Below are 54981 nucleotides of genomic sequence, written 5' to 3'. Positions count from 1 at the left end.
CGGTCAGCAGCGGCAGCAGGCGCTCGGCGTCGAGCGTCTGCTCGTCCAGCGCGAGCCAGCGCAGGTGCACCCCCGGCAGGTCGTGCCCGTCGTCCCGGCCGACCGTCGGCCGCGGCGCTCCCGCCGTGTCCGTCCCCCTCATGCGCGTCCCCCTCAGAACCGTCGTGCGGGCGCGATGTGCTCGCCCCGCTCGTAGACCTCGCTCGCCGGTCCCACGATCAGGGGATCCGGTCCGTGCGCTCCGACGACCTCGTCGTCGCGTCCGTCGTACTCGTACAGGCTCAGCACGTGCCGCATGGCCTCGAGTCTCGCCCGCTTCTTGTCGTTGCTCTTCACGACCGTCCACGGAGCGTCGTCCGTGTCGGTCGCGGCGAGCATCGCCTCCTTGGCCGCCGTGTAGTCCTCCCATTTGTCGAGCGAGGCGAGGTCCATCGGCGAGAGCTTCCACTGCCGCACCGGGTCGATCATGCGGATCGTGAACCGCGTGCGCTGCTCCTCCGCCGACACCGAGAACCACAGCTTGACGAGGTCGATGCCGTCGCCGGCGAGCATGCTCTCGAAGAGCGGCGTCTGCCGGATGAACTCGTCGTACTGCTCCGGGGTGCAGAACCCCATCACGCGCTCGACGCCGGCGCGGTTGTACCAGGAGCGGTCGAACAGCACGATCTCGCCCGCGGCGGGCAGGTGCGAGACGTAGCGCTGGAAGTACCACTGCGTCGCCTCCCGCTCGGTGGGCTTCTCGAGCGCCACGACCCGGGCGCCGCGCGGGTTCAGGTGCTCGGTGAACCGCTTGATCGTGCCGCCCTTGCCGGCGGCGTCGCGCCCCTCGAAGACGACGACGAGCCGGCGTCCGTGCTTCTTGATCCAGTTCTGCAGCTTGAGCAGCTCGATCTGCAGCAGCCGTTTGCCCGCCTCGTACTCCTCGCGCGACATCCGCTCGTCGTAGGGGTAGCCCTCGCGCCAGGTGTCGATGCGCGTGCCGTCGCGGTGCAGCAGCACGGGATCGTCGTCGTCCTCGTCGAGCACGACGAGGTCTCGGGCGTCGTCGGGGGTCAGGGTGCGGAGGAGCTCGGGGTCGACGCGAGCGGTCTCGGAGGCGGCGGTCACGCGCCGACGGTAGACGCCCTCGGCGACGCGGGAGTGAACGGCCGGTGTCCTGGCGCGCCGTCCGGGCCGGACGTACCCTCGTCGCATGTGCCGGAACATCCACACGCTCCACAACTTCGAGCCCGCCGCGACCGACGACGAAGTGCACGCCGCCGCCCTCCAGTACGTGCGCAAGATCAGCGGCACGACGAAGCCGTCGAAGGCGAACCAGGAGGCGTTCGACCGCGCCGTCGCCGACATCGCGCACATCACGGGGCACCTCCTCGAGGACCTCGTGTCGGCCGTGCCGCCGAAGGATCGCGAGGTCGAGGCGGCGAAGGCGCGCGAGCGCTCGGCGAAGCGGTTCGCGACCGCCTGAGCGTCAGGCCGTGAAGGCGGCGGGCGGCAGGTCCGTCTCGCCGGACTCGACCGCGTCCACGATCCGGGCGGCGACGGCTCCTGGAGCGAGACCCGCCCCGAACCGCGGCGCCTCGCCCGCGAGCGGATGCTGCGACAGCTCGGTCTCGGTGTGACCCGGCCGCGCATCGATCAGCAGCACTCCCGCCTTCTTGTACTCACGCGCGGACGCCTTCACGAACGAGTGCAGGGCCGCCTTGGAGGCGGAGTACGCGGCGAGGCCGGCCGTGGGCGCCTCGGCGACGACTCCGCTGATCGTGACCGCGAACGGCTCGCGCCCCTCGGAGGCGGAGGCGGCCAGCGGAGCGAACGCGGCGGTCAGCACGCGGATCGGCGCCAGGGCGTTCACCTCGACGAGCTCCTCGAGGACGGTCTCGTCCAGCTCGGCCGACGGCCCGAAGGCGACGACTCCCGCGGCGATCACGACGCCGTCGAGCCGCCCGTGGCGCTCGAGCGCTTCGGCGACGAGTCGGGCGGGCGCGTCCTCCCCGCGGAGGTCGGCCACGAGCGGCTGCTCTCCGAGGGACGCGTCGTCCCGTCCGCTGCGGAGGACGTGGGCGCCGCGGGCCGCCAGTTCGTCGGCGATCAGCCGGCCGAGCCCTCCCGAGGCGCCGAGGACCAGGATGACCGCGTCGTCGAATCTGCTCATGCCCGGAGCCTAGCCAGCGGATCTGGCGCAGATCGGCACTTCCGCGACCGTCGCCCGCGCCCCTAGCCTTGTCGCCATGCCTCGACCCGAGACCAGTACCGTGCTGCGCACCCTCGTCGAGATCCTCGAGGACCCGGCGCCGATCAACCCCGGCCACGCCCAGCACGTCTCGGAGCTGATCCACGAGGTCCTGGCCGAGGACGCGCCGACCGGAGGCAGCCCGCTGCCGCTCGCCGCCCTCTCCCTCGAGGACCCGTCGGTGGAGGATCCCGCGCTGTGAGCGCGACGTCAGACCTGCACAGATAAGGCTGCGAGCGGGGATTCTCGCGCGAACTCCGCGTTCCGGCCGCTGAGCCTTGCTTCTGCAGGCCTCACCGCTCCAACCGGGGCCAGCGGGCCGCTCCCCGCCCGGGCCGTCCCGTACCTCGCCGGTAGACTCGGCGGGCTGAGACGAAGGGGGCTCCGGTGCAGCAGGACTCGACGGCCGCGGCCGGCTGGTACGCGGACGGCGACGGCGCGCTCCGCTGGTGGGACGGCGAGCGCTGGACCGAGGCGCGGACGTCCGCCGCCGACGAAGCCTCGCCCCGCATCCTCGACGGCGCACCGGCCCACTACCGGCTCCCGAACGCCGACGGCGCCGCCACGGTCGACGTCGTCGGCGAGTCCGACCGCCTCGAGGAGATCGCCACCGTGCTCGGACGGACCCTGAAGAAGGACGAGCGTCACGAGCAGCGGATCGACGTGCAGCTCGTTCCGGAGCCGGACCGCCCCGGCGACCCGACCGCCGTCTCCGTGCGGGCCGCGGGCCGGGTCATCGGCTACCTGCCCGACTCCGCCGCCTACCAGCCGCCGCTGGCGCGCATCACAGCGAGCGGAGTGGTGCCGACGACGGGTGGACAGCTGACCGCGACGCGGACGAGCCGCGGACTGCGCGCCTCCGTCCGCCTCGCCCTCGTCGACGCCGAGCTGATCGCTCCTGCGAACACCCCGCCGACGACGCCCTACTCGCTCATCCCCTGGGGCCGCGGCCTCCAGGTGCTCCGCGAGGACGAGCACTTCGCTCAGCTCGTCGACGTCCAGCCCGGCGGCGGCCGGAGCCTCGTGATCCTGACCCTCCATCCGCTCGACGATCGCATCGAGATCCGCCTCGACGGCTCCCGCGTCGGCGAGCTCTCCCCCGCCGTCTCGCAGCAGTTCGCGCCGACCGTCCGGCATCTGCAGAGCCTCGGACTGACCGCCGCCGCGTACGCCGCCCTGCGCAGCTCCCCGCTCCAGGCCGAGCTGACCCTGCAGGCCGCACGCGCCTCCGAGCTGCCGGAGCACTGGGTCGACGGCCCGCCGGTCGTGCTGCCCCCGCTGGTGCCGGTGGCAGCCTCGTACGACCTTCCCGCGGCGTACGTGACGCCGCTGCGACCCACTCCGCTGACCTCGGAGGAGGCCGCCCGCGCGACCCGTCGGCTGGTCGCCTGGATCGTGGTCGGCACGTCCCTCCTGGTCGGCCTCTCGAGCTGGTTCATCGGGGACGTCCTGAACTGAGTGCGATCACGCGACCGGATCCGCTGATCAGCCGATCGGACTCGTCCAGTCGCCGAGCTTCCCGGCGCTCTCCTCCGCCGCCACTTCTCCAGTGGCGACGCCGATCACGAGGTCGTACGCATCGTCGTCCGGTGCGTCGAGATCGAGCCCGTTCAGCCCGAGGAAGACCACGGCCGAGAGCCAGCCGAGCCGCTTGTTCCCGTCGATCAGCGGATTGTTGCGGACGATCGACTCGAGGAGCACAGCTGCCTTCAGGTGGATGCCCGGGTAGGCCTCGCGGCCGTAGAGCGAGGACTGCGGTCGGTGGGCGGCGGAGTCGAGCAGTCCGAGGTCCCGCACCGAGGCGACTCGGAGGTCCTCGGCGATCGCGAGGAGATCCTCGAGTCCGAGGTAGCGCACTACTGGGCGAGCCGGTCGAGCAACGCCGCGTACCGCTCGCGCCCGCGGGCCGAGAGCTCGGCGACATCTGCCCGCTGCACTCGGCGATCCGCCGCCTCGAGGATCGCGCGCACCGTCGCCTTCTGCTTGCTGATGCCCTGCGAGTCGGCGAGAGCCGCGAGGGCTCGCTCCTGCTCGTCGGTCAGCCTCAAGGTCATCGCCATGAGTCGACGATACCAGCGTGATACCACGCCGCGGTCAGCAGCCCGTGCGGATGCCGTCGCCGCGTCGACACACCGGCTCGTGAGAACAGCTTCGGCTCACACGGATCCGCGGATCCTACGAGCCGAGAGCGGTTCGACGAGCCGGAGCCCGACTACACGTTGAAGCGGAACTCCACCACGTCGCCGTCCTGCATCACGTAGTCCTTGCCCTCGATGCGGGCCTTGCCCTTCGAGCGGGCCTCGGCGATCGACCCGGTCTCGACGAGGTCGTCGAACGAGATGATCTCGGCCTTGATGAAGCCCTTCTGGAAGTCGGTGTGGATCACGCCGGCCGCCTGCGGGGCGGTCCAGCCCTTCCCGATCGTCCAGGCGCGCGTCTCCTTCGGGCCGGCCGTGAGGTAGGTCTGCAGGCCCAGCGTGTCGAAGCCGATGCGCGCGAGCTGGTTCAGGCCCGACTCCGTCTGGCCGGTCGACTCGAGCATCTCGGCGGCGTCGGCCTCGTCGAGGTCGATCAGCTCGGACTCGATCTTCGCGTCGAGGAAGATCGCCTGCGCCGGGGCGACCAGCGCCGACAGCTCGGCCTTGCGGCCGTCGTCGGTCAGCACGGCCTCGTCGACGTTGAAGACGTAGATGAAGGGCTTCGCGGTCAGCAGACCCAGCTCGCGGATCGGCTCGAGGTCGATCGTGGTCGCCGACAGCGGCTTGCCGGAGTCGAGGAACTCGCGCGCCTTCTTCGCGGTCTCGAGCACGATCGGCTCGATCTTGCGACCCTTGAGCTCCTTCTCGTAGCGCGCCTCGGCCTTCTCGAGGGTCTGCAGGTCGGCGAGGATCAGCTCGGTGTTGATGGTCTCCATGTCGCTGGCGGCGTCGACCTTGCCGTCGACGTGCACGACGTCCGAGTCCTCGAAGCCGCGGATGACCTGGGCGATGGCGTCGGCCTCGCGGATGTTGGCGAGGAACTTGTTGCCGAGCCCCTCCCCCTCCGACGCGCCGCGCACGATGCCGGCGATGTCGACGAAGGAGACGGGGGCGGGCAGGATGCGCTCGGAGCCGAAGATCCCGGCGAGCACCTCCAGCCGCGGGTCGGGCAGGTTCACGACTCCGACGTTGGGCTCGATCGTCGCGAACGGGTAGTTCGCCGCGAGCACCGTGTTCTTGGTCAGTGCGTTGAAGAGCGTCGACTTGCCGACGTTGGGGAGACCGACGATTGCGATAGTGAGAGCCACGGGCATCCATCCTACGGCGTGGCGGCGCAGGCCCCCGCGTGCCTTTCCCGGCCGCGTCGGAGGTGCGTGAGAGGGTGAAGCGTGCCCATCGACTTCACCGCCATCGATTTCGAGACCGCCAACTCCCACGGGGCCTCCGCCTGCTCGGTGGGGCTCGTGAAGGTCCGCGACGGCCGCGTCGTCGACCGCGCGGGGTGGCTCATCCGCCCGCCGTTCGGCTTCGACGACTTCCTCGAGTGGAACACCCGGATCCACGGCATCCGCAAGGCGGACGTGCGCGGCGCCCTCGGCTGGAGCGACCAGTTCGCCGACCTCGCGGCGTTCGCCGGCGACGACGTCTTCGTCGCGCACAACGCCGGCTTCGACATGGGCGTCATCCGGGCCGCCTGCGCCGCGACGGAGCTCGAGCACCCCGAGTACGACTACCTCTGCTCGCTGCAGCTCGCCCGCAAGACCTACGAGCTCGAGTCCTACCGGCTTCCGTTCGTTGCTCGCGCGGCCGGCTTCGAGGACTTCCGCCACCACGACGCGTCCGCCGACGCCGAGGCGTGCGCGGCGATCGTCGTGCATGCGGCAGCGCGCCACGGAGCGCGCAGCATGGCCGAGCTGGGGGAACTCGCCGGCATCGCCGTCAAGCGCCTGCGCCCCGCCGCTCCCGTCGCGGCCTGACGCCGCTCATCAGGCGCGCGGGTCGCCGAACCAGTCGCTGAACAGGCGCCAGAAGTTGCGGTTGCCGTAGGCCGAGCACGCATCGCCCTCGCCGTACAGGTTCTCGAGCGCCGCCGCGTTGGGCTGATAGGGCGTGTAGTAGTAGAGCCCCGCGGTCGCCGCGTTCTCGATCAGCACCGGAGCCGTGCCGCAGCTCGCGTCGGGCGAGTACTGCACCTCGCTCACCTCGCCGACGGGGTACCAATCGAAGCTGCTGTCCGGGTTCGCGTAGCGCTGGAACTGCCACGCGGCTCCGTAGACCTGGCCGAAGAAGCCGAAGTAGTCGCTGTCGCAGTCGGCCGTGTCGGGGCAGCCGTAGCCCGTGGCGCTGCGGAACTGCCGCTCACCGGGGGACGGATCGGTCACCAGCGACTGCTCCTTCTGCAGCAGCACCAGGAGCACCGCGGGGCTGACGTCGCAGGCGGCCCCGACCGATCCGATGATCTCGGCCGCCGAGCGGGCCGGTCCGCCGACGTGCGCCGAGCACTGCGCGTCGGCCGCGACGTCCCCGGTGTCCTCCGCGTAGTCGCGCAGGCAGGGCACGTCGACGCTCTCGCACTCGAGCACCCGCGCGTCCAGGAACGCCTGGATCGCGGTCGGCGCGAGGGCGTCGCCGTCGAAGAACACCGCGTCCGACACGATCTCGCCGGGGTCGAACCCCGAAGCGTCGGCTCTCGGCACGAAGTCCGTCCACATCCGCACCTCGGCCCCCGACGACGGCGTCGCGGCCGACCCGCCGAGATCACTCGCACCGGACAGCAGCGCCACCGCCGCGAGCAACGCGAGAGCCGCCGCCCCTCCCCGGCGCCGACGGACGGCGCGCGGGGAGGTCGGCGTACTCATCCCTCCACGCTAGCGGCGACCCCCGACGAGGCCGGCCGCACGGCGTGACCCGGGATCAGCCGCAGGGCGTGAGCCGCGCGACCGAGTCCGACAGCGTGTTCGTGCTGCCCAGCAGGACGACCCTCTTCGCGCCGAAGCGCGCGATGTCGTCGAGAACGGCCCGCGGGACGCAGTCCCTCGGCACCGCGAACAGCGGGCTCCCGCTGTAGCCCGCGGCCGTGGCGCCCGCGAGCGCGTCCGGGTAGTTCTCGCCGGTCGCCAGGAGCACGGTGCTCGCCTTCTGGAAGGCCGCCGCATTCAGCTTCTCGGAGGTGTCGTAGCGGTCGGTGCCGCCGATCCGCGTCGAGGCGATCGGGAGCGTCCGCTTGATGCCGTCGCTGACCGAGAGCGCGCTGCCGGCGATGGTCAGCGTCTTCACGCCGAGCCGGGTGACGACGGTCTTCGTCGCCGGGTCGGCCGCGGGGAGACCGCCGTTGACGAGGATCACCGGAGCGTCGACCGAGCCGGCCGCCGCACTCGCGCCCAGCGCGTCCGGGAACTTCTCGCCGGTGGCGAGCCACGCCTTCGAGGAGCCCTGCGGGAACGCGTAGGCGATGATCTTCCGCGAGGTGTCGTAGCGGTCCACTCCGCCGATGCGCTGGATGGACTTCGTGTAGCGGGCCAGCTCGCGGCCGAGGGAGTCGCTGACGCTCTGCGCTGAGCCGACGACGACGATCTTCGCGGGCTTCAGGCGGGCCAGTTCGTCGCGGACGGGCTGCGACATGGAGTCGCGGTCGACCAGCAGCAGCGGGCCGCCCTGCTTGGCGGCGGCCGGAGCGGCGCTGAGCGCGTCCGGGAAGTTGCCGCCGGTGGCGATGTAGACGACGGGCACGTTGGCCTTGAAGGTGGCCTGCGAGATCTTCACCGCGGTCTCCTGGCGGTCCTTGCCGGCGAGGCGGTCGACCTGGAGCGTCCCCTGGCCACCGACGCTCGAGCAGCCGAGGTCCTTCGACCCGGGGCCGCGCGAGTCGCCCGACCCGACCCAGCGGTTCCAGTCGACGGAGGCGGCGGTCACGCACACCGTGTAGGCGCCGGACTGGGAGGCGGGCGTGGTGACGGTGAAGCCGTGGTTCCCGCCCGCGGCGGGGAGCTGTCCCGGGATGTCGCCGCGTCGGCTGTCCGCCGACACCGTCCGGACGGTCCTCTCGCCGTTGGGAGCGGTGATCGTCACCGTGGTCGCGAGGGCCGCGCGCTGCGTGGTCGGGTCGACCGTCCACCCGGAGGCGGTGAGCACGCCGCCCGAGATCCGCGGCGCGTCGACGCGGCCCACGGGTTCGGCTCCGGCGTTCGCCAGCGAGCCGCTCCAGTCGCTGAAGATGTACCAGAAGTTGATGTTGCCGTAGCTCGCGCAGGCCTGGTTCCCCGTGTTGGTCAGGGCGTACTCGTTGGGCTGGTACGGCGTGTAGTAGTAGAGGTTCGCCGTGGCCTGGTTGCGCACCGCGACCGGCGACGAGCCGCAGGACGCGTCGGGGTGGAACAGGATGTTCGGCGTCGTCCCCGCCGCGTACCGGCTGAAGGTCTGGTCCGATCCGACCGGGTTCGCGTACTTCTTGAACTGGCGCGCCGCTCCGTAGACCTGCGTGAAGAAGCCGGCCGAGCCGGTGTCGCAGCCGGAGCCGTCGGGGCAGTTGAAGCCGGTGGCCTGGTTGTAGAGGCCCGCGGTCGGGCGGGTCGTGGTGACCAGGCTCGTCTCCTTCTGGACCAGCACGGCCAGGACGAGCGGGTTGATGCCGCAGGCCTCGCCGACCCGCGCGAAGATCGACGCCGCGGACTCGCGGGAGCTGCCGCGGTACTCGCGGCACATCGGGTCGGCCGCCTTCGTCGGCGTCGGCTGGCTGAACTCCTTCAGGCAGGGCACGCCGTCGTTCGTGCCGGAGCAGGCGCTGCCCTTGTCGTTCAGGAGCGCCTGCATCCCGGAGGCGCTCTTCGCGCCGCTGTCGAAGAAGACGGCGTCGCTGAAGATGAAGCCGGCACGGAAGCTCTTCGTGCTGCTGGCCGGGTACTGGACCTTCAGGTCCCCGGGCGCGTCGTCGGCGACGTCGACGCCGGCGTCGGAGGCGCCAGGCTCGACGAGGACGGAGGCGGGCGGCAGGACGTCCTCGGCGGCCGAAGCGGCGGTGACCGGGACGAGAGCGGTGCCGAGCCCGACGGCGACGGCGAGCGCGGCGGTGAGCAGGCGCGATGATCGGCGGTGATTCCCCATGATCGCGAAGTCTACGAGGAGTCCGAGGACGGTCTTGTCCCTCATCAGGGCGCCGCGCCGATGACCGCGTGCTCAGTGTCGGACGTCCGTGGTGTCATCGCGGCATGGACACCTCCTTCCTCCTCGGACTCGTGATCGGCGCTCTCCTGGCCGGTCTGGCCGTCGCGCTGTGGGCGCGCTCCCGCACGCCGGATCAGGCGCTCGCGCTCGAGCTCGCCACCGCGAGCGCCCGGGCCGACGGGCTGGAGGAGCGCCACGAGGCGGTCGTGGAGCAGTACCGCGAGCAGGTCGGCACCGCCCGCGAGCAGGTGCGCGAGCTCCAGGAGCAGCTCCGCGCCGTGGCCGAGCGCGAGCGGCACGACGCGCGCATCCTGCAGACCCTCTCCCCCGTCGCCGAGAGCCTCCGCGGGATGCAGGAGGCGGTGCGCCGGCTCGAGAACGAGCGAGCGGAGCAGTTCGGAGCGATCACCGAGCAGCTCGAGGGGCAGCGCGCGGCGGGCGAACGGCTCCGCTCGACCACCGAGACCCTGGCGTCGGCGCTGCGCTCGAACAGCAGCCGCGGCGCCTGGGGCGAGACGCAGCTGCGCAACGTCGTCGAGGCGGCGGGTCTCGTGCAGCGGGTCGACTTCGACGTGCAGTTCGGCGTCGAGGGCGAGGGGGGCCGCGGGCGCGCCGACATGGTCGTCCGCCTGCCCGGCGGCAAGGCGATCGCCGTCGACGCGAAGGTGCCGTTCGACGCCTACCTCGAGGCGAGTGCGATCCCGGCCGGCGCGGGAGCCGACGAGGAGGCCCGCCGCACGACTCTCCTGCGCGCCCACGTGCGCGCCCTGCGCGGCCACATCGACGCCCTGGCGGCGCGCTCCTACTGGTCGGGGCTGCCGGCCAGCCCCGAGTTCGTGATCGCCTTCGTCCCCAGCGAGCCGCTGCTCGCGAGCGCGCTCGACTCCGACCCGACGCTGCTCGAGTACGCGTTCCGCAAGCGTGTCGCCCTCGCCTCGCCCGTCACCCTGTGGTCGGTGCTGAAGACGGTCGCCTACACGTGGCAGCAGGACGTGCTGACCGACGACGCGAAGCGGCTCCTCGATCTCGGCAAGACCCTCTACGCGCGCCTGAGCACGCTCGCCGACCACGCGGAGGGGCTGCGCCGGTCGATCGAGAGGACGGTCGACTCCTACAACGCGTTCGCCGGCTCGCTCGAGAGCCGCGTGCTCGTCACCGCGCGCCAGTTCGACTCGCTCGACGAGACGCGCGTCATCGCCCCGGCACGGGGCGTCACGTCGTCGCCGCGGCGGCTCACTGCCGTCGAGCTCGTCGAGTCGGAGGCCCTCCCCGATGAACGCAGCGCCTGAGCCGGCGCTCCGGAACGGCGAAGGGGCCCCGCGCCGCAGCGCAGAGCCCCTTCGGGACGAGGAGGAGTGTTTAGATCCACTTCTCCGCGAGGTGCTGCGCGGTCACGCGGCGGATGGTCCCCGAGCGCGAGCGCAGGACGATCGACTCCGTCGTGATGACGTGCCCCTCCTTGCGCACGCCCTTCACGAGCCCGCCGTTGGTCACGCCGGTCGCGACGAAGTACGTGTTGTCGCTGCGGACGAGGTCGTTCGCGTGCAGGACCCGGTCGAGGTCGTGGCCGGCGTCGATCGCGCGCTGGCGCTCGTCGTCGTCCTTGGGCCGCAGGATCCCCTGGATCACGCCGCCCAGCGCGCGGATCGCGCAGGCCGTGATGATGCCCTCGGGCGTTCCTCCGATGCCGACGCACATGTCGAGGCGCGAGTCGTGACGGGCCGCGTTGATGCCGCCCGCGACGTCGCCGTCGAGCAGGAGGCGCGTGCCGGCGCCCGCGGCGCGGATCTCCTCGATCAGCTTCGCGTGGCGCGGGCGGTCGAGCACCGCGATGCGCATCTCGTCGACGGGCTTCCGCTTGGCGCGGGCCAGGGCGCGGATGTTCTCGCCGATCGGGCGCTCGATGTCGATGATCCCGACGCCCTCGGGCCCGGTGACGATCTTCTCCATGTAGAACACGGCGGACGGATCGAACATCGCGCCGCGGTCGGCGACGGCGATCATCGAGAGGGCGTTCTGGCGACCTGCGGCGGTCAGCGAGGTGCCGTCGATCGGGTCGACGGCGATGTCGGCCGACGGGCCGGAGCCGTTGCCCACGTGCTCGCCGTTGTAGAGCATGGGCGCGTTGTCCTTCTCGCCCTCGCCGATGACGACGACCCCGTCGAAGTTGACGGTGCCGAGGAAGGTGCGCATGGCGTCGACGGCGGCGCCGTCGGCGGCGTTCTTGTCGCCCTTGCCGATGAACGGCACGGCGCGGATGGCCGCGGCCTCGGTGGCCCGGACGAGCTCCATGCCGAGGTTGCGATCAGGGTGGAGGTAGAGGGAGTCGTGGTCGGTATCGGTCACAGCGCGGAGTCCTTCGCGTTCGAGTTCGTGCAGACGGCGTCGTCGCAGGACCCGCGAGAGCGGGTCCCCATCCCGCTCGAAGCCTAGCGGAGGCCCCGCTCGCGCCCCGGGGGAGGGCCCGCACCCGCCTCGCTAGACTCGACCGCGACGCGGGCCTCGCCCGACCCCCTCCCGTTCATCCGTCAAAGGAGAAGCCATGCCCGTCGCTACCCCGGACCAGTACGCAGAGATGCTCGACAAGGCGAAGGCCGGCGGTTTCGCCTACCCCGCCTTCAACGTCTCGTCGTCGCAGACCATCAACTCGGTCCTCCAGGGCCTCACCGAGGCCGGTTCCGACGGCATCATCCAGGTCACCACGGGAGGCGCCGACTACTTCGCCGGTCACACCGTGAAGAACCGCGCGGCAGGAGCGATCGCCTTCGCGAAGTTCGCGACCGAGGTCGCCAAGAACTACCCGGTGACCGTCGCGCTGCACACCGACCACTGCCCGAAGAACGCCCTCGAGGGCTTCGTCTACCCGCTGATCGCCGCCTCCGAGGAGGAGGTCAAGGCCGGTCGCGAGCCCCTGTTCCAGTCGCACATGTGGGACGGCTCGGCCGTGCCCCTGGACGAGAACCTGGCCATCGCCAAGGAGATCCTCCCCCGCATCAAGAACATCAACGCGATCCTCGAGGTCGAGATCGGCGTCGTCGGCGGCGAGGAGGACGGCGTCTCGCACGACATCAACGAGCACCTCTACACGACCCTCGACGACGCGATCGCGACGGTCGAGGCGCTCGGCTTCGGCGAGCAGGGCCGCTACATGGCCGCGCTGACCTTCGGCAACGTCCACGGCGTCTACAAGCCCGGCAACGTGCGCCTGCGCCCGGAGCTGCTCCGCGAGATCCAGGACGGCCTGCAGGCGAAGTACGGCACCGACGCCCTCCCGCTCGACCTCGTCTTCCACGGCGGCTCCGGCTCGACCGACGAGGAGATCGCGGAGGCGGTCCGCAACGGCGTCGTGAAGATGAACATCGACACCGACACCCAGTACGCGTTCAGCCGCTCGATCGCGGACACCGTGCTGAAGAACTACGACGGCTTCCTCAAGGTCGACGGCGAGGTCGGCAACAAGAAGATCTACGACCCGCGCGCCTGGGGCAAGATCGCCGAGACCGCCATGGCCGCCCGCGTGGCCGAGGCGACCCGTCAGCTCGGCTCCGCCGGCAACTCCGGGAAGTAGGCGGACGCTCCGTGACGAACGCACACGACCAGCCGGGCGGCGCCGACCGTCCGAAGCCGCAGTACGGCGAGTACGCGCCTCCCGGCTGGTCGTGGAACCCTCCGGCCGAGACCGTGGTCCCGGATCCGCGCGGCTCCGAGACGGAGCCCCGCCCCGCGACCGCCGGCGCGAAGCCGGGCGTCGCCCACCCCGTCGACCGCCTGCTCACGATCATCCTGCTCGCGCTCGGCGTCTTCTTCGCCGTGCCGACGCTGCTCGATCCGTCGAGCTTCGCGACGACGCTGTCCGACCTCTACACCAGCCAGGGCATCGGCACCTACGCCTCGCCCGATCTGGCGCGCACCCTCGGGGTCGTCACGGCGCTCGTGCAGTCGCTGATCGTCGCCTTCGCCGTCTGGATCTCGGTCCGGCGACTGCGGGCCGGCAAGCGGGCCGTCCTCGTCCCGATCCTCGGGATCGCGGCGACGATCGTCCTCTCGATGGTCGTCGCGGGCATCGCGATCCTGGGCGACCCGACCTTCGCCGACTATGTCTCGCGGATGTCGAGCCAGGGCGCTGCCGGGCTCGACGCCTGACCCCTCGCACGGACGAGGCCGCCGCCCCCTCGGGGACGGCGGCCTCGTCTCGTCTCGCCGGGCGGACCGGCGTCAGTTCGCGGCGGGCGCCGTGACGCGGCCGCCGATGGCGCGGGCGTCGCGCTTGCCGGCGACGTCCTTCCGGAGCTCCTTGGGGAGCGAGAACATCAGGTCCTCCTCCGCCGTCTTGACCTCCTCGACCTCGCCGTAGCCCGCGGCGGCCAGGTCGTCGAGCACCTCGCGCACGAGGACCTCGGGCACCGACGCGCCGCTGGTGACGCCCACGGTGCGGATGCCGTCGAGCCACTCCTGCTTGATCTCGCTCGCATAGTCGACGCGGTAGGCGGCCTTGGCGCCGTACTCGAGCGCGACCTCGACGAGGCGCACCGAGTTGGAGGAGTTGGCGGAGCCGACCACGATCACGAGCTCGGCGTCGGCGGCGACCTTCTTGATCGCGACCTGCCGGTTCTGGGTGGCGTAGCAGATGTCGTCGCTGGGCGGGTCCTGCAGGTTGGGGAAGCGCTCGCGGAGGCGGCGGACCGTCTCCATCGTCTCGTCGACCGAGAGCGTGGTCTGCGAGAGCCAGACGACCTTGTCGGGGTCTTTCACGACGATGGTGTCGACCTCGTCGGGGCTGCCGACCAGGGTCACGTGGTCCGGAGCCTCGCCCGCGGTGCCCTCGACCTCCTCGTGGCCCTCGTGGCCGATCAGGAGGATCTCGAAGTCGTCGCGCGCGAAGCGGACGGCCTCGCGGTGCACCTTGGTGACGAGCGGGCAGGTCGCGTCGATCGCCTGGAGGTTGCGGTCGGCGGCGCCCTGCACGACCGCCGGGGAGACGCCGTGGGCACTGAAGACGATGTGCGAGCCCTCGGGGACCTCGTCGACCTCGTCGACGAAGATCGCGCCCTGGCTCTCGAGCGTCGAGACCACGTGCACGTTGTGCACGATCTGCTTGCGCACGTAGACCGGAGCGCCGTAGTGCTCGATGGCCTTCTCGACGGCGACGACCGCGCGGTCGACTCCGGCGCAGTAGCCGCGCGGGGCGGCGAGGAGCACGCGCTTCGCGCCGTCGACGGGGACGTCGCGGAGACGCCCGGTGGCGCGGGGCATGCGCGGCATGGGCAGGCTGATCGAGACTTGACTCACCCCCTGATTCTATGCGCTCCCGGCTGAGCGGAGGCCGATGCGCTGTCGGAGGCATCCCGTACGGTGGTCGACGCGGGCCGCCCCGCCACTCCCCCGTCCGCCCGAGCGAAGGCACCGATGACAGACGCCCCTCCCACCGCCGAGAACCCGTGGCCGGTCGGCCTGCTCGCGAGCAAGCTCAAGGGCTGGATCGAACGGCTGGGCACCGCGTGGGTCGAGGGCGAGATCACCCAGTGGGGCGTCTCGGGCGGCAACGTCTACGGCAAGCTCAAGGACGTCTCGGGCGACGCCACGGTCGGATTCACGATCTGGTCGTCGGTCCGCTCCCGCATCCCGGCCGATCTGGCGCAGGGCGCCCGCGTGATCGCGCTCGTGAAGCCGAACTACTGGCTCAAGGGCGGCACGCTCACCATGCAGGTGTTCGAGATGCGCCACGTGGGCCTCGGCGACCTGCTCGAGAAGCTGGAGCGGCTGCGGCGGCAGCTCGCCTCCGAGGGGCTGTTCGAGCCGGGTCGCAAGAAGCGCCTCCCGTTCCTCCCGCATGGCGTGGGACTGATCACGGGCAAGGACTCGGACGCCGAGAAGGACGTGCTGCGGAACGCGCAGCTGCGCTGGCCGGCTGTGCGCTTCCGAGTCGTCCACGCCGCGGTCCAGGGCGATCGCACGGTCCCCGAGGTGCTGTCGGCACTGCGCGCCCTCGACGCCGACGAGAGCATCGACGTCATCGTGATCGCCCGCGGCGGCGGCGACTTCCAGAACCTCCTGGGCTTCAGCGACGAGTCGCTCGTGCGCGCCGTCGCGGCCTGCTCGACACCGGTCGTCAGCGCCATCGGCCACGAGGCCGACCGGCCTCTCCTCGACGACGTCGCCGACCTGCGCGCCTCGACGCCGACCGATGCCGCCAAGCGCGTGGTGCCCGACGTGTCCGACGAGCTCCTCCGGGTGCAGCAGGCGCGCCTGCGGATGACCACGCGGGTCAGCGGGCTCGTCTCGCACGAGGTCGACCGGCTCTCGCAGCTGCGCTCGCGCCCCGTGCTGGCGAACCCCCGCGTCCTGGTCGACCAGCGCTCGGAGGAGCTGACCCGGTGGGTCGCCCGCGGCGCCGAGCTCGTCGAGCGCCGGATCGAGCGCGCGCACCTCGAGGTGGAGCGCCTGCACGGGCATCTGCGCGCCCTCTCGCCGCAGCACACGCTCGACCGCGGCTACGCGATCGTGCAGAACGCCGCGGGTCATGTCGTCCGCGCTCCGGGAGACGCCGAGGCGGGCGAGGCGCTCGTCCTGACGCTCGCGGAGGGCGCCGTCGCCGCCCGCTCCGAGGGGTCCGCCGCCGACCCCGCCGGCCGCGGCTGACCCTCCGCCCGACCTCCCCCGCCGCGCCTGCCCGGGCGCACCGATCGATAGGATCAAGACCATGGCCGACGCCCGCACCGACTCCCCCGCTCCCGAGGGACTCGATTCCGACGTCTCCGGTTTCAGCTACGAGCAGGCCCGCGACGAGCTCGTGCGCGTGGTCTCCGAGCTCGAGCAGGGCAGCTCGACCCTCGAGCGCTCCCTCGCCCTCTGGGAGCGCGGCGAAGCCCTCGCGGCGCGCTGCGAGGAGTGGCTGATCGGCGCCCGTGCACGCCTCGAGGCCGCCCGCTCCGGATCGAGCGCCGGATGAGCCGCCGCAAGGAGCCGAGGGTCGTCGCCGAGCTCGGCCGCCCCGAGACCCCCGACGAGGTCGCGGCGCGCAAGGCCGAGAACTCCCGGCTCTACCGCCAGCGCAAGACCGTCAACAACCTGGTCTTCTCGTTGCTCGCGACGGTCGGAGTCGTGGCCCTCATCGTGCTGATCGTGCCCCGCGGCGACGGCACGGAGCGCCCGGCGATCGACGTGCCGCTCGTCGCCTCGCAGCTCCAGCTCGGCGAGACCGAGACCCTCGCCGTGCCCCGCATGCCCGACGACTGGTCCGCGAACGCCGCCGAGCTGCGCACCGACGGCGGCATCGACTACTGGTACGTGGGCCTGCTGACCCCGGCGCCCGACTCCGGCTACGTCGGCCTCAGCCAGGGCTTCGACGCCGACGAGGCCTGGGTCGCCCGGCAGCTCGACCGCGCCGCAGCCACAGGCGTCGAGCGGATCGACGGCCGCGAGTGGACGGTCTACGACCGCCGGGACTCGGGCCAGGACACCGGCAACACGCCCTACGCACTCGAGACCACCGAGGGCGCCAGCACCTACCTCGTCTACGGAACCGCTCCCGTCGAGCGGATCCGCGAGGTCGTCGACGCCGTCTCGCCCCAGATCGGCCAGGAGGAACAGTGAGCATCCACGACGACGCCCTCGGCGGCGACGCCCCGCAGACCATCCCGGTGCCGCGCGAGTCCCGCCCGCCCGCGTGGGTGTGGAAGGAGATGCTGCGCGGCAACCAGCGCTTCGTCGCCGGCGAGCCCCGCCACCCGCGGCAGGACGTCGAGCGCCGCGCCGAACTCGCCGCCGCGCAGCGTCCGCTCGCCGCCCTCTTCGGCTGCAGCGACTCCCGCCTCGCCGCCGAGATCATCTTCGACCTGGGCCTCGGCGACCTCTTCGTCGTCCGCAACGCCGGGCAGGTCATCGCCGACTCCATCCTCGGCTCCCTCGAGTACGCGGTCGCCGTGCTGGGAGTGAAGCTGATCCTGGTCCTCGGGCACGACGAGTGCGGCGCGGTGAAGGCCGCGATCGAGTCCCAGGCCCCGGGAGCGCAGCGCCTCCCTCCGCACATCGAGCACCTCATCGAGCCGATCATCCCCGCGGTCCGCCGCGTCGTCGGGCCGCAGCCGGACGGGCGCGTGCTCGTCGACCCGTCGACCACCGACGCCCTCGTCGTCGGCCGCGAGCACCTGCGCGACACCGTCGCCGAGATGCTCCAGCGGTCGCCGCTGATCGCCGACGCGGTCGCCTCGGGCTCGCTCGCGGTCGTCGGAGCGAACTACCGCCTCTCGGACGGCACGGTCGTCTCGGACGTCGTGCTCGGCATCGACCCTCCCCAGCTGAGCCCCTACCTCTCCGAGCAGGAGCGCACGCCCAGCCCCCTCCAGTCCGGCGCGTCGACCGACGCGACGGAGTCCGGCGCCGAGTAATCGGCCCCGGCGAACAGCACCGATCAGACAAGGACGAACACAGCGTGGTGGATCACCTCCCGACCGACTCCGGCGACTTCCGCATCGAGCACGACACGATGGGGGAAGTGCGCGTTCCGCGGAACGCCCTGTACGCCGCGCAGACGAAGCGCGCCGTCGAGAACTTCCCGATCTCGGGAGCCGGACTCGAGCCGGCCCAGATCGCGGCGCTCGCGCGCATCAAGAAGGCCGCGGCGCTCGCCAATGCCGAGCTGGGCGTCCTCGACGCCGACATCGCGGGGGCCATCGCCGACGCGGCCGACCTGATCGTCGCCGGCGGGTACGACGAGCACTTCCCGATCGACGTCTACCAGACCGGCTCGGGCACGTCCTCGAACATGAACATGAACGAGGTGCTCAGCAGCCTCGCGACCACCGCGCTCGGCCGCACGGTCCACCCCAACGACCACGTCAACGCCTCGCAGTCCTCCAACGACGTGTTCCCCACCTCGGTGCACGTCGCCGTGACCGGCGCGCTGATCGAGACCCTCATCCCCTCGCTCGAGCACCTCGCCGAGGCGCTCGAGACCAAGGCCGAGCTGTGGTCCGAGGCGGTCAAGTCGGGCCGCACCCATCTGATGGACGCGACCCCCGTGACCCTCGGGCAGGAGTTCGGCGGATACGCCGCCCAGATCCGACTCGGCATCGAGCGCGTGCAGTCGGCGCTCCCCCGCGTCGCCGAGGTCCCCCTGGGCGGCACCGCGGTCGGCACCGGCATCAACACCCCCGCCGGGTTCCCGCAGAAGGTCATCGCGCGCCTCGCGGAGGAGACGGGCCTGCCCGTCACCGAGGCCCGCAACCACTTCGAGGCCCAGGGCGCCCGCGACTCGCTGGTCGAGGCGTCCGGTGCGCTGCGCGTGCTCGCCGTGAGCCTCACCAAGATCAACAACGACCTCCGCTGGATGGGCTCGGGCCCGAACACCGGGCTCGGCGAGCTGCACATCCCCGACCTGCAGCCCGGCTCCTCGATCATGCCCGGCAAGGTCAACCCGGTGATCCCGGAGGCGGTGCTCATGGTCTGCGCCCGCGTCATCGGCAACGACGCCACCATCGCCTGGGCCGGCGCCTCGGGAGCCTTCGAGCTGAACGTCGCGATCCCCGTCATGGGAACCGCTCTGCTCGAGTCGATCCGCCTGCTCTCGAACTCGTCGGTCCTCCTGGCCGACAAGACCATCGACGGCCTCGAGGCGAACCTGGAGCGCGCCCGCGCCCTGGCCGAGTCCTCGCCCTCGATCGTCACGCCGCTCAACAAGGTCATCGGCTACGAGGCGGCCGCCAAGGTCGCGAAGAACTCCGTCGCCAAGGGCATCACGGTCCGCGAGTCGGTCGTCGACCTCGGCTTCGTCGAGCGCGGCGAGGTGACGGAGGAGCAGCTGGACAGCGCTCTCGACGTGATGAGCATGACTTCCCCCGGCTGAGCCGGGGGAAGTCATGCTCATCACGGGGCTGTCCTGCTGCGCAGGACGGCCCCGCGGTCGGCTTGGCAGGATGGATGCGTCGTGCAGAGCGTCCTGCGTACGGCTAGCGCGAAACGCTGGCACGCGTTTCACGCGTTCGCCTTGAAGGCGTGCGGCTGGGCGTCCGCCGACAGGTCAGTAGTCGGTGGACGGGGCCGTCCGGTCGCGAACCCTCGAGATAGCCGGGACTCCTCTGAGGGACGATGTCACTCCGCTGGGGGCAGGGGGCCGAGCCAGGCGGTCGCGAAGGTGGAGTGGGCGGACTCGTCGTCGGACGGGTGGAAGAGGCCGGCGAGCACGTCGCGGTACAGGCGCGAGAGTTCCGAGCTCCGCGAGTAGGCCGACCCGCCCGCCACGCGCACGGCGCTCTCCACGATCCGCAGAGCCGCCTCCGTCGTGCGGATCTTGACGCCCACGAGCGACGGGAACCAGCGCGCGCCGCGGTCGACGAGGGCGTCGACGTCGGCGGCGGCCGAGCGCAGCGGAGCCTCGAGGCCGTCGAGCAGGATCGCCGCGTCCGCGACGCGCCACCGGACGTCCGGGTCGTGCGCGAGGGACCGCCCACCCGCCTTCCTCGACGTGCGGCGCTCCGCGGACTCGACAGCCAGCGCGAGCGCCCGCTGCGCGATCCCGAGGTACACGGACGCGATCAGCAGCTCGAACGCTGCGAAGATCGCGAAGACCAGCGGATCCGCGTTCGGGCCCACGGGCAGCGAGCGGAACATCCGCCCGGCCGGGATCTCGACGCCGTCCAGGATCGTCGTGCGGCTCTGCGTGGCGCGCATGCCGAGCGTGTCCCAGTCGTCGCGCGTTCCCAGGCCAGCGACCGGCGACTCCGGGGTGTCGCGATCGACGAAGCCGTGCACCAGCCGCGGCTCCGGACCGCTGTCGTCCCGCCCGAAGACGCCCAGCCGCGTCCATGCGGGCGAGAGCGAGGTGAAGACCTTCGTGCCCGTGAAGCGGTGGCCGCCGTCCGGCAGCGGCTCGGCGCGGGTCAGGGAGTCGAAGAGCACGAGGTCGTTGCCCGGCTCGCTGTTCCCGAAGGCGAAGACGTGGCCGGCGGCGGCGTCCACGAGCACGTGCTCGAGGGAGGAGTCGCCCCGGTCGCGCAGGATCTTCGCGACCCCGGTCCAGACGAGGTGCATGTTGACGGCCAGTGCGGTGGCCGGCGCCGCGGTCGCGAGCCGGGTCTGCTCCGCCGCCGCCTGCTCCAGGCCGAGCCCCGCACCGCCCAGCTCGGACGGCACGAGCAGCGCCAGGTAGCCGACAGCGCGCAGCTCCTCGAGGTCCTCGGTGAAGAAGGCGTTGCGCTCGTCGTAGTCGGCGGCGCGGAGGCGGAAGCGCTCGAGGAGCGCGTCGTCGAGGATGCTCACCCGGTCCACGCTACGCCCGTCGACCCGCACGGCCGCCGAGGAAGCGGCCTCCGACCCGCAGAACCGCGTCCGGCGCGCAGGGATCCGTGGATCCTGCGCGCCGAACGCGGTTCTGCGAGCCGGAGGACGACCGCTGCGAGCTAGGCCAGCTCGTTCGACTCCAGCATCTCGGTCACCAGCGCGGCGATCGCCGAGCGCTCCGAGCGGGTGAGCGTGACGTGCGCGAACAGCGGGTGGCCCTTCAGCGTCTCGATGACGGAGGCGACGCCGTCGTGACGGCCGACCCGCAGGTTGTCGCGCTGGGCGACGTCGTGGGTCAGCACCACCCGCGAGTTCTGTCCCACGCGGGACAGGACGGTGAGCAGCACGTTCCGCTCGAGCGACTGCGCCTCGTCGACGATCACGAAGGCGTCGTGCAGCGAGCGCCCGCGGATGTGGGTCAGCGGCAGGACCTCGAGCATCCCGCGCTCGATCACCTCGTCGAGCACGTTCTGCGACACCAGGGCACCGAGCGTGTCGAAGACCGCCTGGGCCCAGGGGTTCATCTTCTCGGCCGCGTCGCCCGGCAGGAAGCCGAGATCCTGACCGCCCACGGCGTACAGCGGGCGGAAGACCATGATCTTCTTGTGCTGGCGCTTCTCGAGCACCGCCTCCAGGCCTGCGCACAGCGCCAGAGCCGACTTGCCGGTGCCCGCGCGGCCCCCCAGCGAGACGATGCCCACCTCCTGGTCCAGGAGCAGGTCGATCGCGAGCCGCTGCTCCGCCGAGCGTCCGTGCAGCCCGAAGACGTCGCGGTCGCCGCGCACGAGCGTGATCTGCCGCTTGCCGGTCACCCGCGCGAGCGCCGATCCGCGGTCGGAGTGGACCACGAGGCCCGTGTTGATCGGGATCCCCTCGACCGCATCGGTGAAGAGGCGCTCCCGGTCGTAGAACTCGCTCATCGCGCCGCCCTCGAGCGTGATGTCGTCCATGCCGGTCCAGCCCGACTCCGGAGCGAGCTCGGCGAGGTACTCCTCGGCGGCGAGGCCGATCGACGCCGCCTTGACGCGCATCGGCATGTCCTTGGACACGACGGTGACGGTGGAGCCCTCATTGGCGAGGTTCATCGCGACCGCGAGGATCCGCGCGTCGTTGTCGCCCAGCTGGAGTCCGCTGGGCAGGACCGACATGTTGGAGTGGTTGAGCTCGACGCGGAGGGTGCCCCCGTTGCCGACGGCGATCGGGAAGTCGAGGCGCTCGTGCTTGATGCGCAGCTCGTCGAGGTGCCGCAGCGCCTGACGCGCGAAGTAGCCGATCTCGGGATCGTGGCGCTTGCCCTCGAGCTCGCCGATGACGACGATCGGCAGCACGACCGCGTGCTCCGCGAACCGGAACATCGCCATCGGATCGGAGAGCAGCACCGACGTGTCGAGCACGTACGTGCGGAGGAGCTGATCGGAGGACCCGGTCGAGCCGTGCTGCGGTCGGCGGTGGACGCCGCCCTGCGCTGCGGCCTGCTGGTCCATACCCTGGGGAACTGTCACGACGACTCTCCACACCCCGGAGGCTCGAACGCCCCCGGCTCATGCTGCGAAGCCGGCCCTCCGGTGCGTCTCGGCACCGCGCAGTTCCCTCTCACCGATCTGCGCGATGTCGAGCCGTTCCCTCGGGTCCGTCTCGACCAGGCGCTTCACCTGATGACTCGAACATAACCCCGCGAATGACATCCGTGTGGTTCGAGTGTGTAACCAGTGTGTGAACGCCGGGCGCAGGTCAGAAGTCGGCGCCGGTGCCGGCCGAGACGAGAGCGGCGCGCAGGGCGGCCAGCGTCTCGTCCGTGGTGCTGGCGTGGGCGCTGAAGCGGACCGTGCCCGGCCGCAGGCGGGCGGTCACCCCGTGGACCTCGAGCGAGGCGGCCAGCGGAGCGAGCTCCTCCGGGGCCGGTTCGACGACGACGATGCCGGCGCGGTCGCGCTCGTCGCGCGAGCTCGTCACGGCGAGGCCGAACTCGTCGGCGAGGTCGATCACCGCGCTGACGCGCTCGGCGATCACCGCGGCGATCGCGGGCACTCCCACCGCCGCGATGTCCTCCAGCGCCCCGGCGAAGCGCGCCTGGGCGATCGGATCCGGGTTCGTCACGCTGTAGGCGCGCGCGCCGAAGGCAGGCGGCGCGACCTCGTCCCAGGGTTCGACGGCGTCGGAGCCCGTCCAGCCCGAGAGCACCGGCGAGAGCCGCTCGAGCGCCCGCTCGCCGAGGGCCAGGAAGCCCGTGCCCCAGCCCGACCGCACCCACTTCTGACCGCCGGACACGACGACGTCGGCCGCGGCGTACGGTGCGTCGACGACTCCGAAGCCCTGGATCGCGTCCACGATCAGCAGGCGATCGCCGATGACCTCGCGGAGCGCGCCGAGGTCGGCGAGGTGGCCCGTCCGGGAGTCGACGAGGCTCACGGCCACGGCGACCACGTCCGGAGTGAGAGCGTCGCGCACCGCCTCCGGAGTCACCCGACCGCCCTCGGTCGGCAGCCAGACGGGCGACATCTCCCCGAGCGCCTGCTGCGCGCGCACCGCGGCGTAGGGCAGGCTCGGGAACTCGGCGGAGGAGAGCAGCACGCTCCCCCGCAGACCGAGCATCGCGTGCAGCAGCCCCGTCGACGTGTTCGGCTGGAAGACGACCTGCTCGGACGGCCGATCGACGAGGGCACCCACGGCGGTGCGCACCCGCTCGTCCTGCCGCTGCAGCTCGTCGAGGGCCCTGCCCGCCTGCAGGAGCCGCGTCGCCGCCTCCTGCTCGGCCTCGGCCGTCGCCGAGATCGGACCGACGCGGGCGAAGTCGAGGTAGCCGGTCTCCTCGGCGAAGGCTCCGAGGAACTCGTCCATCGCGAGGGTGTTCGTCGTGCTCATGCCGGCCCTTCCGGTCGGTGGTGGCGCGGGCGCCTCAGCTGCCGAAGCGGCGGTGCCGCCCCGCGTAGTCGCGCAGGGCCCGGAGGAAGTCGACCTCGCGGATGTCCGGCCCGAGCGCCTCCATGAAGTAGAACTCGCTGTGCGCGCTCTGCCAGAGCATGAAGTCCGAGAGCCGCTGCTCCCCCGACGTGCGGATGACCAGGTCGGGGTCGGGCTGGCCGCTCGTGTAGAGGTGCTCGCCGATCAGCTCGGGCGTCAGCAGCTCCGCGACGTCCTCGATCGTGGATCCGCGCTTGCCGTGCTCGTCGAGGATGCTGCGGACCGCCTGCGCGATCTCGTGACGCCCGCCGTAGCCGACCGCGAGGTTCACGTGCAGGCCGGTGTGGCGGGCCGTGCGCTCCTCGGCGGCGTCGAGGGCCTCGATGAGCGACTCCGGGAGCCCGTCGTCGGAGCCGACGTGCTGCACGCGCCAGTCAGGCTGCTGCGAGACCTCCTCGGCGAGGTCGGCGATGATCGCGATCAGCTCGGTGAGCTCGGAGCTGTCGCGGCCGACGAGGTTGTCCTGCGAGAGCAGGTAGAGGGTGACGTGCCGGACGCCCAGCTCGTCGCACCACTGGAGGAACTCGTGCACCTTCGCTGCGCCCGCGCGGTGGCCGTGGGCCGCCGTCTCGAGGGCCCGCTGCCGCGCCCAGCGCCGGTTGCCGTCGATGATCATCGCGACGTGGTTCGGCAGGGTGCCGGGAGCCAGGCTCGACCTCAACCGCTTCTTGTAGACGCCGTAGAGGAGGTCCCTTCCCACTGGCAGTCTCGGCTTCGGCACATCGCTACGGTAGCCGATGCTCCTGCCCGGGAAGGGTCGCGGCGCCCGGCGGCGTCACCGGGACCGGCCGTATCCTGAGCCGTATGAGCCACCGGCCGACGCCCCCCGCCCCCGAGCCCGCTCGTCGGTCCTCCCCCCGTGCCGACGACGCCGTGGCGCGGGACGACGCCGACGGGCCGGACCTGCCGAACCTCCCCCTCGTCGACGACGAGATCGACCACGGAGCGGTGGCCGAGTCGAAGCCGACCTGGCGCGGCTGGATCCACGCCGGGCTCTTCCCGTTCGCGATCGTGGCCGGGATCGTCCTCGTCTCGGTGGCCGACGGCACCGCCGCGAAGTGGGCCGCCGCCGTCTTCGTGACGTCCTCGCTCCTGCTCTTCGGCAACTCCGCCCTCTACCACCGGTTCGACTGGGCACCGCGGACGAAGGTGATCCTCAAGCGGATCGACCACGCCAACATCTTCCTGCTGATCGCGGGCACCTACACGCCGCTCGCGGTCCTCGCGCTGCCGCCCCCGCAGGGCACGCTGCTGCTCGTGCTCGTCTGGTCCGGCGCGCTGCTCGGGATCGGCTTCCGGGTGTTCTGGATCTCGGCGCCGCGCTGGCTCTACGTGCCGCTCTACCTGCTCCTGGGCTGGGCGGCGGTGATGTACCTCGCACCGCTGTTCGAGGCGAGCGCGACGATGATGGTCCTCGTCCTCGTGGGCGGTCTCTGCTACACGGTCGGAGCGATCGTGTACGGCTTCAAGCGGCCCAACCCCGTGCCGGGGGTCTTCGGGTTCCACGAGATCTTCCACGCGCTGACCGCCGTGGCGTTCGTCTGCCACTGGACGGCGGCCCTGCTGATCTCGCTGCACCCCGCCTACAACGGCGGCTGAGCCGGCGTCAGCGCTCCGAGCGGTCGTCCGCGGGCCCGCGCTCCGAGCGCTCCGCCTCGGCGGCGCGCTCGCGCTCCTCGGCGTCGAGCCGCTCCGCGACCTGCTCGCGGTAGGTGGTCCGCCGGACCCGGCGCACCATGTCGAGCGCGAGGAGGACGGCGGCCACCGCGATCACCAGCATCGTGATGAAGCCGAAGAGGCCCGGCGTGACGGTGTCCTCGTTGAAGTCGGGCGCGGGCGACGGCGTCGCCGCGGCGATCCGGGACAGCGCCAGGGCGGCGGAGTCGAGCACGGCGGGGATCACGCGTCCACCTCGTTCCGCGCGCCGGTCGGGAAGGCGACGTCGAGTCCGGCGAAGAGATCGGTCTCGGGCGTCGGCGCCTCGACCCGCGACTGCACGAGCTGGAAGTCGTCGGTCGGCCACGCGGCGTCGATGGCCTCGTGCGGCAGGAAGAAGAAGGCGTTGTCGGGCGCGACCTGGCTGGCGTGCGCGCGCAGAGCCGCGTCCCTCCGGTCGTGGAAGCCCGAGATGAGCACCTGCGTCGTCGCGAGGTACGGAGCGTCGTCCGACCAGCGCTTCATCTCCTCGAAGGTCGCCAGGCGCGGGTCCTCCGGGTCGAGCGAGCGGAGGTGCTCCGCGATCGCCCGCAGCTTCTGACCGCTGAACACGCGGTCGTAGTAGAGCTTGGCGACCGACCAGGGCGCCCCGAGGCCGGGGTACTCGTCCGGCTCCCCCGCCGCCCGGAACGCCTCCATGGCGACCTGGTGCGCCCGGATGTGGTCCGGGTGCGGATAGCCGCCGTTCTCGTCGTAGCTGATGATCACGTGCGGCTTGAAGCGTCGGACAAGCCGGACCAGCGGAGCCGACGCCGTCGCGAGCGGGAGCGCCGCGAAGCTCGCGGGCGGAACCGAGCCGTCCTCCTCCATCCCGGAGTCGACGAAGCCCAGCCAGGTGTGCCGCACGCCCAGGATGCGCTGCGCCTCGGCCATCTCGAGGCGGCGGAGCCCGCCCATGTCGCGCTCGGCGTGCGCGCGGGCGGCGAGCGACTCGTTCAGGACGGAGCCGGCCTCGCCTCCGGTGCACGAGACGACCATGACCTCGGCGCCGCGGTCGGCGTAGGCCGCGAGAGTCGCGGCGCCCTTGCTCGACTCGTCGTCGGGATGGGCGTGCACGGCGAGGAGGCGCGGGACCTCCCGCACCTCCGAATCGACGGAGACCTGGGCGGCCTGGGACACGATCGCTCGATTCCTCGGGGTTTAATGGGGCGACGCGACCGCTCGCAGCGAGCGCGCATCATCCGTCAACAGTAACCGCTACACCCGGGGAGTTCCGTGGCCGTCCGCACGTCCGACAGCTCCGAGCGGAGCGACGAGACGTCGGTCGATCCCGACGCCGTCCGGGCGAGCGGCCCGCTCGCCTCTCGCTACGGACGCACCGCGCGCAGCCGCCGTGGCAACCGCTGGCTCTTCGGCGCGGTCGCACTCGCGTTCGTCGCCGTCTTCGCCGCCTGGGTGGTCTGGGTGGGCCTCGACAGCGGTCGCGACGGCGTCGACGTGCAGGACACGGCGCACCGGGTCGTCGACGACCGCACCGTCACCGTCTCCTTCGACCTCACGGCGCCCGCGGGGACCGATGTGGCCTGCGCCGTCCAGGCGCTCAACGAGCAGTCGGCCGTGGTGGGCTGGCTCGTCGTGGAGTACCCCGCCTCCCCCGAGCGCTTCCGCTCCTTCACCGAGACGGTGCGCACGACCGAGCTCGCGAACACAGGTTTGATCTCCTCCTGCTGGCTCCCGTAGGGTTGCCGGGTGCCCTGACGGACTCGTCGGGGCCTTGTCTTTTTCCACCGCCGCCGGGCGTCGGACGACACGGACGCCGGGGCGGGAGCCCCGGACCCGGACGCCGGACCCCTGCACGCGGCAGTCACGTGAGGAGCCCACCATGGCCGACCAGCCTCAGGTCACCTGGATGACCCAGGAGTCGTACGACCGCCTCCAGGCGGAGCTGAACGAACTGTCCACCGCGGGCCGCGAGGAGATCGCGAAGCGCATCGAGGTCGCCCGCGAGGAGGGCGACCTCAAGGAGAACGGCGGCTACCACGCCGCGAAGGACGAGCAGGGCAAGATCGAGGCGCGGATCCGTCAGCTCACCTCGCTCCTGCGCGAGGCCGAGATCGGCACGCCGCCCGAGAGCCACGGCGTGGTCGAGGCCGGCACGATCATCACGGCCGAGATCGCGGGAGACGAGTCGCGGTTCCTGCTCGGCAACCGCGAGATGGCCGGCGAGAGCGACCTCGACGTCTACAGCCCGCAGAGCCCGCTGGGCGGCGCGATCATGGGCCTGAAGGTCGGCGACTCGACGAGCTTCGAGGCACCGAACGGGCGGACGATCAGCGTCCGCGTCGTGAACGTCGAGACCTGGAACGGCCACTGATCGACCTCCGGACGCCCGTCCGCGGCGTTGTCGTCGGTCGCCGTACCTGACGGTACGACTCCCTCCTCCGCCTTGCGGACGGACGACCGGAGAACGATCCGCCACCGCGAGACGCCACCTGTGAGAGGCCCTGAAGGGGTCCGACAGGTGGCGTCTCTCGTTTCCGAGCGTCAGTTCCGAGACACGCGGGGTTCGTAACCCGCGTCGCGGAGGACCTGGAGGACGCGCTCGGCGTGCTCCGGACCGCGCGTCTCGACGCTGATCTCGAGTTCGACCTCGCTGATCTGCAGGCCCCGCCCGTGACGGGTGTGCAGCACCTCGACGACGTTCGCGTTGGCCTCCGAGATGAGCTCGGAGATGCGGGCGAGCTGGCCGGGGCGGTCCGGCAGGCCGATGCTCATCTTGAGGTAGCGCTCCGAGGCGGCGAGGCCGCGGCTGATCACGCGCTCCATCATCAACGGGTCGATGTTGCCGCCCGAGAGGATCACGGCCGTCCTGCCTGCGTCGCGGATCTTCCCGGTGAGGATCGCCGCGATGCCCACGGCGCCCGCTGGCTCGACCACGAGCTTCGCCCGCTCGAGCAGCACGAGGAGCGCGCGGGCGATGTCGTCGTCCTCCACCGTCACGACCTCGTCGACGACGTCGCGGATGATCGCGAAGTTCAGGGCTCCGGGCATGGCCACCGCGATGCCGTCGGCGATCGTCGGGGAGATCGTGATGAGCGTCGGCTCCCCGCTCGCCAGCGACAACGGGTACGGAGCGGCGTTCGCGGCCTGCACGCCGATGACGCGCAGGGTGCGCCCCTCCTGCGCGGCCTTCTGCTTCGCCGCCGAGGCGACGCCGGCGATCAGGCCGCCGCCGCCGATCGGGACGACGATCGTCTCGACGCCCTCGGCCTGCTCGAGGATCTCGAGTCCGATCGTGCCCTGCCCGGTGACGACGTCGGGGTGGTCGAACGGCGGGATGAAGACGGCCCCGGTGCGCTCGGCGAACTCGGCCGCCGCCGCGAGCGACTCGTTGAAGATGTGGCCGCTCAGAACCACGTCGGCGCCGTAGTCGCGGGTGGCTGCGAGCTTGGGCAGCGCGACTCCGATCGGCATGAAGATGGTGGCCGAGATGCCCAGCTCGCGCGCGGCGTACGCGACGCCCTGCGCGTGGTTGCCCGCCGACGCCGCGACGACGCCGCGCGCGCGCTCCTCGGGCGAGAGCCGGGACATGCGGAACACCGCGCCGCGGATCTTGTAGGACCCGGTGCGCTGCAGGTTCTCGCACTTCAGGAACACTGGCGAGCCGAGCACCTGCGCGAGGAACGTGCTCGTCTCCATCGGGGTGTTCGCGATCACGGGCGCGATGACGCTGCGCGCCGCCTCGAACTCCTGGAGGGACGGTCCGACGACGTGACTAGTCTGCATGCTCTGCGGCAACTCTCTCGGGGGTTCGGGTCGGCGAGCGCCAGGCGCCGCTGGCGATGTAGTTGACCATGACGTTCAGGGTCGCGACGAAGGGCACCGCGAAGAAGGCACCCGCGATGCCCGCGACGATGGAGCCGCCGGCGACGGCGAGCACCACCGCGAGCGGGTGGATCTTGATGGCCGAGCCCATGACGAGCGGCTGGAGGATGTGCCCCTCGAGCTGCTGGACGCCGAGGACGACGATCAGCAGGATCAGGGCGATCAGCGGGCCGTTGTAGACCAGCGCGATGAAGACGGCGAGAGCGCCGGTCGCCACCGCTCCGATCACCGGGACGAACGAGCCCAGGAACACCAGGACGCCGATCGGGATCGCCAGCGGCACGCCCAGGAGGGCCGCGCCCACGCCGATGCCGACGGCGTCGATGAACGCGACGAAGATCTGCACCTTGACGAAATTGGTGAGCGTCACCCAGCCGGCCCGCCCGGCGCCGTCGACCGCGGGGCGCGCGCGGTGCGGGAAGAGCCGTACCACCCAGCGCCAGATGTTCGGGCCGTCGATCAGGATGAACAGGGTCGAGAAGAGGGTGAGCAGGACGCCGGTCAGGACGTGGCCGATGGTCGACCCGACGCTCAGCGCTCCGCTGACGAGCATCCCCGAGTCCTGCTGCAGGGCGGTGAGCGCCTGCTGCGCGTACTCGTTGATCTCATCCTCGGTGAGGTGCAGCGGCGATTCGAGCAGCCAGGCCTTCAGGTCGTCGTAGGACTGCACCGTCTGGCGGCTCAGGTCGTCGAACCCCTGGTAGACCTGCGTCACGACCAAGAAGAGCAGGCCGCCGATGATGACGATGATGCCGAGCTCCGACACGGTGATCGCGAGCCACTTGGGCCACCGGTGCCGCTGCAGGAAGCTCGAGAACGGCACCAGCAGCGCCGCGATGACGATGGCGACGAGCAGCGGGATCACGATGAGGCGCAGCTCGATGATGAGCAGCGCAAGCACCGCGAGGGCGGCCACGACGACGAGCACGCGCCATGCCCAGGCACCCGCGATGCGCATCCCGTCGCTCACGAAGGCGGAGTCGGGAACGGGGCGCGAGGTTCCCGGGACGTGCGGGACAGGCGGCGCCGCGGTGTCGACGACGCGGGGGCCGGAGGAGCGGCGGGACCTGCCGAGTCTCATCCCCACAGACTAGGCCCCGGCGCATTCCCCCGACGGTATCGACCGCGAGGACTCAGCTGACGGCCCTCACGGCGACAGGACGGGACCCGAGCGCGAGCCCGATCGTCTGCCCGGCCTCGAGCTTCTCGCCGGCGCGGTGCTGCACGATCAGCTCGACTCCCCCGTCGGTGCGCACGGTCGAGCGCCGCACCGGGCCGAGGAAGCTCGACGCCACGACGACCGCCCCGAGCGTTCCCGCGGCACCCTCGGCGACGAGCTCGACGTCCTCCGGGCGCAGGAACGCCTCGACCGCGCCGGCGGGCGTCGTCGCGTCCACGAGCGGCAGGCGGACTCCGAGGACCTCGACCGCGCCGTCGGCGACGACTCCGGGGACGACGTTCGAGAGCCCGATGAAGTGCGCGACGAACGCCGTCCTCGGCCGCGTGTAGAGCTCCTCCGGAGCGCCGAGCTGCTCGATGCGCCCGGCGCTCATGACGGCGACCCGATCGGCGACGGCGAGGGCCTCCTCCTGATCGTGGGTCACGAAGAAGGTGGTGATGCCGACCTCGCTCTGGATGCGCCTGATCTCGTCGCGCAGCTGCACCCGGACCTTCGCGTCGAGCGCCGAGAGCGGTTCGTCGAGCAGCAGCACCCGCGGGCGCGTGACGAGCGCCCGTGCCAGAGCGACGCGCTGCTGCTGGCCGCCCGAGAGCTGGTGCGCGTACCGGTCGCCGAGAGCGCCGAGCCCGACGAGATCGAGCGCCTCCTGGGCCGAGACCCTCCGCTCGGCCGCGCCGACCCCGCGGGTGCGGAGTCCGAACTCGACGTTCTCGCGGGCGCGCAGGTGCGGGAAGAGCGAGTACGACTGGAAGACCATGCCCAGGTCGCGTCGAGCGACGGGGATCCCGGCGACGTCCTCGCCGTCGATCAGGATCCGGCCGGAGTCGATCCGCTCGAGCCCGCTCAGCGCGCGCAGCGCGGTGGTCTTGCCGCAGCCGGAGGGACCCAGGAGCGCCACGAACTCGCCCGGGGCGGCGTCGAACGACACCCCGTCGAGTGCTCGGGCGGATCCGTACTGCTTGACGACGTCGACGAACGAGACCCGGGCTCCGGGGGTGGTCAGGGGCTGTGCGCTCATGCGGCGCCTTTCGGGGAGGGGGCGGCTCCCAGCGGCAGGCCGATCCGCGCGAGGCGGCCGATCCCGAGCAGCAGGGCGAACGCGAAGAGGAGGGAGAGGAGGGAGAAGATCACCGCGACGAACGCATCCGACCGCGAGACCTGCACGAGGCCGGTCTGGAGCGTCGTGCGGCTGAGGAGGGAGGCGACCGTGTACTCCCCGAGCACGACCGCGACGGTGATGAGCGCGGCGGCGACGAGTCCGCGGCGGAGGTTGGGCAGCAGCACGCGCACGAGCACCGTCCACCCGTCGGCGCCGAGGGAGCGCGCCGCCTCCGAGAGGGTCACGACGTCCAGTCCGGCGAGATCCGCGGCGACGGCCCGGTACGCGTAGGGCAGCACCAGCACCCCGTAGGCGAGTGCCAGCGTCCACGGCGCCGACCCGGCCAGCCGGGTGACGACGGAGTAGACCGGCGCGAGGCCGACGACGAGCACGATCGCCGGCACCGTCAGCGGGACCAGGCAGACGAGCTCGAGCACTCTCCGCAGCCGCGGCAGGCGGATCTCGACGAGGAGCATCGTGGGGACCAGCAGCACCAGCACCAGCAGCGCTGTCACCACCGCGAGCAGGAGCGAGTTGCCGATGCCCTGGAACAGCGCGCGGTAACCGCGCTTGTTGGCCGGATCGACGATCGCGGCCCAGTGCGAGAGGTCGTACCCGCCCGCGCCGCGGAGGGTGAACTCGGCCATCGCGATCAACGGCACCGCGAAGACGAGCCCGGTCACGACGAGCACGACCCGGGACACGGCGCGGTTCATCGCTGCCACCGCCGCGCACGTCGCTGCAGGAGCGAGTAGCCCGTCATCAGCACCACCATCACCACGAGCATCCCCAGGGCGAGGGCGCCGGCCGTGTTCTCGCGACCGAGCACGGTCTCGGAGACCAGCGCTGCGCGGATCTGCAGCGGGACGATCTGCGCTCCCTGGCTGATGAGCGCGGCCGCTGTGGCGAAGGACGAGAAGGCGTTCGCGAAGAGCAGGAGCACCGAGCCGAGGAAGGAGGGGGCGAGCACCGGCACGGCGACGCGCCACCAGTAGGTCGCGGCTCCTCCGCCGAGCACCGCGCTCGCTTCGGCCCACTCCGGGCGGAGCCCCTCGAGGGCCGGGAGGAACGTCAGAACCATCAGCGGCACCTGGAAGTAGAGGTAGGGCAGCACGAGGCCGACGATCTGATACAGCCACACGCCGTCGGCGTAGAGATCGACCCCGAGGCCGGCGAGGAGGGTCGTGACCATCCCCTGCACGCCGATCGTCGCGATGAAGGCGAAGGCCAGCATCACTCCGCCGAACTGGGCGAGCACCCCGGCCGCCGCGTCGACGACCGAGCGGAGCGGTCCGCGCGGATCCGAGCCGACGAGCGCCAGGCAGACGATCGCGCCGAGCACCGCTCCGACGACCGCGGTGAAGGCCGAGAGCCCGAGCGAGGCCCCGAACGCCGACAGGACGACCGGATCCCCGAGCGCGATCAGGTTCTCGAGGGTGGGGCGGCCCTCGCCGTCGACGAAGCCGGTGCCCACGGCGAGCACGGTGGGCACGGCGAGGAACAGGAGGACGTAGACCGCGAAGGGCGCGACGCCCAGGATCTCGGGGACGCCCCGCCGCCCCCGGGACGCGCGGGTCCCGGGGGCGGCGGCGACGGAGGCGGTCGTCACTGGATCGCCGACGGCCACTTCTCGGCGAGCAGCGCGGAGGCGGCTCCCGTCTGCTCCTCGGTGAACTGCACGAGGTCGGCCGGAGCCTCACCCACGGCGTCGAGCGCCTCCTGGTCGACGGTGCCGGCCTCCACCATCGCCGCGAGGCGGACGGGGTAGGCGCCGGCGGCGAGGTAGAGGTTCTGCGCGGCGTCCGAGTACAGGTACTCCTGCCAGAGGCGCGCCGCCGCGGGGTGCGGGGCGTCGGCGTTCACGGCCTGGTTGTAGTAGCTGCCGACCGCCGAGCCCGGGAGCACGGTGGTCGCCCACTCGCGGGTGCCCTCGTTCGCGGTGCCCGCGGCGAGGTTGTTGTAGCTCCAGTCGAAGACCACCGGGGTCTCGCCCGAGGCGATGGTGGCCTCGGTCGGGTCGAGCGGGAGGAAGTTGCCCGCGTCGTTGAGCTCCTCGAAGAAGTCGATGCCCGGCTGGACGTCATCGGCCGAGCCGCCCGACTGCAGCGCGGCGAGCTGCACGGCCGCGGCAGCGGCTCCGGCCTGCGTGGGGTCGCCGTTGATCGCGACGGAACCGCGGTAGTCGGCGCCGAGCAGGTCCTCGAGCGACTCGGGCTCCGGAACGGCCTCGGGGTCGTAGCCGATCGACATCAGGCCGGTGTAGTCGTTCACCCAGAGGCCGGTGGCCTCCTTGTTCCCGTCCGGGATGTCGTCCCAGGTCTCGACCTTGTAGGGGGCGAAGACGTCGGTGCTCGCCAGGGCGACCGCGGGGCCCAGGTCGAACACGTCGGGAGCGGTGTCCTGACCGGCGAGGTTCTCGGCGGTGCTGATCTCCTCGGCCGAGGAGACGTCGGGGTCGGCGGAGTTGACGGTGATGCCGTACTCCTCCTCGAAGCCGGCGATGATCTCGCCGTAGTTCGCCCAGTTGTCGGGCAGCGCGATGACGTTGAGCTCGCCCTCGGCCTCCGCGGCCTCGATCAGGGCGTCGAGCCCGCCGAGGTCGGCGGCGGAGGTGGCGGTCGACGCGTCGACCCCGCCGTCCGAGGAGGCGGTCGCGTCGCCGGAGCACGCGGAGAGGGTGAGAGCGAAGGCGGTGGTCGCGGCGGCGACCAGGACGAGGCGCGAGAGGCGCTGGGTCTTCAAGAGTCCTCCAGGAATCGGGATGGCGCACCCGGCGGGTCGCCTCGGGCACCGTAGGAGTGGAGGACGACAGCGCGGGGACGGCCGGGTGAACCGGCGGGGAACGACGGGCGGCGGATCCGGCGCGGCGATGTCGGAGGCCTTCGCTAGCGTGGTCGGACGATGACCGAGCAGCTCTCCCCCGCCCTCGCGCGCCGCATCGCCCTCGCCGCGCAGGGGTTCGGAGCGCCCCGGCCGCCGCGGATCGGCACGCGGCAGGTCCTCGGCGTCGTCGACCGCATCCGGCCGCTGCAGCTCGACTCGGTCAACGTCTTCGAGCGGAGCCACTACCTGCCGCTGCTCGCGCGCCTCGGGCCGTACGACCGCTCGCTGCTCGACGCCGTGGCGTTCGCGCCGACGGGGCACTACCTCGAGTACTGGGCGCACGAGGCGGCGCTGATCCGTCGCGCCGACGTGCCGCTCTACCGCTGGCGGATGGAGCAGTACCGCCGCACCGAGCACGAGGGCTGGGCCGGCGAGAACCGGGCCACCCTCGACTGGCTCCGCGACGCACTGGCCGACGGACCGCTCCGCGCGTCCGAGATCGAGCACGAGTCGAACGTCCGCACCGGGCCGTGGTGGGGCTGGTCCGACATCAAGCGCGGTCTCGAGGTCCTGTTCCGGTGGGGCGAAGTGGTCAGCGCCGGGCGCACGCGCTTCGAGCGCGCCTACGCCCTGGCCGAGCAGGTCCTGCCGCGCGAGGTCCTCGAGACCGAGATCGCGGAGGAGGACGCGGTGCGCGAGCTCGTCCGCCGCGCGGCCGTCGCGCACGGAGTCGCGACGCTCGGCGATCTCGCCGACTACCACCGCCTGCGCCGGGCGCCCGCCCTCGCAGCGGTCCACGACCTGGTCGAGGCGGGCGAGCTGCTCCCCGTCGAGGTGCGCGGCTGGGAGCGCTCCGGACGTCCCGTCCCCCTCTGGCTCCACGCGAACGCCCGTCGGCCGCGCTCGCTCCGCGCCGACGCCCTGCTCTCGCCGTTCGACCCCGTCGTCTGGCACCGCCCGCGCGCCGAGCTCCTCTTCGGCTTCCACTACCGGATCGAGATCTACACGCCCGCGGCGCAGCGCGTGCACGGCTACTACGTGCTGCCCGTGCTCCTCGACGACGTCCTCGCCGCCCGGGTCGACCTCAAGAGCGACCGGCAGCGCAAGGTCCTGCGCGTGCAGGCCGCCTGGCTCGAGCCGGGAGCACCCGCCGACACCGCGGAGCGTCTGGCGGCGCTGCTCGTGGAGGCGGCCGCCTGGCAGGGGCTCGACGCCGTGGAGGTCGTCGAGCGGGGCACGCTCGCGGCGGCGCTCCTCTCGGCGGTGCGGTCCGCCCGTCCGGATGTCCTAGCGTGAGCGGCATGGTGGACGAACGCTCCGGATCGATCGCCCTCGCCCTCTCCGAGAAGTGCGTGGGGCTCCTCCTCGAGCGCGGCACGGTGAAGGGCGTGAGCTCGATCGACCTGTCCCATGCGGCCGGCATCTCGCTGCGCACGTTCCACAGCTACCTCGGCGGCAAGGAGGACTGCGTCCGACCCGTGCTCTACGCCGCCATCGCGGCCATGGGCCGGGCGCTGACCGCCCGCCCCGCCGACGAGCCGCTGAGCACGGCGCTCGGCGCCGCCTTCGCCGCCGCCGCCTCGGGTCCGCAGCTCGACCGCACGCTGCGGCTCATCCCGCTCCTCACCGAGACCCCCGCGATGCGCGCGGTCTGGGCGCAGTCCCTGCACGACGGCGAGGCCGCCCTCACTCCGTGCATCGCGGAGCGGATGGGGTTCGAGCCCGAGGAGACCCCGCGCGCGGCCGTGCTCGCGACCATCGTGATGGCCCTCGTCCGCCGCGCCCTGGTCGACGCCGTCGCGAGCGGCGCGGACCCGGCGCCGGTCTTCGAGGAGTACCTCACGACCTTGAACGGCGGACCGCTGGCGGTTCCGGTGAAGGCCGGTCCGTCAGCCTGAGATCCGCCCGCGCTGCAGCGCCTAGAACTGGACGCGCGGCGGCTCGGAGATCGCGGCGAGGCTGTCGACCTCGAAGAAGTCGCGCTCCGAGAAGCCCAGCCGACGCGAGAAGAGCGTGTTGGGGAACACCTTCACCTTGGTGTTCATCTCCCGCACGCCGCCGTTGTAGAAGCGGCGCGCCGACTGGATCCGATCCTCGGTCTCGACGAGCTCGCCCTGCAGCTGGAGGAAGTTCTGGCTGGCCTGCAGCTGCGGATACGCCTCGGCCACGGCGAAGATCGACTTGAGCGCCTTCTGCATGTGGTCCTCGGCCGCGGACGCCTCGGCCGGCCCCTGCGCCGACAGGGTCTCGGCTCGCGCGCGGGTCACCTGCTCGAAGACCTGCTTCTCGTGGGCGGCGTAGCCCTTCACGGCGTCGATGACGTTGGGGATCAGATCCGCGCGTCTCTTCAGCTGGACGGTGATGTCGCTCCAGGCCTCGTCGACCCTCACGTTCAGGGTGACCAGGGAGTTGTAGGTCGCCCAGAGGTAGATCCCGAGGATCACCACGAGGGCCACGACGACGATGAGCGGGACCAGCCATTCCATGCCGACAAGTGTAGGGAACGGCGGTCGACGGCCCGCGCGGGCACGGCGCTTTCGCAGTGTCCGCGGGCGACGCTACTTCAGCGTCTTCTGCAGCAGGACCGTGCTCAGCCAGCGGTTGAACTTGAAGCCCACCCGGCCCATCCGGCCGACCTCGACGAAGCCGTACTGCGCGTGCATCGCGAGCGACGCGTCCGCCCCCTTGTCGGCGATGACGGCCATGATCTGCCGGATGCCGACCGCCTTCGCCCGGTCGAGCAGCTCGGTCATCAGCGCCTTGCCGAGTCCCTTGCCGGTCGACGCCGCACGGAGGTAGATCGAGTTCTCGACCGTGAACCGGTAGGCGCGCTTGGACGACCACGGCGAGACCATCGCGTAGCCGAGGATCTGACCCGACGGGGACACCGCGACGATGAACGGCAGACCCAGCTTCACGTTGCGGGCGAACTTCGTCCGCCACTCCTTGATCGTGGAGTCGTCCTCGTCGAAGGTCACCACGGTGTTGCGCACATAGTGGTTGTAGATCTCGCGGATGTCGGGGAGGTCCTCCTCGCGCGCCTCGCGGATCTCGTACGAGAAGCCGGGCTCGGGCGGCGGCGCCTTCCGCAGGTGCGGCGGCAGGACGCGTCGCTGCTCGTACTCTTCCTCCAGCATGGGGATCCCCTCCATCGATCCGGGCCGCTCGCGCGCGCACCCCGTCCAGCGTATCGGCGCGCACGAGGGCGCCGCGGCTCACTCCGCGAGGCTCCAGTCCACCGGCTCGGCGCCCCGCTCCTCGAGGAGCGCGTTCGCCCGGCTGAAGGGCCGCGAGCCGAAGAAGCCGCGCGAGGCCGACAGCGGACTCGGATGCGCGCTCTCGATCACGCCGGCGTCGCCGAGCATCGGCCGGAGGCCGGCGGCGTCCCTCCCCCAGAGGATCGCGACGAGCGGAGCGTCGCGCGCGGCGAGCGTGCGGATCGCATGCTCGGTCACGGCCTCCCAGCCCTTCCCCCGATGCGACGCCGGCGCACCGGGTGCGACGGTGAGGACTCGGTTGAGCAGCATCACGCCGTGGCGGGTCCACTCGCCGAGATCGCCGTGCGCCGGAGGAGTGACCCCCAGATCGTCGCGGAGCTCGCGGTAGATGTTCTGCAGACTGCGCGGCACCGGCCGGACGTGCCGCTCGACGGCGAAGGACAGCCCGATCGGGTGCCCGGGCGTCGGGTAGGGGTCCTGGCCGACGATCAGCACGCGGACGTCGGCCAGAGGCGCCGCGAACGCGCGGAGCACGTCCTTGCCGGCGGGGAGGTAGGGCCGACCGCCGGCGGTCTCGGAGCGGAGGAAGTCGCCCATCGCCGCGATGTCCGGCCCGACGGGAGCGAGGGCGTCCGCCCAGCCGCGGTCGATCAGTCCGGCGCCGGCCAGCTCCTGCAGATCCATCAGCCCGCGGCGAGCGTCGCCACGAGCACCCCGGCCTCGCCGGCGCTCGCGCGCCAGACCGAGCCGGCACCCGAGACGCGGAGCGCGCCGGTGCCGACCGTGAGGACGGTGGACTCGTCGATGGCGACCCCTCCGTCGACCAGGCCCGCCTCGACGGCGGCGACCAGCCGGCCCAGCGTGCCCCACTGCGCGGCGTGCACGTCGATCGAGACGTCGACCAGGCCGATCCCCTCGAGGACCGTCACCTCGTCGAGCTCCTCGGCCGCCTCCTCCGGCGCCACGACGACGCCGCCGATGCGGAACCCGCCGACGATGGCGCGGTCGGCCGCGATCGCGGCGCCCGCCGAGAACCCGGCGTAGGGGGTCCCCGAGGAGACGAGATCGCGCAGCCGCGCGAACGACGGCTCGAGCGCGTCGCGGTAGGCGGGGGTGAGCCCGCCGCCCACGAGGATCCCGTCGACCCCGTCGAAGACGGACGGGTCGATCCGACCGCCCTCGGGCTTCAGGACGGGGACCGGCTCGAGCTGGCCGACGGAGGCGAGAGTCGCCGCGTAGCCGGAGCAGGCCTCGGGGCCCAGACCGTCGTGCACCACCACGATGGCGATGCGGGGACCCTCGATGCGCCCGGCGTCGACGGCGCGGGCGCGCGCCTCCGACAGGAATGCGCCGTAGAGGTCGGAGTCGTGCTCGGCGCCGCCACCGCCGCCGATCAGGTGGACGCTCACTCGTCGTCCTCGCCGAGCGCTCCGTCCACCGGCGGCAGAGCCGACCACGGGAAGACGATCCAGCGCGGAGTCCGGCGCCAGAAGAAGTCGGGCTCGAGCACCGTGCGGGGCTTCGTGTAGAGCGTGACGGTGCGCACCTCGGCACCCATCGCGCGGATCAGCTTCACCGACAGGGCGAGGGTGTGCCCGGAGTCGGAGACGTCGTCGACCAGGAGGATCCGCTTGCCGCGCACCGACGCCTCGTCCAGGAGGGGCGGGAGCACGACGGGCTCGGCGAGCCGGGCCTCGACGCCGGTGTAGAACTCGACGTTCAACGCGCCGCAGCTCTTGATGCCGAGCGCGTAGGCGACGGCCCCCGCGAGCAGCAGTCCGCCGCGCGCGATGGCGACGACGAGCTCGGGGCGGTAGCCCGACGCGACCACGTCGTCCGCGAGATGGCGTGCGGCGTCGCCGAACTCGAGCCAGCCGAGGACCTCCTTCTCCGTGGCGGCGAGGAGGGCGGCGGAGTCGTCGGCGTCGGAAACCATGAGGGACAGGCTAAGGCGTCGCGCACCTCCGCGTCACATCAGCGCCCGACGGGACGGCCCCCGTCAGAGCTTCGGAGCGAGCTCACCGCGGACGACCTTGTGCGGCGCGGCCTGCGCGACCGGCTTGATGGTCACCAGATCGAGGTCGACGTGGCTCGGCAGCTCGACCGAGGACACGATCGCGGCCGCGACGTCCTCCGCGACCAGCGGCGCCGCGACTCCGTCGTACACCTTGTCGGCCCGGGCCTTGTCGCCGCTGAAGCGGACGAGCGAGAACTCCTCGGTGTGCACCATTCCCGGCGCGATCTCGATGACGCGGATGGGCTCGCCGGCGAGCTCGAGGCGCAGGACCGCCACCAGGGCGTGCGCGGCGAACTTCGCGGCGTTGTACCCGCCTCCGCCCTCGTAGGCGATGTGCCCGGCGATCGAGGTCACGGTGACGATGTCGGCGGAGCCCTCGGAGCCCTCATCGGCGAGGCCCCGGCGCAGCAGCGGGAGCAGGGCGCTGGTGACGAGCTTCACCGACAGCACGTTGATCTCGAACATGCGCGTCCAGTCGGCGGCGTCGGACGCCTCGACGGTGTCGAGCCCGAGGGCGCCGCCGGCGTTGTTCACGAGCGCGTGCACCGCCCCGGTCGCCTCGAGGTGGTCGCGCAGAGCGTCGACCTGTTCGGAGTCGGTGAGATCCGCCACGAACAGGTCCGCGCCGGTCTCCGCGGCGAGCGCCTCGAGCCGCTCGCGGCGCCGTGCGACGGCCACCACGTCCCAGCCGTGCTCCCGGAACAAGCGCACCGTCGCCGCACCGATCCCCGAACTCGCTCCTGTCACCACGACGCGTCGAACCACGCTCGTCCCCTTCCGTCAAGCCTCGGACACCACCGACTCCGTCGTCGACCCCAACGCTAGTCTGGCCGCGTGCAGCCCGCCGACCCGGCACCCGCCACCGGCGGTGTCACCGCTCCCCCGAAGCGACGCGTCCCCCTGTGGGACAACGCGCGCTTCGTCTGCGTGACCCTCGTCGTCATCGGCCACGGGATCCAGCGGCTGACCGCCAACTCGGACGTCTCCCTGATCGTGTACCTCACGATCTACGCGTTCCACATGCCCGCCTTCGCCATCATCTCGGGGTACTTCTCGAAGGCGGGGGCGCCGAACTCCCGGGCGATGCGCCGCGTCCTGACCGACATCCTGCTGCCGTACCTGATCATGGAGACGGTCTGGACGCTGGTGCAGTTCCTGGTCGAGGGCCAGTCGGAGTTCAACCCGACCAAGCCGAGCTGGACGCTGTGGTTCCTGCTCGCGCTCGGCATCTTCCGACTCGTGCTGCCGTACCTGGCGCTGCTGCGCTGGCCCCTGCTGATCAGCGTCGTGCTCGCGGTCGGAGTCAGCTACTACGACAACATCGACTCGACCTTCTCCCTCGCCCGGGCGATCGGGATCCTCCCCTTCTTCGTGTTCGGCTGGCGGCTGCGCGGGTGGAGGGCCGGCTCGGCGCTGCTGGTCGACCGCTGGCTCGCGCTCCCGGCGCCGCGCGTGCTCGCCGTGCGCGTCGTGGCGGTCGTGCTGTTCGCGATCACGGCGCTGGTGATGACCGTCAACATCGACGCGTTCCGAGCCGCCGACCTGCGCTTCTGGTTCTTCTACGACCGCCCGTACGACGCGCTCGGCGAGACCGCCTGGTGGGCGGGGCTCGTGCGGCTCGCCCTGATGCTCACGGCCGTCGTCCTCTCGCTCGCGCTCTTCGCGCTCATCCCCCGCGGGCGCACCGTCCTCACTCCCTGGGGCCAGTCGACGATGTACGTGTACCTGCTGCACAGCTTCGTCCTCTACCCGCTGCGGGAGTCGGGCGTCCTGTCCTCGGCCGACAGCGTCCTCGCACTCGTCCTCATGATCGTGCTCTGCATCGCGGTCTCGGTCGTCCTCTCCCTCGGCTGGGCACGCACCGTGTTCCACAAGATCGTGGAGCCGCGGGCGGCGTGGCTCTTCGCTCCGGTGAAGGACGAGCGGCCGGAGCGGGCGGGGCGCGCGGACCCCACGGGGTCGAAGCGCGACGCGCCTGCCGCGACCGACCGCGGCCCGCGCCGCTGACCGGGCGCCTCGCCGGGATTACCCCGTGTGTCGGGCACCTCGCCCCCGCGCGGCGGCACGCCTAGGCTCGTCGCGGCGGAGAACGGACTCCGCCTGGACGACTCAACGACCCGATTGGATGCACCATGACCGACCCCGCCCAGTGGCAGTTCGAGACCAAGCAGATCCACTCGGGAGCGGCTCCGGACCCGGTCACCAAGGCCCGTGCGACTCCGATCTACCAGACCACGTCCTACGTGTTCGACAACGCGCAGCACGCCAAGAACCTCTTCGCCCTCGCCGAGTTCGGCAACATCTACACGCGCATCCAGAACCCCACGCAGGCCGTGGTGGAGGAGCGCCTCACCGCTCTCGAGGGCGGCTCCGGCGCCCTGCTGCTCGCGTCGGGCCAGGCCGCCGAGACCGCCGCGGTGCTGAACATCGCGCACGCGGGCGACCACATCGTCTCCTCCTCCTCGATCTACGGGGGCACGTACAACCTCTTCAAGTACACCCTCGCCAAGCTCGGCATCGAGACGACCTTCGTCGAGAACCAGGACGACCAGGAGGAGTGGCGCCGCGCGGTGCGCCCGAACACCAAGCTCTTCTTCGCCGAGACCGTCGGCAACCCGAAGATCAACATCCTCGATATCCGCGCGGTCGCCGACGTCGCCCACGCGGCCGGCGTGCCCCTGATCGTCGACAACACGATCGCGACCCCGTACCTGATCCGCCCCTTCGAGCACGGCGCCGACATCATCGTGCACTCGGCGACCAAGTTCCTCGGCGGGCACGGCACCGTCATCGGCGGCGCCATCGTCGACGGCGGCACCTTCCCGTGGACCGAGAACGCGGCGAAGTTCCCCGGACTGACGACGCCCGACGAGTCGTACCACGGCGCCGTCTACACCGCCGCGGTCGGCGACTCCCTCGCCTACATCATCAAGGCCCGCGTGCAGCTGCTGCGCGACCTCGGCGCCTCGATCGCCCCGGCGAGCGCCTGGCAGCTCATCCAGGGCATCGAGACCCTGTCGCTGCGGATCGAGCGCCACGTGCAGAACGCGCAGGAGATCGCCGAGTACCTCGAGAACCACTCGGACATCGCCTCGGTCAACTACTCGGGCCTGCCCACCTCGCCCTGGTACGCCGCCGCGAACCGCTACGCGCCCAAGGGCGTCGGCGCCGTGCTCTCGTTCGAGCTCAAGGGAGGAGTGGACGCCGGCCGCGCGTTCGTCGACTCGCTCACCCTGTTCTCGCACCTCGCGAACATCGGCGACGTCCGCTCGCTCGTCATCCACCCCGCCTCGACCACGCACTCGCAGCTCACCCCGGAGCAGCAGCTGACGGCGGGGGTCACGCCCGGCCTCGTCCGCCTCTCGGTCGGGCTGGAGAGCATCGACGACCTGCGCGCCGACCTCGCCCAGGCCCTCCGCGCCGCACGCGCGGTCGTCGAGGCCTCCCGCGCGAACGCCTGATCCGCTGCCCCTCCCGCGGGAGGGGACGGTCGAGATCCCCTGCTGAGGCGGGGGATCTCGTCCGTGAGAGGCGATCTCGCGCGCGCACGCCGGGACGGGCGTAACAAACCACGGCGCGGGGCGGCGCTCTGACACGATGGACACCGCTATGGACTGGCAGCAGACACTCGAGGACACCGTCCCTTCGGCGTTCGTCACCGAGCGCCAGCTGCGCTCGGTGATCGGCAAGCCCCCGGCCACCGGGGCCTGGCGCGACGGGGACGATCCCGGGAACCGCCGCTTCGTCGACGTCGGCCCGTTCGACTTCGAGTCGGGCGGCCACCTCCCGCACGTGCGCATCGCCTACGAGACCTGGGGCGAGCTCTCGCCCTCCGGCGACAACGCGGTGCTGGTACTGCACGCTCTGACCGGCGACTCCCACCTGATCGGCCGCGGCGACCGCGGGCACGCCACCGACGGCTGGTGGTCCGGGCTCGTCGGGCCGGGCGAGGTCATCGACACCGATCGCTACTTCGTCGTCGCCCCGAACATGCTCGGCGGCTGCCAGGGCTCGACCGGCCCCGCCTCCCTCGCGCCGGACGGGCACGAGTGGGGAGCCCGCTTCCCGTACACGAGCGTCCGGGACCAGGTCCGCGCGCAGGCGCTCTTCTCGGATCTCCTCGGCATCGAGCGCTGGCACACCGTCATCGGCGGATCCATGGGCGGGATGCAGGCGCTCGAGTGGGGCATCGAGCATCCGGAGCGCGTGGCCCGGCTCGCCGTCCTCGCCGCTCCCCCGCGCGCGACCGCCGATCAGATCGCCCTCAACTTCGTGCAGCTCGAGGCGATCCGCAGCGATGCGAACTTCGCCGGCGGCGCCTACTACGACGCCGGCGACGGCCAGGGCCCGTACCACGGCCTCGCCCTCGCCCGACGGATGGCACTGCTCAACTACCGCAGCCCCTCCGAGCTCAACGACCGCTTCGAGCGCAGCTGGCAGTCCGGGATCAGCCCCCTCGGCGGCGGCGGGCGGTTCGCGGTCGAGTCCTACCTCGACTTCCACGGCAACAAGTTCACCCGGCGCTTCGACGCCAACAGCTACATCACGCTCGTCGAGGCCATGAACTCGCACGACGTCGGGCGCGGACGGGGCGGCGAGGCGGAGGCGCTCTCCCGCATCACGAGCCCCACTCTCGTCCTCGGCATCGACAGCGACCGCCTCTTCCCGGTCGAGGGTCAGCGGATCATCGCCGCGCACGCCCCCGGGAACATCGACGGCGACGAGGTCGCCGTGATCAGCTCGACGTTCGGGCACGACGGCTTCCTGATCGAGGACGACGCGGTCGGCGGCCACCTCGCGCGACTGCTCGCCGTCTGATCGGGTCCGGGCGGACGGGCGAGCGGTGGCTATCGTGAGTCGGGGGGCTTCCCCCCGGAGACCCGAGGGAGCAGCCCGGTGCCGATGATCCGCAGCGCGCGGGAGCGCGACCGCCTCCTGCGCCAGTCCGCGCGGGCCGTGGGCCTGCTGACGGACACCGCCGCTCTCGCGCTGGTCCTCGTGCCCGGCACGCTCGGTCCGATCGCGGTTCCGGCCGCGGTGGCCCTCCTGCTCGGTCTCGCCGCCGTGCACGTCCAGCTCGGCCGCAGCGGCGGGCGGCTGTGGCTGATCGCGAGCGGAGCGGGCGGCCTGCTGCTCAGCGCCGGGCTCGCCCTCGATCTCGCGGACTCCCCCGATTTCGCCGCCTTCGTCCTCGTCAGCACGGCGAACGCGGTCACCAGCACGGTCGCCGTCGTCGTCACCACGTCGACGCGTCGGGCACTGCTCCTGCTGCCCGTGATGGTCGCCAGCCTGATCCCGTCGATCCTGATCGCGAGCAGCGCCATGACCCTCAACGCCCTGCTGCTGAGCCTGCTGCCCTGGGGGTGCCTGTGCGCCCTCGCGCTCTGGATCAGCACCGCGGTGCCCCGGGTCGTGCGTCGGATCGACAGCATCGGCAACGCGCACCGCGTCGAGCGGCAGGCCAGCGAGACGGAGGCGCAGCGCCGCCAGGGCGCGCGGCTGCTGCACGACACCGTCCTCGCGACGCTGACGCTGCTCGCCCACTCCGGCGTCGGAGTCTCGGTCGACGCGCTCCGCCAGCAGGCCGCCGAGGACGCGCACCTCCTGCGCCAGCTCCGCCTGGGAGCCACGCCCACCCCGAGCGCGTCGGGCTCCTACCAGCTCACCAGCGTGACGAGCGCTCCCGCGGCGAACACGCTCGAGAGCGTCAAGAAGCGCTTCGGCCGGATGGGCCTGGACGTCATCTGGCACGGCTCCGGCCAGATCGTGCTGAGCGGCGCCGCTCTCGACTCCTTCCTGATGGCCCTCGCGGAGTGCCTCGAGAACGTCCGCCGCCACTCCGGGGTCAACTCGGCCGACGTCACGATCACCGAGGACGACGGGACGGTGCGCGCGATGGTGACCGACGCGGGCGTCGGCTTCGACATCGGCACCGTGCCCGCCGCCAAACTCGGCTTCAAGGAGTCCGTCGTCGCCCGCCTCGCGGACGTCGGCGGGCGGACCCGGCTGTTCAGTGCGCCCGGAGCCGGCACGACCGTCGTCCTGGAGGTGCCGAAATGACCGAGACGGTCGCCCCGCTGCTCCGCGGGGGCCCCTCGCGCCGAGGACGGCCCTCACGAGCGGCCTCGTCGGCCAAGCGGCAGCACGAGGGGCTCGGCACGAGCTACCTCGGGAGCGGCCTGACCGGCATCGCGCTCGCGATCATGGTGTACGAGCTGCTGGTCTTCCTCTCCACTCTCGACGACTACGACGAGGCCGGCCTCGTCGTCGCAGCCTGGCTGCTGCTGGTCGCGATGTTCGGAGCGACCGTCCTCGCGATCCGCCTCTCCGGCCAGAGCCTCCCGTCGTGGGCGTACGCCGCCTTCCTCCTGGGAGCCGCGACCACGGTCGTCCTCGATCTGATCGCCGTCGCAGGTGCGCCGGGCGCCGGAGCCGCGCCGACCGCCGCGGTGGGCGCCGCCGTCGCGCACGCGGCGCTGATCGTGCACCGCCGAGGAGTCGAGATCATCGTCGTGGCGCTGATCATCACCGCGGCCGAGCTGCTCGCGTTCGCGGCGATGGCCTCGGACGGCGCGGCCGCGATCTCGGTCCGGGTCAGCGCGCTGATACTGACCGTCACTCCGGCCGTCGTCGTCGTCGTGATGATGCGCGGCTTCCGCCGCATGGTGCAGCTCGAGATCGACCGGGCGCTCGTGCAGAGCACCACGACGGGCCCGCGCTACGCCGTCGGGATGCTCGCGTCCGAGGAGCTCGCGCGGCTCGACCTCGCCGCGGAGCAGCTGCTGGCCGAGGTCGGCGACGCGACCACTCCGCTCCCCCTCGACTCCACCCGCGCCGCCCGCGCCGCCTCGCTCGCCACCCAGCTGCGGCTCCACCTCATCGAGGGGCGCCGCGAGACCTGGCTGCACCACGCGATCCTCGAGTCGGAGTTCCTCGCCCCCCTCGTCCACCTCGAGGACCCCGACGGCACCGCCGGGCTGCTCGGCCAGGCTCAGCGCGACGGCCTCCTCTCGGCCATCTGGCTGATCCTCGACGGAGCGGTCGGCACCCCCGCGGCACTCCACGTGCACGCCGGAGCACCGCGTGAACCCGGCCCGGACGCTCCCGCACGCACCCTCCTCGTCCCGATCCTGCTCCGCTGCGAGGGTGTGCCACTGCGCGGAGTCGATCCTGCGACGTGGGAAGCTATCGCTCAGGTGGGCGCCTCCCGCACCCCGTCCCGCGGCGGCGAGCTGCGGATCGAGATCGACTGCCTGGTCGAGAACCCCGTCGACCGATGACGGGACGCCTCGGGACACCGCCCACCCGCCTCCGCCACGAACAGCCGAAGGATCCCCGATGACACACACCGCCGAGCCGAAGATCACCCTCGCCGTCGTCGACGACCACAAGATGCTCCTCGGCGCCCTCACGGAGTGGATCCGGGGCGCCGCCTCCGACATCCAGCTCGTCGCCGCCGTCGCCTCCTGGCCCGAGCTCCTCACCCACCCCGAGTTCCCCGTCGACGTGGTGCTGCTCGACCTGGACCTCAAGGACAACATCCCGATCTCGGTGAAGCTCTCCACCCTGAAGACCACCGGCGTGAAGACGGTGCTGATGAGCACCTATTCCGAGCCGGCCGTCGTCCGCGAAGCGCTCGCCTCGGGTGCGCTCGGGTACCTCGTGAAGACCGAGGACGCCGACATGATCGTCGAGGCGATCCGCGCGGCCAAGGACGGCCACTCCTACATCTCGCACGAGCTCGACATGGCGCTGTCGACCGGCGACTCCGACGGGGCCCCGAAGCTGAGCGCCCAGGAGCGCCGCGTCATGGCGCTCTACGGCGGAGGCGAGCCCGTGAAGTCGGTGGCGTTCGAGCTGGGCATCTCCGAGGAGACCGCCAAGTCGTACCTCAAGCGCATCCGCGAGAAGTACCGCGTGGTCGGCATCGACGTCGGCACGAAGGTGGCGCTGCGCAAGCGCGCCATCCACGACGGGATCCTGATCGAGACGGACTGAGTCGTTGTGCCCGGCGGTCCCCGCCCGCCGGGCCGCGGTCGGCTTCGCGACGTGGCGAGTACCGCAGAGCGTCCTGCGGCGCCCTGCCGGGATCCGCTGGCACGCGGAGCAGTGTTGGCTGTGCCCGGCGGTCCCCGCCCGCCGTGCCGCGGTCGGATTCACGACGTGGCGAGTACCGCAGAGCGGGTCGCGGCGCCCTGCCGGAATCCGCTGGCACGCGGATTCCGGTCGCGGGCTCACGCGCTGCTCGCCTGCCCGGCGGTCTCCACCTGCCGGGCCGCGGTCGGCTTCGCTGCGCGGCTCGATCCGCAGAGTGCCCTGCCCTGATCGACCCCAGCCCCACCCTGCTGGTCGAGTAGCCGGCCGCAGGGCGGCGTATCGAGACCCGCGTCCTCCGAGGTCGGCCCAGCGGCGGGACCGGACGAGCCCCCTACAGGGCGTTGATCGGGACGCTGCCGGTGCCGGGGGCGGCGGGCTCGCGGGGGCCGGTGTGAACGGTGCCGCGCGCGCGGTCGAGGGCGAGGCTGCCGATCGCGAGCAGGATGCCGGCGACGGTGAGCAGGACGCCGACCCAGATCGGCGAGAGGTAGCCGAAGCCGGCCGCGATCGCGACTCCGCCCAGCGCGGCGCCGACCGAGTTGCCGATGTTCAGCGCCGAGTGGTTGAGGGCCGCGGCGATCGTCTGGCTGTCGCGGGCGACGTCCATCAGCCGGGTCTGGATCGCGGGCGAGGCTCCCGCCGAGAAGCCGGCCGCGAGGAACCCGAAGACGAGCAGGCCGACGACCGTCGTGGCCGTCAACGCCAGTCCGATGAGCGAGACGGCCACTCCGACGAACAGCACGATCAGGGCGCGCGTCACGTTCCGATCAGCCGCCCAGCCGCCGACGAGATTGCCGACGGTCATGCCGAGGCCGATCACGACGAGCACCCACGGCACCGCACCGAGCGGGAGTCCGGTGATCTCGGTCGAGAGCGGAGTGATGTAGCTGTACATCGCGAAGAGGCCGCCGAAGCCGATGGCGCCGATCGCGAGCGTCCACCAGACCTGAAGCCGGCCGAACGCCTTGAGCTCGTTCCGCATGGTCGCGCGGGGATCGCCCGGCTGGTGCGGCACGAGCAGCTGGACGGCGACGACCGTCGCGGCGAAGATCGCGGCGACGACGAGGTACGCGGTGCGCCAGCCGGCGTTCTGGCCGACCCAGGTGATCGCGGGGACTCCGACGACGTTCGCGATCGTGAGCCCCGAGAGGACGAAGGCGACGCCCTTGCCGCGGCTGCCGGGACCCATGAGATCGGCGGCGACGAGCGACGCGATGCCGAAGTACGCGCCGTGCGGCAGGGCGGCGACGAAGCGGGCGACGAGCACGAGCTCGAACGTCGGCAGGAGGGCCGAGGCGACGGTCCCGAGCGTGAACGCGACCAGCAGGCCCAGGAGCAGGCGCTTGCGCGGCCAGCGGGCGGCCGCGGCGGCGATCGTGGGGGCCCCGACGACGACTCCGAGGGCGTACGCCGAGATGAGCATGCCGGCCTGCGAGTTGGCCAGCTCGGTGTCGGTCGCCCAGACGCCCGGGAGCAGGTCGGCGGCGAGCTGCGGGAGCAGGCCCATCGCGACGAACTCGGTCGATCCGATGCCGAAACCGCCCATCGCGAGGGCGAGCAGGGCGAGGCGGGTCCGTCCGGGCGAGAGAGTCACCGCACCAGGGTACGCGGAATCCGGAGTAGATCGAAACGATTCGAGCGGGAGCGCTCTCCCGCTCGACTCACTCGCCGAGCGCGCGGTCGAGTCGCTCGATCTTCGCGTCGATCTCGCCCGAGTAGCCGGGGCGGATGTCGGCCTTCAGGACGAGCGAGACGCGCGAGCCGTGCGCGCCGACCGCCTCCGTCGCCCGCTTGATCACGTCGAACACCTCGTCCCACTCGCCCTCGATCTCGGTGAACATCGAGGTCGTGCGATTGGGCAGTCCGGAGTCGCGGACGATGCGGACCGCTGCGGCGACCGCGTCGTGGACGGAGGCGTCGGGGCCTTCGCCACCGGAGGGAGCGACCGAGAACGCGACGAGCATGGGGACCTCCTGCTGTGCGGCCGCGAGTCGGCCGCTCGTCCCCGAGCCTACGAGCCGTGCGGACTCAGCGGGCGACAGCAGTCTTCCGCACGGCGCCGGCCTGCAGCGCTCCGTCCGCGACGCGGGTCCCCGAGCGCCACAGCTCACGGACGACCCAGCCCAGCAGGACCAGCAGCAGGACGTTGCGCGCGGTGAGCACGAGCACCATCCACCAGTGCGAGTAGAGGAGGAAGAGGTAGAGGTACGGGTACACGAGCTGGGTGAGCGCGGCGATCGCGAGCGCCAGCCGGGCACCCGTCCGGAACGCGTCGCGATCGACGACCAGGCCCGCGATCACGGGCGGGGCGAGCCAGACGACGTACTGCGGGGAGAGCACCTTGTTCACGTCGATGAACACGACGACGAACGCGAGCGCGAGCAGCGGGAACAGCCGGCCGGCCGAGGCGCCGGACCGCAGCGCACGCAGCCCCAGCAGTGCGACGGCGAGCATGCACACGGCGAGCAGCGGGGTCATCAGGTCGGCGGCGGCACCGGTCGAGGGCCCGTGCATCTCGAAGGTGTTGATGTCGGCCGCGTACCAGACGTAGCTCCCCGAACCGTCGATCGTCGACAGCCACATCCACGGGGTGCTCACCACCGCCTCGATCTGGAGCCCCCGCGTCGTCTGGTCCGAGACGAAGCTGAAGACGTGGTCCCCTCCTCCCGCGACGACGACGGCGGCGACGATCACCGCGGACGCCGCGGCGGGCACGAGGATACGGCGCACCCGACCGCGCAGCACGAGGACGGCGGCCGCGAGGATCGCCGCCGGCCAGACCTTCACCCAGGTGGCGATCGTGAGCAGCAGGGCGGAGGCTCCGGGCCGGGTGGCGGCCCAGAGCATCCCGGCGATCGCGGGAGGTGCCGTGAACGCGTCGATCCGCCCGACCGCGATCGGGCCCAGCAGCACGAGGAAGAGGAGCCACCAGCGCGCGGCGACCAGCCGCGCGGGACGCCGGCCGCGGACGAGGACGGCGAAGGCCGCCGCGTCGGCCAGCGCCACCAGCACGAGCCACACCAGGTCGTACCCGGCGGCGCCGAGCAGCCATGCGGCCGCGATCGGCGCCCAGGCGAGGATCGGGTACACCCAGCCGGTGTCGATCCCGGCGATGCCGCCGCCGTCGACGGCCGTCTGCATCCACTGCTTGTAGACGATGCTGACGTCGCCCATCGGCAGGCCCGGCGCGAAGAGCGCCAGCACCGAGAGGACGACGTGCACGAGGGCGAAGGAGCCCCAGAGCACCGTGGCGGAGTCGCGGTTCTCGCGCAGCCAGGCGATCGGGCGGGCGGTCGCGCGGGGTCCTGGGGTCGTCACGGCGTCATCATAGAGCGGGCGTCGAACGGCATCCTGGCAGGCACCGACCGACGGCCGATCCTCAGTATCCGGCGAACGCGTCGGTGCGGATGCGCTTCGCGCCGGCGCCGCGCAGAGCGGCCCGGACCGAGTCCACGAACAGCGGAGAGCCCGAGACGAATCCTGTGCGGCGCGGGGCGTCCGGCACCAGAGCCGCGAGGGACTCGGCGGTGAGGCGTCCCGACGCGTGGGTCCAGCCCTCGGGCAGCAGGTCCGGAGCGGGCGGTGCGACGAGCACGACCCGCGCGCCCGACTCCGCGAGCAGCTCGCGGTACGCGACGTCCTCGATCCGTGGGACGGCGTAGACGACCACGACGTCGCGCGGCGGTCCGGCGGCGAGCGCGCGGAGCTGCGCGGCGAACGGGGTGATCCCGATGCCTCCGGCGACGAGGAGGAGGGGGACGGCGGGATCGGCCGGCAGCACGAAGTCCCCGCCGACACCCGTTGCGCGGACGACGGCCCCGGGCTCGAGGGACGCGAGGGCGCGCTTGAAGCTGCTCGCCTTCTCGGGCACCCGCATCGCGATCGCCAGCTCGGCGTCGCCGGGGGCGGAGGCGAGCGAGAAGGTGCGCCGGCTCCCCCGCGCATCGGAGCGGTGCGGCAGATCGAGCTCGAGCCACTGGCCCGCCTCGAAGTGCAGCGGCGTGCGCGAGTGGAACCGATACTCCATGATGCCCGGCGCGATCGTCTCCGCCGAGCGCAGCTCGAGCGGCAGCCGTCGGCGCTGGCGGTGCGCGAAGGCGAACGCGAGCGCGTTGCCGACGACGAGTCCCAGCTCCGGGCTCGAGTAGAGGATCCCGAGGTGGAACGGGACGCTCGTGATCAGCGCCGCGACGACGGCGACGACGAGCTGCTGGGAGCGGCGCGGGGCGAGCGTCAACGGCTCCGTGAGCATGAAGGCCGCCGCGAAGACGAACGGGTAGGCCGTGAGGACGGAGAGCGCGGCCGCCGCCGGCTCCTGCCCGCCGAGGACCGACTGCGTGATCGAGACGGCACCCGCGACCAGCACGAACACGAGGAAGATCGCCCAGCGGCGCACCCGCGCCACGATCACCAGCGCCGCCACCAGCACCCAGGGCCAGAGCGCGCCGGTCGGCAGCACCCAGGCGGCGGCCGTGAGCGAGCCGTCGAGCGGTGTGCCCTCGATCAGACCCGCTGCGAGGGCGACGAGGAGGACGGCCACGGCGGCCGGGTTGAAGAGGTGGCGGCCGCGCCAGGCGAGGACGTACTTCGACGCCGCGGCGATCACGCCGACCAGCGCGACGACGAGCAGTGCTCTCGGCTCCGCGGTCGGGAAGAGGAGGAACGCGATGAGGAGGCCGGTGACCAGCGAGGACTCGAGGTGCGCCGGCGAGCGCACCGCCCGCGCGATCAGCCAGGTCGCGGCCGTCGTCGAGACCACGGCCACCACCGCCGTCGCGGCGATCTCGAGCGGCGTGAAGAAGATGCGCCCGGCCGCGGAGTAGGCGAGGGCCACCAGGAGGAGCGCGGCGAGCGTCATCCAGACCAGGCGGTACATGGTGATGCGCCCGAGGGCGCGATCGAGGGTGCCGATCATCGGAAGACCTCTCCGGGGAAGCGGGGCGAGTGGTGGAGGGAGCCGTCGCTGAAGACGCGGACGAACTCGAAGTCGAATCGATCGGCGAGCGTCTCGGGCGGGGCGACGAAGAGCGCCGTGGCGAGGCCGTCGGCGAGCAGGGCGGAGTCGGCGACGGCCCAGGTGGCCACGACGGTGTCCACAGGCCGGCCGGTGCGTCCGTCGAGCACGTGGTGCAGGCCGTCGCCCCAGGCGCGGCGGTTGCTGGCGGAGGCGCAGAGCGCGCGCTCGAGGGGGACGGCGACGCCGATCGCCCGAGCCGGATCGTAGGGGTGCTCGAGCGCGACGCGGAACGGACCGGCCGCGAGGGCGCGGAGATCGCCTCCGGCGTCGACGACCGAGTGCTCGACGCCGGCCTCGAGCAACTCGTCGAGGACCAGGTCCACGAGGTGGCCCTTGCCCGCCGCTCCGACGTCGAGTACGACGGGAGCCGCGGTGTCGAGGCCGCGTCCGCCGCGTGCGCGGGCGGCGGGCCACGACGGCGCAGCGGCGACGGGGCCGCGGGGCACGAGCGTGTAGTCGGCGTCGTAGCCCAGCTGCTCGAGGGCGTCGCCCACGAAGGGGCTCACCGCTCCGCCCGTCAGCTCGTGCAGGTCGTCGTAGAGGGCGAAGAGCTCCTCCGCCTCCTCGGGGAAGACGTGCTCCCCCGACTCGGTGCGCAGGCGCGACGCGTCGGAGTCGGCGCGGAATCGCGACCAGGTGCGGTCGTACCGGTCGACGACCGCGTCGACACGGGCGCGGACGCCCGCGTCGAGCGCGTCGCCGGAGTCGATCCGCCAGACGGTGCCGATCGCGTCGAACCGCCAGACGTGCTCGAGCACGTGCCGGTCGTCAGGCCGCGGCATCGGCCTTGATCGTCTCCACGGCGTCGTTGAAGCCGCCGGAGGTGAGCGAGGAGCCCGAGACGACGCTCACGTCGAGCTCGTCGAGGGGGACGCCGACGACCTCGCCGGCGATGCCGCTCGCGAAGCGCTCCTGGTACTGCTCTCCGGTCGGGTTCTCGGACTGCGGGGTGACGGTGACGGCCGTGACGACGCCGCCCTCGAGCGTCAGCTCGACTCCGACGGTCTCGTTCCCGCCGGGCGAGGTGTAGGCGCCCTCGGCGTCGTACGTGCCGTCGGCGTAGGCGCTGTCGCTCGCCGCCGCGTCTCCGGTCGCCGCCTCGGTCGAGCCGGTGGCGGGCTCGGACGCGGCCGAGCTCGAGCCGGTCGTCTCCTCGGCGGAGTCGGTGCCGGCGGTCGCGGTGCTGGAGCAGGCGGCGAGGGCGGCGAGCGTGCCCGCTCCGGCCAGGAGGGTGAGGGCGTAGCGGACGGGAGTCGTGGTCTTCGCGGTCATGTCTGTTCTCCTGAGTGGGGTGCGGACGCGGCTGTGGGTCCCGACTGTAGAGGCGGGACGTGTGGGGTTCCGATGAAGCGGCCGTGGGGCTGCGGTGATGCGGCCGCGTCGCGCGCTTCTCCCGGGACAACGACGGGGCGCCGGGATCGGTTCAGGCATCCGGAGCATTGACAGGCTGTCCTTCTCGCGGGGACAGCCCGGCGCGTCACTCCAGGAGGCTCGCGACGATGCGCGGCAGGTGCTCGGCGATGTCGAGGGCCGCGATCGGCCCTCCTCCGGAGGCGCTCACGCCCGCCCGGGCGTGCAGGACGGCCGCGGCCGCTGCGGTGGAGGCGAGCTCGCGGTCGGCGAGGGCCGCCCCTCTCGCCTCGGCATCGGCCGAGCGTCCTGCGAGCAGTGCCCCCAGCACCCCGCCGAGGACGTCGCCGCTGCCGGCCGTCGCGAGCCACGGAGTCGATCCGCTCACCTCGAGCGCGACGTCGCCCGAGACCACGTGCGTCGTGCTGCCCTTCAGCAGCACGCAGACCCCGAACCGCTCGGCGGCGCGGCACGCCCAGTGCCCCGGATCCGCGGCGATCGTCGCGGCGTCGACCTCGACTCCGGCCCGCTGGAGCATCCCGGCGAGCTCGCGGAAGTGCGGAGTGATGATCACCGGTCCGGCGACCTCTCCGACCAGATCGAGCGCGCCCGCGTCGAGCACGACCGGCACCCCCGAGTGCAGCTGGTCGAGCAGCACGCGCCGCTCCTGCTCGGACCGGTCGTCGGCACTGGTGCCCGACCCGACCAGCCACGCCTGCACCCGTCCGACCGAGGTGACCACCTCGGGCCGCCGCGCGAGCACGAGCCCGGAGGGCCGCTCCGCCCCCAGGTACCGCACCATGCCGACCCCCGTCCGGACGGCCGCCTCCACCCCGAGCACCGCCGCCCCCGGATACCTCTCGGACCCGGTCGCGACCCCCAGCACCCCCCTGCTGTACTTGTCGTCCTCCGCCCGCGGCCGCCGCAGCACCCCCGCCGCCTCCGCCGCCCCGAACTCCCGACTCCCACTCATCCCCCCACCCTAGGTCGCCCCCTCCCGCCCCCGGCAGCCCCGCCCGCACGCCTCGTCCC

Annotated in this window: 58 protein-coding genes (1 of these 58 running past the window's edge); 23 read left to right on the top strand and 35 right to left on the bottom strand. The window is 72.1% G+C overall.

The window, feature by feature from the left end:
• Window positions 1-142: the start of a 4'-phosphopantetheinyl transferase family protein gene (locus ASF46_RS06130; RefSeq protein ID WP_056866786.1), read on the bottom strand. The gene continues 650 nt to the left of window position 1, outside the view; the window shows 142 of its 792 coding nt (coding positions 1-142); the start codon lies at window positions 140-142; the stop codon falls past the left edge of the window.
• 11 nt (window positions 143-153) lie between these two features.
• Window positions 154-1194 carry a polyphosphate kinase 2 gene (gene ppk2, locus ASF46_RS06125; protein ID WP_082485279.1) on the bottom strand — a complete coding sequence of 347 codons (1041 nt, stop codon included), beginning with the start codon at window positions 1192-1194 and terminating at the stop codon, window positions 154-156.
• On the opposite strand from ppk2, the gene ASF46_RS06120 reads away from it, so the two are divergent.
• The gene (locus ASF46_RS06120) at window positions 1193-1465 is read left to right on the top strand and encodes a DUF2277 domain-containing protein (protein WP_056866785.1); all 273 of its coding nucleotides are present in this window, start codon (window positions 1193-1195) and stop codon (window positions 1463-1465) included. The genes ppk2 and ASF46_RS06120 overlap by 2 nt on opposite strands.
• A 3-nt stretch (window positions 1466-1468) precedes the next feature.
• Here ASF46_RS06120 and ASF46_RS06115 read toward each other — a convergent pair whose 3' ends face one another.
• On the bottom strand, window positions 1469-2152 hold the full coding sequence (locus ASF46_RS06115) for an SDR family NAD(P)-dependent oxidoreductase (protein WP_200919667.1): 684 nt from the start codon (window positions 2150-2152) through the stop codon (window positions 1469-1471).
• A gap of 76 nt (window positions 2153-2228) precedes the next feature.
• Here ASF46_RS06115 and ASF46_RS06110 point away from each other — a divergent pair, with 76 nt between their 5' ends.
• Together ASF46_RS06110 and ASF46_RS06105 are read left to right on the top strand one after the other, a co-directional pair.
• Complete coding sequence (locus tag ASF46_RS06110; RefSeq protein ID WP_146168454.1) at window positions 2229-2432, top strand: hypothetical protein; 204 nt, start codon at window positions 2229-2231, stop codon at window positions 2430-2432.
• A gap of 185 nt (window positions 2433-2617) precedes the next feature.
• On the top strand, window positions 2618-3688 hold the full coding sequence (locus ASF46_RS06105) for a DUF2510 domain-containing protein (protein ID WP_056866783.1): 1071 nt from the start codon (window positions 2618-2620) through the stop codon (window positions 3686-3688).
• A 27-nt stretch (window positions 3689-3715) separates the two neighbouring features.
• Here the strand turns inward: ASF46_RS06105 and ASF46_RS06100 are convergent, their stop codons facing one another.
• The 3 genes from ASF46_RS06100 to ychF all read right to left on the bottom strand — a co-directional run bounded on the left by ASF46_RS06100 (window position 3716) and on the right by ychF (window position 5516).
• Window positions 3716-4087 carry a type II toxin-antitoxin system death-on-curing family toxin gene (locus ASF46_RS06100; RefSeq protein WP_056866782.1) on the bottom strand — a complete coding sequence of 124 codons (372 nt, stop codon included), beginning with the start codon at window positions 4085-4087 and terminating at the stop codon, window positions 3716-3718.
• On the bottom strand, window positions 4087-4290 hold the full coding sequence (locus tag ASF46_RS06095) for a hypothetical protein (RefSeq protein ID WP_056866781.1): 204 nt from the start codon (window positions 4288-4290) through the stop codon (window positions 4087-4089). Before ASF46_RS06095 ends, ASF46_RS06100 begins: the two co-directional genes overlap by 1 nt.
• A 152-nt stretch (window positions 4291-4442) precedes the next feature.
• Window positions 4443-5516: a redox-regulated ATPase YchF gene (gene ychF, locus ASF46_RS06090; RefSeq protein ID WP_056866780.1), complete on the bottom strand. Its 1074-nt coding sequence runs from the start codon at window positions 5514-5516 to the stop codon at window positions 4443-4445.
• A gap of 81 nt (window positions 5517-5597) precedes the next feature.
• Between ychF and ASF46_RS06085 the strand changes: the two genes are divergently transcribed.
• The gene (locus ASF46_RS06085; RefSeq protein WP_056866779.1) at window positions 5598-6185 is read left to right on the top strand and encodes a 3'-5' exonuclease; all 588 of its coding nucleotides are present in this window, start codon (window positions 5598-5600) and stop codon (window positions 6183-6185) included.
• Window positions 6186-6194: 9 nt separating this feature from the next.
• Here ASF46_RS06085 and ASF46_RS06080 read toward each other — a convergent pair whose 3' ends face one another.
• On the bottom strand, window positions 6195-7067 hold the full coding sequence (locus tag ASF46_RS06080; protein ID WP_157602258.1) for a hemagglutinin: 873 nt from the start codon (window positions 7065-7067) through the stop codon (window positions 6195-6197).
• A gap of 55 nt (window positions 7068-7122) precedes the next feature.
• A complete protein-coding gene (locus tag ASF46_RS06075; RefSeq protein ID WP_056866777.1) occupies window positions 7123-9354 on the bottom strand; it encodes a cell wall-binding repeat-containing protein in 2232 nt (743 codons plus the stop codon).
• A gap of 59 nt (window positions 9355-9413) precedes the next feature.
• Between ASF46_RS06075 and ASF46_RS06070 the strand changes: the two genes are divergently transcribed.
• Window positions 9414-10658 (top strand): DNA recombination protein RmuC, encoded by a 1245-nt coding sequence (locus tag ASF46_RS06070; protein WP_056866776.1) that lies wholly within the window; start codon window positions 9414-9416, stop codon window positions 10656-10658.
• A gap of 70 nt (window positions 10659-10728) precedes the next feature.
• Here the strand turns inward: ASF46_RS06070 and glpX are convergent, their stop codons facing one another.
• On the bottom strand, window positions 10729-11715 hold the full coding sequence (gene glpX, locus ASF46_RS06065) for a class II fructose-bisphosphatase (protein ID WP_416351479.1): 987 nt from the start codon (window positions 11713-11715) through the stop codon (window positions 10729-10731).
• Between the two features lie 196 nt (window positions 11716-11911).
• Here glpX and fbaA point away from each other — a divergent pair, with 196 nt between their 5' ends.
• Together fbaA and ASF46_RS06055 are read left to right on the top strand one after the other, a co-directional pair.
• Window positions 11912-12937, top strand: coding sequence for a class II fructose-bisphosphate aldolase (gene fbaA, locus ASF46_RS06060; RefSeq protein WP_056866775.1), 1026 nt, complete (start codon window positions 11912-11914; stop codon window positions 12935-12937).
• A gap of 11 nt (window positions 12938-12948) precedes the next feature.
• Window positions 12949-13512 (top strand): DUF6264 family protein, encoded by a 564-nt coding sequence (locus ASF46_RS06055; protein ID WP_056866774.1) that lies wholly within the window; start codon window positions 12949-12951, stop codon window positions 13510-13512.
• A 72-nt stretch (window positions 13513-13584) separates the two neighbouring features.
• Here the strand turns inward: ASF46_RS06055 and ASF46_RS06050 are convergent, their stop codons facing one another.
• Complete coding sequence (locus ASF46_RS06050; protein WP_055788346.1) at window positions 13585-14631, bottom strand: 4-hydroxy-3-methylbut-2-enyl diphosphate reductase; 1047 nt, start codon at window positions 14629-14631, stop codon at window positions 13585-13587.
• Between the two features lie 144 nt (window positions 14632-14775).
• Between ASF46_RS06050 and xseA the strand changes: the two genes are divergently transcribed.
• From xseA to ASF46_RS06025, 5 genes are all read left to right on the top strand, one after another.
• Window positions 14776-16008: an exodeoxyribonuclease VII large subunit gene (xseA, locus tag ASF46_RS06045; protein ID WP_056867480.1), complete on the top strand. Its 1233-nt coding sequence runs from the start codon at window positions 14776-14778 to the stop codon at window positions 16006-16008.
• A 61-nt stretch (window positions 16009-16069) separates the two neighbouring features.
• On the top strand, window positions 16070-16318 hold the full coding sequence (locus ASF46_RS06040; protein ID WP_056866773.1) for an exodeoxyribonuclease VII small subunit: 249 nt from the start codon (window positions 16070-16072) through the stop codon (window positions 16316-16318).
• On the top strand, window positions 16315-16962 hold the full coding sequence (locus tag ASF46_RS06035) for a DUF4245 domain-containing protein (protein ID WP_082485278.1): 648 nt from the start codon (window positions 16315-16317) through the stop codon (window positions 16960-16962). The genes ASF46_RS06040 and ASF46_RS06035 overlap by 4 nt, the downstream gene beginning before the upstream one ends.
• An 89-nt stretch (window positions 16963-17051) precedes the next feature.
• On the top strand, window positions 17052-17756 hold the full coding sequence (locus tag ASF46_RS06030; protein WP_082485394.1) for a carbonic anhydrase: 705 nt from the start codon (window positions 17052-17054) through the stop codon (window positions 17754-17756).
• A 44-nt stretch (window positions 17757-17800) separates the two neighbouring features.
• Window positions 17801-19213: a class II fumarate hydratase gene (locus ASF46_RS06025; RefSeq protein ID WP_082485277.1), complete on the top strand. Its 1413-nt coding sequence runs from the start codon at window positions 17801-17803 to the stop codon at window positions 19211-19213.
• Window positions 19214-19458: 245 nt separating this feature from the next.
• On the opposite strand, the gene ASF46_RS06020 is transcribed toward ASF46_RS06025, so the two are convergent.
• From ASF46_RS06020 to ASF46_RS06005, 4 genes are all read right to left on the bottom strand, one after another.
• Window positions 19459-20634: an acyl-CoA dehydrogenase family protein gene (locus tag ASF46_RS06020; RefSeq protein ID WP_056866772.1), complete on the bottom strand. Its 1176-nt coding sequence runs from the start codon at window positions 20632-20634 to the stop codon at window positions 19459-19461.
• 131 nt (window positions 20635-20765) lie between these two features.
• Window positions 20766-22130 (bottom strand): PhoH family protein, encoded by a 1365-nt coding sequence (locus ASF46_RS06015; RefSeq protein ID WP_082485276.1) that lies wholly within the window; start codon window positions 22128-22130, stop codon window positions 20766-20768.
• Window positions 22131-22377: 247 nt separating this feature from the next.
• The gene (locus tag ASF46_RS06010; protein WP_235576864.1) at window positions 22378-23508 is read right to left on the bottom strand and encodes an aminotransferase class V-fold PLP-dependent enzyme; all 1131 of its coding nucleotides are present in this window, start codon (window positions 23506-23508) and stop codon (window positions 22378-22380) included.
• A 34-nt stretch (window positions 23509-23542) separates the two neighbouring features.
• Window positions 23543-24307, bottom strand: coding sequence for an isoprenyl transferase (locus ASF46_RS06005; protein WP_327205457.1), 765 nt, complete (start codon window positions 24305-24307; stop codon window positions 23543-23545).
• 104 nt (window positions 24308-24411) lie between these two features.
• On the opposite strand from ASF46_RS06005, the gene trhA reads away from it, so the two are divergent.
• The gene (gene trhA, locus ASF46_RS06000; protein ID WP_082485275.1) at window positions 24412-25206 is read left to right on the top strand and encodes a PAQR family membrane homeostasis protein TrhA; all 795 of its coding nucleotides are present in this window, start codon (window positions 24412-24414) and stop codon (window positions 25204-25206) included.
• A gap of 7 nt (window positions 25207-25213) precedes the next feature.
• Here the strand turns inward: trhA and ASF46_RS05995 are convergent, their stop codons facing one another.
• Entirely contained in the window at window positions 25214-25510 is a 297-nt protein-coding gene (locus tag ASF46_RS05995) for a hypothetical protein (RefSeq protein WP_235576863.1), read from the bottom strand.
• Window positions 25507-26442, bottom strand: a complete 936-nt coding sequence (gene mca, locus ASF46_RS05990) for a mycothiol conjugate amidase Mca (protein WP_235576862.1) — start codon at window positions 26440-26442, stop codon at window positions 25507-25509. Before mca ends, ASF46_RS05995 begins: the two co-directional genes overlap by 4 nt.
• Before the next feature lie 96 nt (window positions 26443-26538).
• Here mca and ASF46_RS05985 point away from each other — a divergent pair, with 96 nt between their 5' ends.
• Both ASF46_RS05985 and greA read left to right on the top strand, forming a co-directional pair.
• Window positions 26539-27003 (top strand): DUF4307 domain-containing protein, encoded by a 465-nt coding sequence (locus tag ASF46_RS05985; protein WP_056866769.1) that lies wholly within the window; start codon window positions 26539-26541, stop codon window positions 27001-27003.
• Between the two features lie 142 nt (window positions 27004-27145).
• Window positions 27146-27637 (top strand): transcription elongation factor GreA, encoded by a 492-nt coding sequence (greA, locus tag ASF46_RS05980; protein WP_055788332.1) that lies wholly within the window; start codon window positions 27146-27148, stop codon window positions 27635-27637.
• A gap of 170 nt (window positions 27638-27807) precedes the next feature.
• Here greA and ilvA read toward each other — a convergent pair whose 3' ends face one another.
• From ilvA to ASF46_RS05950, 6 genes are read right to left on the bottom strand one after another with little or no spacing between them, the layout of a single operon-like run.
• Window positions 27808-29049, bottom strand: a complete 1242-nt coding sequence (gene ilvA / locus ASF46_RS05975; protein WP_056866768.1) for a threonine ammonia-lyase — start codon at window positions 29047-29049, stop codon at window positions 27808-27810.
• Entirely contained in the window at window positions 29039-30229 is a 1191-nt protein-coding gene (locus ASF46_RS05970) for an AI-2E family transporter (RefSeq protein WP_157602255.1), read from the bottom strand. Before ASF46_RS05970 ends, ilvA begins: the two co-directional genes overlap by 11 nt.
• Window positions 30230-30281: 52 nt before the next feature.
• Window positions 30282-31346 carry an ABC transporter ATP-binding protein gene (locus ASF46_RS05965; RefSeq protein WP_056866767.1) on the bottom strand — a complete coding sequence of 355 codons (1065 nt, stop codon included), beginning with the start codon at window positions 31344-31346 and terminating at the stop codon, window positions 30282-30284.
• Window positions 31343-32143 carry an ABC transporter permease gene (locus tag ASF46_RS05960; RefSeq protein WP_056866766.1) on the bottom strand — a complete coding sequence of 267 codons (801 nt, stop codon included), beginning with the start codon at window positions 32141-32143 and terminating at the stop codon, window positions 31343-31345. Before ASF46_RS05960 ends, ASF46_RS05965 begins: the two co-directional genes overlap by 4 nt.
• Window positions 32140-33036 carry an ABC transporter permease gene (locus tag ASF46_RS05955; protein ID WP_056867473.1) on the bottom strand — a complete coding sequence of 299 codons (897 nt, stop codon included), beginning with the start codon at window positions 33034-33036 and terminating at the stop codon, window positions 32140-32142. The genes ASF46_RS05960 and ASF46_RS05955 overlap by 4 nt, the downstream gene beginning before the upstream one ends.
• A complete protein-coding gene (locus ASF46_RS05950; protein ID WP_056866765.1) occupies window positions 33033-34169 on the bottom strand; it encodes an ABC transporter substrate-binding protein in 1137 nt (378 codons plus the stop codon). Before ASF46_RS05950 ends, ASF46_RS05955 begins: the two co-directional genes overlap by 4 nt.
• A gap of 159 nt (window positions 34170-34328) precedes the next feature.
• On the opposite strand from ASF46_RS05950, the gene ASF46_RS05945 reads away from it, so the two are divergent.
• On the top strand, window positions 34329-35546 hold the full coding sequence (locus tag ASF46_RS05945; RefSeq protein WP_056866764.1) for a winged helix-turn-helix domain-containing protein: 1218 nt from the start codon (window positions 34329-34331) through the stop codon (window positions 35544-35546).
• A gap of 5 nt (window positions 35547-35551) precedes the next feature.
• Window positions 35552-36148, top strand: coding sequence for a TetR/AcrR family transcriptional regulator (locus ASF46_RS05940; RefSeq protein ID WP_157602249.1), 597 nt, complete (start codon window positions 35552-35554; stop codon window positions 36146-36148).
• A gap of 21 nt (window positions 36149-36169) precedes the next feature.
• On the opposite strand, the gene ASF46_RS05935 is transcribed toward ASF46_RS05940, so the two are convergent.
• The 6 genes from ASF46_RS05935 to ASF46_RS05910 all read right to left on the bottom strand — a co-directional run bounded on the left by ASF46_RS05935 (window position 36170) and on the right by ASF46_RS05910 (window position 40250).
• Window positions 36170-36736, bottom strand: a complete 567-nt coding sequence (locus ASF46_RS05935; RefSeq protein ID WP_055788320.1) for a LemA family protein — start codon at window positions 36734-36736, stop codon at window positions 36170-36172.
• Window positions 36737-36808: 72 nt separating this feature from the next.
• Entirely contained in the window at window positions 36809-37387 is a 579-nt protein-coding gene (locus ASF46_RS05930; protein WP_056866762.1) for a GNAT family N-acetyltransferase, read from the bottom strand.
• Window positions 37388-37465: 78 nt separating this feature from the next.
• Complete coding sequence (locus tag ASF46_RS05925) at window positions 37466-38152, bottom strand: uracil-DNA glycosylase (protein ID WP_056866761.1); 687 nt, start codon at window positions 38150-38152, stop codon at window positions 37466-37468.
• On the bottom strand, window positions 38152-38877 hold the full coding sequence (locus ASF46_RS05920; protein WP_082485274.1) for a peptidase S51: 726 nt from the start codon (window positions 38875-38877) through the stop codon (window positions 38152-38154). The genes ASF46_RS05925 and ASF46_RS05920 overlap by 1 nt, the downstream gene beginning before the upstream one ends.
• Complete coding sequence (locus tag ASF46_RS05915; protein WP_055788307.1) at window positions 38874-39404, bottom strand: phosphoribosyltransferase; 531 nt, start codon at window positions 39402-39404, stop codon at window positions 38874-38876. The genes ASF46_RS05920 and ASF46_RS05915 overlap by 4 nt, the downstream gene beginning before the upstream one ends.
• A 63-nt stretch (window positions 39405-39467) precedes the next feature.
• Complete coding sequence (locus ASF46_RS05910) at window positions 39468-40250, bottom strand: SDR family NAD(P)-dependent oxidoreductase (protein WP_235576861.1); 783 nt, start codon at window positions 40248-40250, stop codon at window positions 39468-39470.
• 69 nt (window positions 40251-40319) lie between these two features.
• On the opposite strand from ASF46_RS05910, the gene ASF46_RS05905 reads away from it, so the two are divergent.
• The 6 genes from ASF46_RS05905 (at window position 40320) to ASF46_RS05880 (ending at window position 47483) form a co-directional block, all read left to right on the top strand.
• Entirely contained in the window at window positions 40320-41492 is a 1173-nt protein-coding gene (locus ASF46_RS05905) for an acyltransferase family protein (protein ID WP_056866758.1), read from the top strand.
• A 125-nt stretch (window positions 41493-41617) separates the two neighbouring features.
• Window positions 41618-42946, top strand: coding sequence for a bifunctional o-acetylhomoserine/o-acetylserine sulfhydrylase (locus tag ASF46_RS05900; RefSeq protein ID WP_055788297.1), 1329 nt, complete (start codon window positions 41618-41620; stop codon window positions 42944-42946).
• A gap of 148 nt (window positions 42947-43094) precedes the next feature.
• Window positions 43095-44303 carry a homoserine O-acetyltransferase MetX gene (gene metX / locus ASF46_RS05895; protein WP_056866757.1) on the top strand — a complete coding sequence of 403 codons (1209 nt, stop codon included), beginning with the start codon at window positions 43095-43097 and terminating at the stop codon, window positions 44301-44303.
• Between the two features lie 84 nt (window positions 44304-44387).
• Window positions 44388-45545, top strand: a complete 1158-nt coding sequence (locus ASF46_RS05890) for a sensor histidine kinase (RefSeq protein ID WP_056867472.1) — start codon at window positions 44388-44390, stop codon at window positions 45543-45545.
• The gene (locus ASF46_RS05885) at window positions 45542-46765 is read left to right on the top strand and encodes a hypothetical protein (protein ID WP_056866756.1); all 1224 of its coding nucleotides are present in this window, start codon (window positions 45542-45544) and stop codon (window positions 46763-46765) included. Before ASF46_RS05890 ends, ASF46_RS05885 begins: the two co-directional genes overlap by 4 nt.
• 58 nt (window positions 46766-46823) lie before the next feature.
• The gene (locus tag ASF46_RS05880) at window positions 46824-47483 is read left to right on the top strand and encodes a response regulator (RefSeq protein WP_056866755.1); all 660 of its coding nucleotides are present in this window, start codon (window positions 46824-46826) and stop codon (window positions 47481-47483) included.
• 430 nt (window positions 47484-47913) lie between these two features.
• Here the strand turns inward: ASF46_RS05880 and ASF46_RS05875 are convergent, their stop codons facing one another.
• From ASF46_RS05875 to ASF46_RS05845, 7 genes are all read right to left on the bottom strand, one after another.
• A complete protein-coding gene (locus ASF46_RS05875) occupies window positions 47914-49128 on the bottom strand; it encodes an MFS transporter (RefSeq protein ID WP_056867471.1) in 1215 nt (404 codons plus the stop codon).
• 115 nt (window positions 49129-49243) lie between these two features.
• The gene (locus ASF46_RS05870; protein ID WP_056866754.1) at window positions 49244-49546 is read right to left on the bottom strand and encodes a thiamine-binding protein; all 303 of its coding nucleotides are present in this window, start codon (window positions 49544-49546) and stop codon (window positions 49244-49246) included.
• Between the two features lie 64 nt (window positions 49547-49610).
• A complete protein-coding gene (locus ASF46_RS05865; RefSeq protein WP_056866753.1) occupies window positions 49611-50900 on the bottom strand; it encodes a glycosyltransferase 87 family protein in 1290 nt (429 codons plus the stop codon).
• A 61-nt stretch (window positions 50901-50961) separates the two neighbouring features.
• Entirely contained in the window at window positions 50962-52497 is a 1536-nt protein-coding gene (locus ASF46_RS05860) for an FAD-dependent oxidoreductase (protein ID WP_056866752.1), read from the bottom strand.
• Window positions 52494-53381: an FAD:protein FMN transferase gene (locus ASF46_RS05855; protein ID WP_056866751.1), complete on the bottom strand. Its 888-nt coding sequence runs from the start codon at window positions 53379-53381 to the stop codon at window positions 52494-52496. Before ASF46_RS05855 ends, ASF46_RS05860 begins: the two co-directional genes overlap by 4 nt.
• Window positions 53368-53871: an FMN-binding protein gene (locus ASF46_RS05850; RefSeq protein WP_056866750.1), complete on the bottom strand. Its 504-nt coding sequence runs from the start codon at window positions 53869-53871 to the stop codon at window positions 53368-53370. The genes ASF46_RS05855 and ASF46_RS05850 overlap by 14 nt, the downstream gene beginning before the upstream one ends.
• 205 nt (window positions 53872-54076) lie before the next feature.
• Window positions 54077-54922 (bottom strand): ADP-dependent NAD(P)H-hydrate dehydratase, encoded by an 846-nt coding sequence (locus ASF46_RS05845; protein WP_056866749.1) that lies wholly within the window; start codon window positions 54920-54922, stop codon window positions 54077-54079.
• Between the last annotated feature and the right edge of the window lie 59 nt (window positions 54923-54981).

Source organism: Rathayibacter sp. Leaf296, assembly GCF_001423045.1.
GTDB lineage: Bacteria > Actinomycetota > Actinomycetes > Actinomycetales > Microbacteriaceae > Rathayibacter > Rathayibacter caricis.
The sequence above is the reverse complement of the archived record's forward strand: the minus strand, read 5'-3'. Positions and strand labels throughout refer to the sequence as shown.

What these genes read in the sequence shown, in the direction of transcription:
- ASF46_RS06120 (WP_056866785.1), top strand. Translation starts at nt 1,193, where the DNA reads ATGTGCCGGAACATCCACACGCTCCACAACTTCGAGCCCGCCGCGACC.
- ppk2 (WP_082485279.1), bottom strand. Translation starts at nt 1,194, where the DNA reads ATGCGACGAGGGTACGTCCGGCCCGGACGGCGCGCCAGGACACCGGCC.
- ASF46_RS06115 (WP_200919667.1), bottom strand. Translation starts at nt 2,152, where the DNA reads ATGAGCAGATTCGACGACGCGGTCATCCTGGTCCTCGGCGCCTCGGGA.
- ASF46_RS06110 (WP_146168454.1), top strand. Translation starts at nt 2,229, where the DNA reads ATGCCTCGACCCGAGACCAGTACCGTGCTGCGCACCCTCGTCGAGATC.
- ASF46_RS06095 (WP_056866781.1), bottom strand. Translation starts at nt 4,290, where the DNA reads ATGGCGATGACCTTGAGGCTGACCGACGAGCAGGAGCGAGCCCTCGCG.
- ASF46_RS06080 (WP_157602258.1), bottom strand. Translation starts at nt 7,067, where the DNA reads ATGAGTACGCCGACCTCCCCGCGCGCCGTCCGTCGGCGCCGGGGAGGG.
- ASF46_RS06075 (WP_056866777.1), bottom strand. Translation starts at nt 9,354, where the DNA reads ATGAGGGACAAGACCGTCCTCGGACTCCTCGTAGACTTCGCGATCATG.
- ASF46_RS06070 (WP_056866776.1), top strand. Translation starts at nt 9,414, where the DNA reads ATGGACACCTCCTTCCTCCTCGGACTCGTGATCGGCGCTCTCCTGGCC.
- fbaA (WP_056866775.1), top strand. Translation starts at nt 11,912, where the DNA reads ATGCCCGTCGCTACCCCGGACCAGTACGCAGAGATGCTCGACAAGGCG.
- ASF46_RS06050 (WP_055788346.1), bottom strand. Translation starts at nt 14,631, where the DNA reads ATGCCGCGCATGCCCCGCGCCACCGGGCGTCTCCGCGACGTCCCCGTC.
- xseA (WP_056867480.1), top strand. Translation starts at nt 14,776, where the DNA reads ATGACAGACGCCCCTCCCACCGCCGAGAACCCGTGGCCGGTCGGCCTG.
- ASF46_RS06040 (WP_056866773.1), top strand. Translation starts at nt 16,070, where the DNA reads ATGGCCGACGCCCGCACCGACTCCCCCGCTCCCGAGGGACTCGATTCC.
- ASF46_RS06035 (WP_082485278.1), top strand. Translation starts at nt 16,315, where the DNA reads ATGAGCCGCCGCAAGGAGCCGAGGGTCGTCGCCGAGCTCGGCCGCCCC.
- ASF46_RS06030 (WP_082485394.1), top strand. Translation starts at nt 17,052, where the DNA reads ATGCTGCGCGGCAACCAGCGCTTCGTCGCCGGCGAGCCCCGCCACCCG.
- ASF46_RS06015 (WP_082485276.1), bottom strand. Translation starts at nt 22,130, where the DNA reads ATGGACCAGCAGGCCGCAGCGCAGGGCGGCGTCCACCGCCGACCGCAG.
- ASF46_RS06010 (WP_235576864.1), bottom strand. Translation starts at nt 23,508, where the DNA reads ATGAGCACGACGAACACCCTCGCGATGGACGAGTTCCTCGGAGCCTTC.
- trhA (WP_082485275.1), top strand. Translation starts at nt 24,412, where the DNA reads ATGAGCCACCGGCCGACGCCCCCCGCCCCCGAGCCCGCTCGTCGGTCC.
- greA (WP_055788332.1), top strand. Translation starts at nt 27,146, where the DNA reads ATGGCCGACCAGCCTCAGGTCACCTGGATGACCCAGGAGTCGTACGAC.
- ilvA (WP_056866768.1), bottom strand. Translation starts at nt 29,049, where the DNA reads ATGCAGACTAGTCACGTCGTCGGACCGTCCCTCCAGGAGTTCGAGGCG.
- ASF46_RS05970 (WP_157602255.1), bottom strand. Translation starts at nt 30,229, where the DNA reads ATGAGACTCGGCAGGTCCCGCCGCTCCTCCGGCCCCCGCGTCGTCGAC.
- ASF46_RS05965 (WP_056866767.1), bottom strand. Translation starts at nt 31,346, where the DNA reads ATGAGCGCACAGCCCCTGACCACCCCCGGAGCCCGGGTCTCGTTCGTC.
- ASF46_RS05960 (WP_056866766.1), bottom strand. Translation starts at nt 32,143, where the DNA reads ATGAACCGCGCCGTGTCCCGGGTCGTGCTCGTCGTGACCGGGCTCGTC.
- ASF46_RS05945 (WP_056866764.1), top strand. Translation starts at nt 34,329, where the DNA reads ATGACCGAGCAGCTCTCCCCCGCCCTCGCGCGCCGCATCGCCCTCGCC.
- ASF46_RS05940 (WP_157602249.1), top strand. Translation starts at nt 35,552, where the DNA reads ATGGTGGACGAACGCTCCGGATCGATCGCCCTCGCCCTCTCCGAGAAG.
- ASF46_RS05935 (WP_055788320.1), bottom strand. Translation starts at nt 36,736, where the DNA reads ATGGAATGGCTGGTCCCGCTCATCGTCGTCGTGGCCCTCGTGGTGATC.
- ASF46_RS05930 (WP_056866762.1), bottom strand. Translation starts at nt 37,387, where the DNA reads ATGCTGGAGGAAGAGTACGAGCAGCGACGCGTCCTGCCGCCGCACCTG.
- ASF46_RS05925 (WP_056866761.1), bottom strand. Translation starts at nt 38,152, where the DNA reads ATGGATCTGCAGGAGCTGGCCGGCGCCGGACTGATCGACCGCGGCTGG.
- ASF46_RS05915 (WP_055788307.1), bottom strand. Translation starts at nt 39,404, where the DNA reads ATGGTTTCCGACGCCGACGACTCCGCCGCCCTCCTCGCCGCCACGGAG.
- ASF46_RS05900 (WP_055788297.1), top strand. Translation starts at nt 41,618, where the DNA reads ATGACCGACCCCGCCCAGTGGCAGTTCGAGACCAAGCAGATCCACTCG.
- metX (WP_056866757.1), top strand. Translation starts at nt 43,095, where the DNA reads ATGGACTGGCAGCAGACACTCGAGGACACCGTCCCTTCGGCGTTCGTC.
- ASF46_RS05890 (WP_056867472.1), top strand. Translation starts at nt 44,388, where the DNA reads ATGATCCGCAGCGCGCGGGAGCGCGACCGCCTCCTGCGCCAGTCCGCG.
- ASF46_RS05885 (WP_056866756.1), top strand. Translation starts at nt 45,542, where the DNA reads ATGACCGAGACGGTCGCCCCGCTGCTCCGCGGGGGCCCCTCGCGCCGA.
- ASF46_RS05880 (WP_056866755.1), top strand. Translation starts at nt 46,824, where the DNA reads ATGACACACACCGCCGAGCCGAAGATCACCCTCGCCGTCGTCGACGAC.
- ASF46_RS05875 (WP_056867471.1), bottom strand. Translation starts at nt 49,128, where the DNA reads ATGGGCGGTTTCGGCATCGGATCGACCGAGTTCGTCGCGATGGGCCTG.
- ASF46_RS05870 (WP_056866754.1), bottom strand. Translation starts at nt 49,546, where the DNA reads ATGCTCGTCGCGTTCTCGGTCGCTCCCTCCGGTGGCGAAGGCCCCGAC.
- ASF46_RS05860 (WP_056866752.1), bottom strand. Translation starts at nt 52,497, where the DNA reads ATGATCGGCACCCTCGATCGCGCCCTCGGGCGCATCACCATGTACCGC.
- ASF46_RS05855 (WP_056866751.1), bottom strand. Translation starts at nt 53,381, where the DNA reads ATGCCGCGGCCTGACGACCGGCACGTGCTCGAGCACGTCTGGCGGTTC.
- ASF46_RS05850 (WP_056866750.1), bottom strand. Translation starts at nt 53,871, where the DNA reads ATGACCGCGAAGACCACGACTCCCGTCCGCTACGCCCTCACCCTCCTG.
- ASF46_RS05845 (WP_056866749.1), bottom strand. Translation starts at nt 54,922, where the DNA reads ATGAGTGGGAGTCGGGAGTTCGGGGCGGCGGAGGCGGCGGGGGTGCTG.